Source organism: Streptococcus raffinosi, from assembly GCF_030284685.1.
Lineage (GTDB): Bacteria > Bacillota > Bacilli > Lactobacillales > Streptococcaceae > Streptococcus > Streptococcus raffinosi.
The window spans coordinates 115,343-173,013 of sequence record NZ_JASUZV010000003.1; the positions used below are offsets into that span (position 1 = coordinate 115,343).

Annotated in this window: 49 protein-coding genes, 1 pseudogene and 1 riboswitch (2 of these 51 running past the window's edge); of the genes and pseudogenes, 15 read left to right on the forward strand and 35 right to left on the reverse strand. The window is 39.3% G+C overall.

Features of this window, described 5'->3' with window-relative positions; genetic code table 11:
* The 8 genes from malQ to xerS all read left to right on the forward strand — a co-directional run.
* Positions 1 to 1,270: the 3' portion of a 4-alpha-glucanotransferase gene (malQ, locus tag QRD39_RS03090; protein ID WP_285955625.1), read on the forward strand. The gene continues 230 nt to the left of window position 1, outside the view; 1,270 of the gene's 1,500 nt are visible here — the last part of the coding sequence; its start codon lies beyond the left edge, outside the window; it ends in the stop codon at positions 1,268 to 1,270.
* Position 1,271: 1 nt separating this feature from the next.
* A complete protein-coding gene (gene glgP / locus QRD39_RS03095) occupies positions 1,272 to 3,533 on the forward strand; it encodes a glycogen/starch/alpha-glucan family phosphorylase (protein WP_285955626.1) in 2,262 nt (753 codons plus the stop codon).
* Positions 3,534 to 3,626: 93 nt separating this feature from the next.
* Positions 3,627 to 4,469, forward strand: coding sequence for a DNA adenine methylase (locus tag QRD39_RS03100; protein ID WP_353056651.1), 843 nt, complete (start codon positions 3,627 to 3,629; stop codon positions 4,467 to 4,469).
* Complete coding sequence (locus QRD39_RS03105; protein WP_285955628.1) at positions 4,462 to 5,310, forward strand: DNA-methyltransferase; 849 nt, start codon at positions 4,462 to 4,464, stop codon at positions 5,308 to 5,310. The genes QRD39_RS03100 and QRD39_RS03105 overlap by 8 nt, the downstream gene beginning before the upstream one ends.
* Positions 5,307 to 5,897: a PD-(D/E)XK nuclease superfamily protein gene (locus QRD39_RS03110; protein ID WP_285955629.1), complete on the forward strand. Its 591-nt coding sequence runs from the start codon at positions 5,307 to 5,309 to the stop codon at positions 5,895 to 5,897. The genes QRD39_RS03105 and QRD39_RS03110 overlap by 4 nt, the downstream gene beginning before the upstream one ends.
* A 126-nt stretch (positions 5,898 to 6,023) precedes the next feature.
* Positions 6,024 to 6,929, forward strand: a complete 906-nt coding sequence (locus QRD39_RS03115) for a type II restriction endonuclease (protein ID WP_285955630.1) — start codon at positions 6,024 to 6,026, stop codon at positions 6,927 to 6,929.
* A gap of 91 nt (positions 6,930 to 7,020) precedes the next feature.
* Entirely contained in the window at positions 7,021 to 8,010 is a 990-nt protein-coding gene (gene lplA, locus QRD39_RS03120; RefSeq protein ID WP_285955631.1) for a lipoate--protein ligase, read from the forward strand.
* 198 nt (positions 8,011 to 8,208) lie between these two features.
* The gene (gene xerS / locus QRD39_RS03125; protein WP_285955632.1) at positions 8,209 to 9,279 is read left to right on the forward strand and encodes a tyrosine recombinase XerS; all 1,071 of its coding nucleotides are present in this window, start codon (positions 8,209 to 8,211) and stop codon (positions 9,277 to 9,279) included.
* A gap of 153 nt (positions 9,280 to 9,432) precedes the next feature.
* Here xerS and QRD39_RS03130 read toward each other — a convergent pair whose 3' ends face one another.
* The 19 genes from QRD39_RS03130 to pcrA form a co-directional block, all read right to left on the reverse strand.
* Positions 9,433 to 11,973, reverse strand: coding sequence for a M1 family metallopeptidase (locus QRD39_RS03130; protein WP_285955633.1), 2,541 nt, complete (start codon positions 11,971 to 11,973; stop codon positions 9,433 to 9,435).
* Positions 11,974 to 12,108: 135 nt separating this feature from the next.
* Positions 12,109 to 12,762, reverse strand: a complete 654-nt coding sequence (gene phoU, locus QRD39_RS03135; protein WP_037608866.1) for a phosphate signaling complex protein PhoU — start codon at positions 12,760 to 12,762, stop codon at positions 12,109 to 12,111.
* 27 nt (positions 12,763 to 12,789) lie between these two features.
* Complete coding sequence (gene pstB / locus QRD39_RS03140; RefSeq protein ID WP_285955634.1) at positions 12,790 to 13,548, reverse strand: phosphate ABC transporter ATP-binding protein PstB; 759 nt, start codon at positions 13,546 to 13,548, stop codon at positions 12,790 to 12,792.
* Between the two features lie 12 nt (positions 13,549 to 13,560).
* Positions 13,561 to 14,364 carry a phosphate ABC transporter ATP-binding protein PstB gene (gene pstB, locus QRD39_RS03145; protein ID WP_285955635.1) on the reverse strand — a complete coding sequence of 268 codons (804 nt, stop codon included), beginning with the start codon at positions 14,362 to 14,364 and terminating at the stop codon, positions 13,561 to 13,563.
* A 10-nt stretch (positions 14,365 to 14,374) separates the two neighbouring features.
* Positions 14,375 to 15,259, reverse strand: coding sequence for a phosphate ABC transporter permease PstA (pstA, locus tag QRD39_RS03150; protein ID WP_285955636.1), 885 nt, complete (start codon positions 15,257 to 15,259; stop codon positions 14,375 to 14,377).
* On the reverse strand, positions 15,249 to 16,163 hold the full coding sequence (pstC, locus tag QRD39_RS03155) for a phosphate ABC transporter permease subunit PstC (protein WP_008534643.1): 915 nt from the start codon (positions 16,161 to 16,163) through the stop codon (positions 15,249 to 15,251). The genes pstA and pstC overlap by 11 nt, the downstream gene beginning before the upstream one ends.
* A gap of 2 nt (positions 16,164 to 16,165) precedes the next feature.
* Entirely contained in the window at positions 16,166 to 17,041 is an 876-nt protein-coding gene (locus QRD39_RS03160; protein WP_285955637.1) for a phosphate ABC transporter substrate-binding protein PstS family protein, read from the reverse strand.
* Between the two features lie 118 nt (positions 17,042 to 17,159).
* A complete protein-coding gene (locus tag QRD39_RS03165) occupies positions 17,160 to 18,470 on the reverse strand; it encodes an RsmF rRNA methyltransferase first C-terminal domain-containing protein (RefSeq protein WP_285955638.1) in 1,311 nt (436 codons plus the stop codon).
* 74 nt (positions 18,471 to 18,544) lie between these two features.
* On the reverse strand, positions 18,545 to 19,312 hold the full coding sequence (locus QRD39_RS03170) for an inositol monophosphatase family protein (protein WP_002888374.1): 768 nt from the start codon (positions 19,310 to 19,312) through the stop codon (positions 18,545 to 18,547).
* The gene (locus QRD39_RS03175; protein WP_002888377.1) at positions 19,302 to 19,583 is read right to left on the reverse strand and encodes a UPF0223 family protein; all 282 of its coding nucleotides are present in this window, start codon (positions 19,581 to 19,583) and stop codon (positions 19,302 to 19,304) included. Before QRD39_RS03175 ends, QRD39_RS03170 begins: the two co-directional genes overlap by 11 nt.
* Complete coding sequence (locus tag QRD39_RS03180; RefSeq protein ID WP_002888379.1) at positions 19,576 to 19,989, reverse strand: Spx/MgsR family RNA polymerase-binding regulatory protein; 414 nt, start codon at positions 19,987 to 19,989, stop codon at positions 19,576 to 19,578. The genes QRD39_RS03175 and QRD39_RS03180 overlap by 8 nt, the downstream gene beginning before the upstream one ends.
* Positions 19,990 to 20,048: 59 nt before the next feature.
* Positions 20,049 to 20,969, reverse strand: a complete 921-nt coding sequence (locus QRD39_RS03185; protein ID WP_285955639.1) for a bifunctional riboflavin kinase/FAD synthetase — start codon at positions 20,967 to 20,969, stop codon at positions 20,049 to 20,051.
* Positions 20,966 to 21,847, reverse strand: a complete 882-nt coding sequence (gene truB, locus QRD39_RS03190; RefSeq protein ID WP_285955640.1) for a tRNA pseudouridine(55) synthase TruB — start codon at positions 21,845 to 21,847, stop codon at positions 20,966 to 20,968. Before truB ends, QRD39_RS03185 begins: the two co-directional genes overlap by 4 nt.
* Before the next feature lie 113 nt (positions 21,848 to 21,960).
* Positions 21,961 to 23,298, reverse strand: a complete 1,338-nt coding sequence (locus tag QRD39_RS03195; RefSeq protein ID WP_164376225.1) for a DUF438 domain-containing protein — start codon at positions 23,296 to 23,298, stop codon at positions 21,961 to 21,963.
* 1 nt (position 23,299) lies between these two features.
* Positions 23,300 to 23,533 carry a DUF1858 domain-containing protein gene (locus tag QRD39_RS03200; RefSeq protein WP_004182516.1) on the reverse strand — a complete coding sequence of 78 codons (234 nt, stop codon included), beginning with the start codon at positions 23,531 to 23,533 and terminating at the stop codon, positions 23,300 to 23,302.
* An 86-nt stretch (positions 23,534 to 23,619) separates the two neighbouring features.
* Complete coding sequence (locus QRD39_RS03205; protein WP_164376224.1) at positions 23,620 to 24,240, reverse strand: restriction endonuclease subunit S; 621 nt, start codon at positions 24,238 to 24,240, stop codon at positions 23,620 to 23,622.
* Between the two features lie 127 nt (positions 24,241 to 24,367).
* Positions 24,368 to 24,862, reverse strand: coding sequence for a thiol peroxidase (gene tpx / locus QRD39_RS03210; protein WP_285955641.1), 495 nt, complete (start codon positions 24,860 to 24,862; stop codon positions 24,368 to 24,370).
* A 345-nt stretch (positions 24,863 to 25,207) separates the two neighbouring features.
* Positions 25,208 to 26,488 carry an O-acetylhomoserine aminocarboxypropyltransferase/cysteine synthase family protein gene (locus tag QRD39_RS03215; protein WP_285955642.1) on the reverse strand — a complete coding sequence of 427 codons (1,281 nt, stop codon included), beginning with the start codon at positions 26,486 to 26,488 and terminating at the stop codon, positions 25,208 to 25,210.
* Positions 26,489 to 26,606: 118 nt separating this feature from the next.
* The gene (pcrA, locus tag QRD39_RS03220; protein WP_285955643.1) at positions 26,607 to 28,916 is read right to left on the reverse strand and encodes a DNA helicase PcrA; all 2,310 of its coding nucleotides are present in this window, start codon (positions 28,914 to 28,916) and stop codon (positions 26,607 to 26,609) included.
* A gap of 312 nt (positions 28,917 to 29,228) precedes the next feature.
* A riboswitch (glycine riboswitch) is annotated at positions 29,229 to 29,335 on the forward strand.
* 95 nt (positions 29,336 to 29,430) lie between these two features.
* Here pcrA and QRD39_RS03225 point away from each other — a divergent pair.
* Complete coding sequence (locus QRD39_RS03225; protein ID WP_002888394.1) at positions 29,431 to 30,774, forward strand: alanine/glycine:cation symporter family protein; 1,344 nt, start codon at positions 29,431 to 29,433, stop codon at positions 30,772 to 30,774.
* Positions 30,775 to 30,899: 125 nt separating this feature from the next.
* Positions 30,900 to 32,270 carry a tRNA uridine-5-carboxymethylaminomethyl(34) synthesis GTPase MnmE gene (mnmE, locus tag QRD39_RS03230; protein ID WP_285955644.1) on the forward strand — a complete coding sequence of 457 codons (1,371 nt, stop codon included), beginning with the start codon at positions 30,900 to 30,902 and terminating at the stop codon, positions 32,268 to 32,270.
* Positions 32,271 to 32,520: 250 nt separating this feature from the next.
* Here the strand turns inward: mnmE and nt5e are convergent, their stop codons facing one another.
* The 10 genes and pseudogenes from nt5e to QRD39_RS03280 form a co-directional block, all read right to left on the reverse strand.
* Positions 32,521 to 34,773 carry a cell surface ecto-5'-nucleotidase Nt5e gene (gene nt5e / locus QRD39_RS03235; RefSeq protein ID WP_285955645.1) on the reverse strand — a complete coding sequence of 751 codons (2,253 nt, stop codon included), beginning with the start codon at positions 34,771 to 34,773 and terminating at the stop codon, positions 32,521 to 32,523.
* A gap of 111 nt (positions 34,774 to 34,884) precedes the next feature.
* Positions 34,885 to 35,538 (reverse strand): amino acid ABC transporter permease, encoded by a 654-nt coding sequence (locus QRD39_RS03240; protein ID WP_021145352.1) that lies wholly within the window; start codon positions 35,536 to 35,538, stop codon positions 34,885 to 34,887.
* 58 nt (positions 35,539 to 35,596) lie between these two features.
* The gene (locus QRD39_RS03245; RefSeq protein ID WP_008534665.1) at positions 35,597 to 36,445 is read right to left on the reverse strand and encodes a transporter substrate-binding domain-containing protein; all 849 of its coding nucleotides are present in this window, start codon (positions 36,443 to 36,445) and stop codon (positions 35,597 to 35,599) included.
* A 108-nt stretch (positions 36,446 to 36,553) separates the two neighbouring features.
* A pseudogene (locus tag QRD39_RS03250) lies at positions 36,554 to 38,005 on the reverse strand (amidase).
* Positions 38,006 to 38,089: 84 nt separating this feature from the next.
* Positions 38,090 to 38,719, reverse strand: a complete 630-nt coding sequence (pyrE, locus tag QRD39_RS03255) for an orotate phosphoribosyltransferase (protein WP_002888403.1) — start codon at positions 38,717 to 38,719, stop codon at positions 38,090 to 38,092.
* 87 nt (positions 38,720 to 38,806) lie between these two features.
* The gene (gene pyrF / locus QRD39_RS03260) at positions 38,807 to 39,502 is read right to left on the reverse strand and encodes an orotidine-5'-phosphate decarboxylase (RefSeq protein ID WP_022496378.1); all 696 of its coding nucleotides are present in this window, start codon (positions 39,500 to 39,502) and stop codon (positions 38,807 to 38,809) included.
* A 235-nt stretch (positions 39,503 to 39,737) separates the two neighbouring features.
* Positions 39,738 to 40,694: a dihydroorotate dehydrogenase gene (locus QRD39_RS03265; RefSeq protein WP_285955646.1), complete on the reverse strand. Its 957-nt coding sequence runs from the start codon at positions 40,692 to 40,694 to the stop codon at positions 39,738 to 39,740.
* Between the two features lie 9 nt (positions 40,695 to 40,703).
* Complete coding sequence (locus tag QRD39_RS03270; RefSeq protein ID WP_285955647.1) at positions 40,704 to 41,477, reverse strand: dihydroorotate dehydrogenase electron transfer subunit; 774 nt, start codon at positions 41,475 to 41,477, stop codon at positions 40,704 to 40,706.
* 340 nt (positions 41,478 to 41,817) lie between these two features.
* Positions 41,818 to 42,366, reverse strand: a complete 549-nt coding sequence (locus QRD39_RS03275) for a DJ-1 family glyoxalase III (protein ID WP_285955648.1) — start codon at positions 42,364 to 42,366, stop codon at positions 41,818 to 41,820.
* A gap of 132 nt (positions 42,367 to 42,498) precedes the next feature.
* Positions 42,499 to 43,299, reverse strand: a complete 801-nt coding sequence (locus QRD39_RS03280; RefSeq protein ID WP_285955649.1) for a TraX family protein — start codon at positions 43,297 to 43,299, stop codon at positions 42,499 to 42,501.
* 678 nt (positions 43,300 to 43,977) lie between these two features.
* On the opposite strand from QRD39_RS03280, the gene QRD39_RS03285 reads away from it, so the two are divergent.
* The gene (locus QRD39_RS03285) at positions 43,978 to 45,636 is read left to right on the forward strand and encodes an Rqc2 family fibronectin-binding protein (RefSeq protein ID WP_285955650.1); all 1,659 of its coding nucleotides are present in this window, start codon (positions 43,978 to 43,980) and stop codon (positions 45,634 to 45,636) included.
* A gap of 231 nt (positions 45,637 to 45,867) precedes the next feature.
* Here QRD39_RS03285 and QRD39_RS03290 read toward each other — a convergent pair whose 3' ends face one another.
* The 5 genes from QRD39_RS03290 to QRD39_RS03310 form a co-directional block, all read right to left on the reverse strand.
* On the reverse strand, positions 45,868 to 48,159 hold the full coding sequence (locus QRD39_RS03290) for a DUF1002 domain-containing protein (protein ID WP_285955651.1): 2,292 nt from the start codon (positions 48,157 to 48,159) through the stop codon (positions 45,868 to 45,870).
* A gap of 24 nt (positions 48,160 to 48,183) precedes the next feature.
* Positions 48,184 to 49,953, reverse strand: a complete 1,770-nt coding sequence (locus QRD39_RS03295) for a DUF805 domain-containing protein (protein ID WP_285955652.1) — start codon at positions 49,951 to 49,953, stop codon at positions 48,184 to 48,186.
* A 128-nt stretch (positions 49,954 to 50,081) separates the two neighbouring features.
* Positions 50,082 to 50,258, reverse strand: coding sequence for a hypothetical protein (locus tag QRD39_RS03300; protein WP_155106250.1), 177 nt, complete (start codon positions 50,256 to 50,258; stop codon positions 50,082 to 50,084).
* A gap of 6 nt (positions 50,259 to 50,264) precedes the next feature.
* Complete coding sequence (locus tag QRD39_RS03305) at positions 50,265 to 50,804, reverse strand: hypothetical protein (RefSeq protein WP_285955653.1); 540 nt, start codon at positions 50,802 to 50,804, stop codon at positions 50,265 to 50,267.
* Positions 50,805 to 51,761, reverse strand: coding sequence for a hypothetical protein (locus QRD39_RS03310; protein ID WP_285955654.1), 957 nt, complete (start codon positions 51,759 to 51,761; stop codon positions 50,805 to 50,807).
* A 333-nt stretch (positions 51,762 to 52,094) separates the two neighbouring features.
* Here QRD39_RS03310 and QRD39_RS03315 point away from each other — a divergent pair, with 333 nt between their 5' ends.
* From QRD39_RS03315 to QRD39_RS03325, 3 genes are all read left to right on the forward strand, one after another.
* Positions 52,095 to 53,015, forward strand: a complete 921-nt coding sequence (locus QRD39_RS03315) for an Rgg/GadR/MutR family transcriptional regulator (protein WP_285955655.1) — start codon at positions 52,095 to 52,097, stop codon at positions 53,013 to 53,015.
* 252 nt (positions 53,016 to 53,267) lie between these two features.
* Positions 53,268 to 54,800, forward strand: a complete 1,533-nt coding sequence (locus tag QRD39_RS03320) for a hypothetical protein (RefSeq protein WP_285955656.1) — start codon at positions 53,268 to 53,270, stop codon at positions 54,798 to 54,800.
* 50 nt (positions 54,801 to 54,850) lie between these two features.
* On the forward strand, positions 54,851 to 56,191 hold the full coding sequence (locus QRD39_RS03325) for an MATE family efflux transporter (RefSeq protein ID WP_285955657.1): 1,341 nt from the start codon (positions 54,851 to 54,853) through the stop codon (positions 56,189 to 56,191).
* Between the two features lie 46 nt (positions 56,192 to 56,237).
* Here QRD39_RS03325 and QRD39_RS03330 read toward each other — a convergent pair whose 3' ends face one another.
* Complete coding sequence (locus tag QRD39_RS03330; RefSeq protein WP_008534684.1) at positions 56,238 to 57,206, reverse strand: ABC transporter substrate-binding protein; 969 nt, start codon at positions 57,204 to 57,206, stop codon at positions 56,238 to 56,240.
* A 216-nt stretch (positions 57,207 to 57,422) separates the two neighbouring features.
* On the opposite strand from QRD39_RS03330, the gene QRD39_RS03335 reads away from it, so the two are divergent.
* Positions 57,423 to 57,671, forward strand: the 5' portion of a protein-coding gene (locus QRD39_RS03335) for a DEAD/DEAH box helicase family protein (protein ID WP_285955658.1). 1,890 nt of this gene lie beyond the right edge of the window; 249 of the gene's 2,139 nt are visible here — the first part of the coding sequence; it begins with the start codon at positions 57,423 to 57,425; the stop codon falls past the right edge of the window.

Below are 57,671 nucleotides of genomic sequence, written 5' to 3' on the forward strand. Positions count from 1 at the left end.
TCGTGACAAATTTTTAACTAAAGCTGATGTTAAAGATGCTGACTTTGGGTCAGATCCTGAGTTTATTGACTATGCTAAAGTTTACGAGGCACGTCGTCCAATCCTTGAAAAAGCAGTAAAAGCTATCTTGGCAGATAAAAAAGAAGCTAAAAAATTCCAAGCTTTTAAAACTAAAAATGCTAACTGGTTAGCTGATTATGCTGAATTTATGGCTATCAAAGAACACTTTGATAACAAAGCTCTTCAAGATTGGGATGATAAAAAAGCAGTTAAACGCGATAAAGCTACTCTCGCTAAACTTCGTAAGGAACTTGCTGAAGTGATTACTTATCACGAAGTGGTTCAATACCTATTCTTCAGTCAATGGGCTGAACTTAAAGCTTATGCCAATGAGAATGGTATTCAAATCATTGGTGACATGCCAATCTACATTTCAGCTGATAGTGTTGAAGTTTGGACGCAACCACATCTCTTTAAACTAGATGCTGAATGTAAACCACGTTACATTGCCGGAGTTCCACCAGATAACTTCTCAGCTACTGGTCAACTTTGGGGAAATCCAATCTATGCTTGGGATAAACACAAAGCTGAAAACTATGCTTGGTGGGTATTCCGTATTCAAGAATCATTCAAACTTTATGATTACTTGCGTATTGACCACTTCAAAGGTTTCTCTGACTTCTGGGAAATTCCTGGTGGAGATGATACTGCTGAAAATGGTGAATGGGTTCCAGGACCTGGTTACGATCTTTTCAAAGTGGTTAAAAAAGAATTGGGTGACCTTAACATCATCGCCGAAGACCTTGGTAACATTGATGATAAGACACGTCAACTTCTTGCAGATTGTGGCTACCCTGGAATGAAGATTGTGCAGTTTGGTTTCTATGACACTACTGGAAACAGTATTGACATTCCACACGTCTATACACAACACTCAGTGGCTTACACAGGGACACATGATAACGAAGTGGTTAACGGCTGGTATGATAATTTGACGCAAGAGCAACGTGATTACACAGATGCATATATCAACCGTCGTCAAGGTGAGCCTATCACGCGTGCCCTTCTACGCACACTCTTTGCAACAGTAAGCAACACAGCCATTGCGACGATGCAAGATATTCTTGATAAACCTGAAAACAGCCGTACAAACTTCCCTAACACTGTTGGGGAAAACTGGAAATGGCGTATGCTTCCAGGTGAAATCACTGTTGATAAGAAAGAATTTTTGACTGATATTACAGAAAGATATAATCGAGGTAATAACTAAAATGTCTACATTTACAAATTATGTTGAAGCAAAAAACAAAAATCTTAAGGACCTTTCAAACGAAGAAATTTACTATCTTTTGTTGGAATTCGTAAAAGAAGCAGCTGCTCCAAAGCCTAAAAACGATAGCAAACGTAAAGTTTACTATATCTCAGCTGAATTCTTGATCGGTAAACTTTTGTCTAACAACTTGATCAACTTGGGCATCTACAAAGATGTTAAAGCTGAATTGGCTGCTGCTGGTAAATCAATCAGCGAAATTGAAGATGTTGAACCAGAACCATCTCTTGGTAACGGTGGTTTGGGACGTTTGGCTTCATGTTTTATCGACTCTATGTCAACACTTGGCATCAACGGTGAAGGTGTTGGTCTTAACTACCACTGTGGACTTTTCAAACAAGTCTTCAAAGATAACAAACAAGAAGCAGAACCAAACTACTGGATTGAAGACCAATCATGGTTGGTACCAACTGACATTTCTTATGATGTTCCATTCAAAAACTTCACTTTGAAATCTCGCTTGGACCGTTTGGATATCTTGGGTTACAAGAAAGAAACTAAGAACTACCTTAACCTCTTCGATATCAATGGTTTGGACTATGGTTTGATTGAAAAAGGAATCACTTTTGATCAAGACGAGATTCAAAAGAACTTGACACTTTTCCTTTACCCAGATGATTCAACTCGTAAAGGTGAGCTCTTGCGTATCTACCAACAATACTTCATGGTATCAAATGCTGCTCAACTTTTGATTGACGAAGCTATCGAACGTGGATCTAACCTTCACGATCTTCCAGATTACGCTTACGTACAAATCAACGATACTCACCCATCAATGGTAATCCCTGAATTGATCCGTCTTTTGACAGAAAAACATGGATTTGAATTTGATGAAGCAGTAGCAATCGTAAGCAAAATGGTTGGTTACACAAACCACACTATCTTGGCTGAAGCCCTTGAAAAATGGCCTCTTGACTACCTTGAAGAAGTTGTTCCACACCTTGTTGTTATCATCAAAAAATTGGATGCTATCATTCGTGAAAAATTCGATGATCCACGTGTTCAAATCATTGACGAACACAACCGTGTTCACATGGCACACATGGATATCCACTTCTCTACAAGCGTAAATGGTGTTGCAGCACTTCACACAGAAATCCTTAAAGCATCTGAGTTGAAACCATTCTACGACCTTTATCCAGAACGTTTCAACAATAAGACTAACGGTATTACATTCCGTCGTTGGTTGGAATTCTCAAACCAAGAACTTGCTGATTACATTAAAGAATTGATTGGTGATGATTACCTTACTGATGCCACTCAATTGGAAAAATTGGCTGCTTTTGCAGATGATCCTGCAGTACACAAACGTTTGTCTCAAATCAAATATGACAACAAATTGTCACTTAAACGTTACCTTAAAGCCAATAAAGGTATTGACCTTGATGAAAACTCAATCATTGATACTCAAATCAAACGTTTCCACGAATACAAACGTCAACAAATGAACGCTTTGTATGTCATCCACAAATACTTGGAAATCAAAAAAGGAAACCTTCCAAAACGTAAAATCACTATCATCTTTGGTGGTAAAGCAGCTCCTGCCTACGTTATTGCTCAAGACATCATCCACTTGATCTTGTCACTTTCTGAACTCATTAACAATGATCCAGAAGTAAGCAAATACCTCAACGTTCACTTGGTTGAGAACTACAACGTAACAGTTGCTGAACACCTTATCCCAGCGACAGATATTTCAGAACAAATCTCATTGGCTTCTAAAGAAGCTTCAGGTACAGGTAACATGAAATTCATGCTTAACGGTGCCCTTACACTTGGTACAATGGATGGTGCCAACGTTGAGATTGCTGAATTGGTAGGACCAGAAAACATCTTCACGTTCGGTAAAGACTCTGATACAATCATCGACCTTTACGATAAAGGTGGTTATGTATCACGTGATTACTACGAAAAAGATGCTAACATCAAAGCAGCTGTTGACTTTATCGTAAGCAAAGATCTTGTTAAACTTGGTGATAAAGAACGCTTGGAACGTCTCCACAAAGAACTTATCTCTAAAGACTGGTTCATGACATTGATTGACTTGGCTGAATACATCGACAAGAAAGAAGAAGTATATGCAGCTTACGAAGATCAAGATGCATGGAACAAGAAAGTTGTTTACAACATCGCTGAAGCAGGATTCTTCTCATCTGACCGTACAATCGAACAGTATGACAAAGACATCTGGCACACAAAATAATATTCTAGTTGCATAGAAGGAAAACGAGATCAGAAATGGTCTTGTTTTTTATGTACGTGTAAAAAAAACTAAAAAAGTGTGTAATCAATATCTATGTTTTGTTATAATAAAAGAATGAAACCTTTTACAAAGTGGACCGGTGGTAAACGTAAGTTATTACCTATTTTGACAGAGTTAATACCTGATGATTTTAATAGGTATTATGAGCCTTTTATAGGTGGTGGAGCACTATTATTTAAACTCTTACCTCGTGATGCAATTATAAATGACTTTAATGAGGAATTGATAAATTCGTATTTACAGATACGAGACAATCCGAATGAATTAATAGATCTATTAGCAGAACATAAAGATAAGAATTCAAAAGATTATTATCTTAATATTCGTTCTGCTGACAGAGATGGACGTATTGAGGATATGACTGATGTTGAAAGAGCTGCAAGAATTCTTTATATGTTACGAGTTGATTTTAATGGTCTTTATCGTGTGAATTCAAAAAATCAATTCAATGTCCCATACGGTCGATATAAGAATCCGAAAATTCTAGACGAAGATTTGATTTATGAAGTATCCAGGTATCTAAACGCCAATAATATTCAAATTTTACAAGGAGACTTTGCTAATGCTGTTGCTGATGCCGTTGATGGTGATTTAGTATATTTTGATCCACCCTATATTCCTTTGTCTGAAACCAGTTCTTTTACTTCTTATACTCATGAAGGTTTTTCTTATGAAGATCAAGTGAGGTTAAGAAATACCGTTAGGGATTTAACACGACGTGGTGTTAAGGTTATTTTATCAAATTCTTCAAGTCCATTAGTCGAAGATCTTTATCAAGAGTTTAATCTCCATTATGTGGATGCTTCGCGTACAAATGGTGCAAAGCCGACAAGTCGTGGGAAAATTAAGGAAATTATCGTTACAAACTATGAATAATTACGAATATAAGTATGGAGGTGTTGTAATGGACAAACCATACTATTATAAAGATAAAGCAATCTTGGTACATGCAGATACATTTGAGTTTTTAAAAAAGATAAAACCTGAAAGTATGGATATGATTTTTGCGGATCCACCATATTTTTTAAGTAATGGAGGTTTCTCAAATTCAGGAGGTAAAGTCGTTTCAGTAAACAAAGGAGACTGGGATAAAATTGATACTCTTGAAGAAAAGCATGATTTTAATAGAAATTGGATTAGATTAGCAAAAAAAGTTTTGAAACCCAATGGAACAATTTGGGTCTCAGGTAGTTTTCATAATATATATTCTGTTGGGATGGCCTTAGAACAAGAAGGTTTTAAAATCCTAAATAATATAACATGGCAAAAAACTAATCCCGCACCGAATCTATCTTGTCGTTATTTCACACATTCCACAGAGACTGTGTTATGGGCTCGAAAAAATGATAAAAAAGCCAAGCATTATTATAATTATGAATTGATGAAAGAACTTAATGGTGGAAAACAGATGAAAGATGTCTGGACTGGTGCCTTAACCAAGAAAGCTGAAAAGTGGGCAGGTAAGCATCCAACCCAAAAGCCAGAGTACCTTTTAGAGCGCATCATTTTAGCATCTACCAAACCTAATGATTATATTCTTGATCCTTTTGTAGGTAGTGGTACAACTGGAGTGGTGGCTAAGAGGTTAGGACGTTGTTTTATTGGAATAGATTCTGAGAAAGATTATTTGAAAATAGCACAAGCAAGATTAGAGAGAGAAAAATATGCTTCAATGACAAGTTCTGATACAATTTTTTTAAAGGAGGGAAATAATTGATAAAAGGTGGAGTCGGTGGTGCAAATACTAAAACAGGATTAGCTTTTGAGTTAAAAACGGATTTGCCAACGTTTATCGCAAAGCAAAATGGATATGAAATTTTTGAGAATGATTTTGATATAGAGCGAAAAGATGGCAAAATTACAAAAAAGAAACGAAAAAAAGTTTCTCGATGGAGTGTAACCTTTAAAGGAGAGTACGTTGCAGAAATATTTCAAAAGCATGGCTTATACCGTTATTTTGATGAAGTAGATTTAAAATACGATGAAATTCTTTCAAAAAAACTTTTGCCAGATGATTCGATTTTTGTAATGGATAATAATACAGTTTTCATAATTGAAAAAAAGACTCAAAATACTAATGGAAGTGTAGATGAAAAATTGCAGACTTGTGATTTTAAACTAAAGCAGTATAAGAAGCTTTTTTCTCCATTAAATAAGGAAGTAAAGTATTATTATCTTCTAGATGAATGGTTCTTGAAGAAGAAATATAAAGATGTTCTAGATTATGTAAATAGTGTCGGATGTTATTATCGGTTTAATTATATTCCATTAAAGGAGTTTGGATTACCTGTACCTGAAGTTTGACAATAAAGTTACTTCTAATACTATCCAATGAATATAAGAACTTTTACTGAATAAGAACATTTATTATCTTCATTTTAACTAATGAAATGACCATATAATTAATAATAGTTCAAGGAGATTACAATAATGGATTACTACAAATATATTTCATCTTTACCATCAGACCGTCTTAATATTTTTTTATCGACTCTTTCTGTCACAAATCGCACACCTGAATATTATGTGAATTGGGAAAAAGTAAATCGAGAAACTAAAAAATTTGAGATTGAATTAAATACACTAAATTATTTAATTGGTAAGAAAAATATTTATAACGTTGCTCTAGAGTTGTTTGAAAAACAACCAGAACTATTAAAGGCCATTCCCAGTTTAATTGCATGCCGTGATAAGGTTATTGATGTGTTATCACTGGATGAAACTGATAATATGAGTTTTTATCAATTAGATTTTAAAAATATTGATACACATTATATCAAAGGTTATATAGATTTTATTGAGAGATCCGGTCTTTTAAATTTTCTTCAAAATGAAGCCAATAGGTCTCTAGTTGACTATGTCTATGGGGTTGAAACAGGATTAGATAGTAATGGCCGTAAGAATCGTAGTGGTACAACGATGGAAGGTATACTTGAAAGAAATGTCTCAAAAGTATGCAAAGCATACGGTCTATCCTATAAAGCTCAAGCAACTGCAAGTTTTATTAAGAATACCTGGAATATTGATGTACCAGTTGATAAATCTCAACGTAGATTCGATGTTGCAGTCTATTCTGAAGAAAAACATAAAGTGTGGTTAATTGAAACAAATTACTATGGTGGAGGTGGAAGCAAGCTTAAAGCTGTAGCTGGGGAATTTACAGAACTAAGCCAGTTTGTAGTCACATCAGAAGATAACGTGGAATTTGTTTGGGTGACAGATGGAATAGGCTGGAAAACCGCTCATCTCCCACTAGCTGAGGCTTTCGGACACATTGTCAATGTCTTTAATTTAGAAATGTTAAAAAATGGATTTCTATTTAATTTACTAAAGTAACAAGTTAACGTGTTATCTCCCAAGCCATCTTCGTGTACTTTGTCACCGTTTTCCTTTATAATATAAGTATCACATTACAAGAGGAGACCTCATGAAATACATCGTAAACACATCAAATGATCCTGCCTATAATATTGCTTTGGAAGCCTATGCCTTTCGTGAATTGGTAAATGAAGATGAATTATTCATTCTCTGGATTAACCGTCCAGCTATCATTGTTGGGAAACACCAAAATACCATTCAAGAGATTAACAAAGAATATACAGATGCTCATAATATTAAGGTCGTTCGTCGTTTGTCTGGTGGTGGCGCTGTTTATCACGATTTGAACAACCTTAATTATACCATCATCTCTAATAAGGCAGATGAAGGCGCATTTGACTTTAAGACTTTTTCTCAACCAGTAATCGCAACACTTGCTGATTTGGGAGTTAAGGCTGAATTTACTGGCCGTAATGACCTTGAAATCGATGGTAAAAAGTTCTGTGGAAATGCTCAAGCTTACTATAAAGGTCGTATGATGCACCATGGTTGCTTGCTCTTTGACGTTGATATGTCCGTTCTTGGCCAAGCTCTCAAAGTCAGCAAAGACAAAATTGAATCTAAAGGCGTTAAGTCTGTACGTGCTCGTGTGACAAACATTGTAGATGAATTGCCAGAAAAAATTACCGTAAATGAATTCTCAGATAAAATCTTGGAAAAAATGAAAGAATTCTACCCAGAAATGACTGAATACGTCCTTTCTGAAGACGAATTGTCTAAGATTCAAGAGTCTTATGAGCAACAATTCAATACCTGGGACTGGACATACGGTCAATCACCAGAATACACAGTAGAACGTAACGTTCGTTATCCAGCTGGTAAGATTTCAACCTATGCCAATGTTGAGAATTCAATTATCAAATCTGTTAAGATTTACGGCGATTTCTTTGGTATTGGAGATGTATCTGATATTGAAGAACTTTTGGTCGGTGTACCTTACGAGTACGAAGATGTCCTGGCTAAACTTGAAACTATTGACACAACACATTATTTTTCACGCATGACAACCGAGGAGGTTGCAAAAGCTATCGTTGCTTAATTATTGTTTGAAACAATCTGGAAAACTCCAGGTTGTTTTTTCTTTTATGATTAGTCTCTATATAGGCTGGCCGGTAAATCTATAAAAACCTCTAAGTAAAAAACACCTTATAACATCTTTCCGAAAAACTGTAATTTTCTTGAAAGAAAGATATAGGTGTGATATACTTCTATTAAGTAATTATGGAGAAATAAACCAATGAAACGTGAACTTTTACTGGAAAAAATTGAAGAATACAAAGCTCTCATGCCGTGGTTCATCTTGGAATATTACCAATCGAAACTATCGGTACCGTATTCTTTTACGACCTTATATGAATATCTCAAGGAATATAAACGCTTTTTTGACTGGTTGATTGACTCAGGCATTTCAGATGCTGATGAGATTGCCTCAATTGACATCAAAACCCTAGAAAATCTTACGAAAAAAGATATGGAATCATTTGTCCTTTATCTCCGTGAACGTCCCTCTTTAAATACCTATTCTACAAAACAAGGTGTCTCTCAAACGACCATTAACCGGACACTTTCAGCTCTATCTAGTCTCTATAAGTATTTAACCGAGGAGGTCGAGGGTCCTGATGGTGAGCCATATTTCTATCGTAACGTCATGAAAAAAGTTTCTACTAAGAAAAAGAAAGAAACTTTAGCTGCTCGAGCTGAGAATATCAAACAGAAACTCTTTCTAGGCGATGAAACCATGGAGTTCCTTGATTATGTAGAAAAAGAATACGAAGTCAAACTATCAAATCGAGCAAAATCGTCGTTTTATAAGAATAAAGAGCGAGATCTAGCAATTATTGCCTTGCTGCTGGCTTCAGGTGTTCGTCTTTCTGAGGCTGTTAATCTGGACCTTAAAGACATCAATCTAAAGATGATGGTCATTGATGTCACTCGAAAAGGGGGCAAGCGAGACTCAGTTAATGTAGCAAGTTTTGCAAAACCTTATCTTGAGACTTATCTTAGTATACGTGATAAACGCTATAAGGCTGAAAAGCAAGATCTTGCCCTATTTTTAACGGAATATCGAGGTGTGCCTAACCGTATTGATGCTTCAAGTATCGAAAAAATGGTTGCTAAATATTCTCAGGATTTCAAGATACGTGTAACTCCCCACAAATTACGACACACCTTGGCAACACGTCTTTATGATGCTACCAAGTCTCAAGTTTTAGTTAGTCACCAACTTGGCCATGCTTCCACTCAGGTTACCGATCTTTACACGCATATTGTTAATGATGAGCAAAAAAACGCCCTAGACAATCTATGATAAGTTTACTACTAGTCATTTCAACTCGGAATGGTTTTGTAATTTACATAAATTTAATTATGCAATAAAGCGGTTTAGAATAACATAACTTTATTTATGTAAAATAGTTCACGCAAAAACAAGCTCTCCATTTGGAAAGCTTGTTTATTTTCACTAATAATCTTTAAGTGTAGATTCAACGGCTGCTTTTTCTTTGTCAATCAAGTTTACTCGTGCAGCAATTGTCTTAATTCCCATCAAGATATTACGTTCTAGGCCTTTATCGCTTGTTTGTGGCTCAAAGAAGGCAATATACTGATCAAGACGTTCTTGAGTTTTAAAGACCGATGCTGGGATATTAACAAAGGTATCAAAGCTCATATCTCCACCAAGGGCAGCCTTAATCCATTCCCAATTCTCTTTAGCCCAGTTCCAAATGGTTTCTTGAGCATAAGATTTATTAAGGAAGCTTAGGTACCAAAGGTACAAATCTTGAGGTTTAACAACATTTTTATCCTTCAAATGACCTAAAACGTAGTCAAGACCTTCTTGATTTTTAAGGTAAGCGACTGCTTGAGTCAATTGACGACGGAAGTTACTATCGTTGGTTGCAACGTAAGCATTCACATATTCTTCAACAAGCTCAAGACTGTTTTCTTGTTTCATTTGGTTGATAAGGACAAGACCTCGGACACTTGCTGGAATGCTTTCGAAGTTTTCTTTATGTGCTTGGAAGACACTTGCTGCTGCTAAAACGGCCGGTTGATAGTCTGCCTGAATCAAATAGCCAAGCATTGTCTGACGTACCATCTCGTCTTCATCTGACTCGCCTTCTTTGGCTTCAAAACCAAGACGCTTAAAGTCATTTTGGAATTGACGGCGTACCAAGGCGTTGTAATGCACTTCTGCTTCTGTATCTTCATCAATAAAACGCTTCAAACCGCTAAGAATTTGTGATTTAGCTTGAGCAATCAAGAAGCTTTCTTCTTTTTCAACCAAATCAAGCAAGGTGATTAGGCTTGCGTAAGAAATACGTCCACTTTCAGCTAAGAGACGACGTTCTTGCAAGATTTGAAGTTTACTTACAGTATCAAGGAGTGCAAATTCATCAAGGATATTGTCCAAGAGCTGTCCTTGGTATTCAGTGATGTAGTGAGCTGTATTTGCTGTGTTGAGACGGAGAGCCCCCTCATTTTGGGCTTCAAGTTGACTATAATTTGGAATCTCAATTCGTTCTTCTGAAAGTGTATCTGGTAGACCCTTCCAATTCGAGTTCAATGGGATTTCCCAAAGTCGTCCTTTATCCTCGTGTTCACCAATGAAGAATTGTTTTTGACTAAGAATAAGCGTGTCATCAACAATTTCTGCATTAACTACTGGGTAACCTGGTTGTTCCAACCAAGTATCCATAAAGCTAGAGACATCTTTTCCTGAAGCATCTGAAAGGGCATCCCAAAGATCACGTCCAACAGTGTTATTATATTGGTGCTTTTCAAAATAAGCTTTAAGTCCTTTGGCAAAGGCTTCATCACCTAGCCAACGACGCAACATGTGCATGAGACGGCTACCCTTAGCATAAACGATGGCACTGTCAAAGAGGGTATTAATTTCATCAGGATGATTGACTTCCATATGGACAGACTGGACACCATCTGTAGCATCACGTTGGAGGGCATGTGGAACACCAGTTGTTTGGAAATCTTCAAAGATGTTCCAACTTGGTTCAATAGCATCTACTGAAACATATTCCATCATGTTGGCAAAACTTTCGTTAAGCCAGAGGTCATCCCACCATTTCATCGTTACAAGGTTACCGAACCATTGGTGAGCTAATTCGTGGGCAACAACAAGGGCTACTTGTTGACGGCTTACAGCAGAGCTATTTTCATCTACAAGAAGGTAAACCTCACGGTAAGTAACAAGTCCCCAGTTTTCCATAGCACCTGCTGAGAAATCAGGAAGGGCAAGGTGGTAAGACAATGGAATAGGATATTTTACTTGGAAATAATCTTCGTAGAAATCAATGACACGAACGGCAATGTCAAGCGCAAAGTCAACACTGTTTGCTGCTTGTGCAACTGTAGCGAAGACGCCGACTTCTGTACCGTTTTGAGTTTTAGCGGTTTTACCTTGGAGAGCTCCAAACCCAAAGGCTAGGAGATAAGTTGACATACGTGGTGTTGTCTCAAAGGTCCAAACGCCAGTTTCTTCACGGAGATGACTATTGATTTCAGGCATATTTGACAAGGCAATATCGCCTTCTTCAGCGTCAAATTTCAATGAGAAATCAAAGGTTGCTTTAGCTTCTGGTTCATCAATAGATGGGAAAGCTTCACGCGCAAAATGAGATTCAAACTGTGTTGAAATGATTTCCTTCTTCTCACCATTGTGGGTGTAATATGATGGGTAGATCCCGGTCATATTGTCTGTAATACGACCTGAAAATTCAATGACAAGCGTTAAAACCCCAGTCTCTGGAAGTTCAATATGGAAAGCCTCATTGGCATCATCCATTTGAAAGTTTAGTGATTCATTATCCAAGAGAATAGAATGGATGGTAAGGTCTTTTTGGTGAAGGGAGATATGGTTATCAAGGGCTTCACCTGTAATGGCAACATTCCCTGTAAAGGTCTTTTCAGAACGATTAATATCCAAGAAAAGATTATAATTTTCAGGGATGAAACTTTCGATAAAACGAGCAACAGATGCTGTCATACGTATATACTCCTAACTAACTTTTCGTATCGAAACAGACTGACAAATGTTTCGATATTAGGTACTTTACTTTAAAAGAAAAGGGACTGAATTTATTCAATACAGACCCATTATAACATAGATTGCAAGCTTTGCCTACAGTTCAATGATTTTACCGGATTTGAGATAGACGACCCACTCGCATAAATTACGGGCGTAGTCACCAATGCGTTCCAAATACATGAGTACTTGGAAATATTCTTTGGCAGCGAAGGCTGCATCTGGATTTTTCCGGACACCTTCTACCGTCATGGATTGGATATCACGGAAAAAGTTGTCAATGATTTCATCTGAAGCTGCGATTTCATAAGCACGCTTTTCGTCAGCATTCAAGTAAACTTCAAGAGCTTCTTCAACCATATGGCGGACTGCTTTCCCCATTTTCTTGATCTCAGCTTCAATATCAGTCATTCGGTTTTCACCCTTAATACGGATGGTCGCCTTTGCGATGGCAACGGCATGGTCACCCATACGCTCGACGTCACTAGATGCTTTTAGTGCAGTGATAACAGTACGTAAATCACTTGATACAGGTTGCTGAAGGGCAATAATTTCAAGCGATTTTTTCTCAAGTTTGGTTTCGTAGTTATTGACAATTTCATCGTTTTCAATAACTTCTTTAGCCAATTCACGGTCATGGCTGATGAAAGCACGTACTGCTTTTTTGAGCTGAGCAGCAACTTCGGTACCCATGGCATAAAATTGATTGTGGAGTTTTGCTAATTCTTCTTCGAAGGGTGTTCGTAACATCATAATTGGTAATGAATCCGTCCTTTCTTAACCGAACTTACCGGTAATGTAATCTTCTGTTTCTTTGTGTTGTGGATTAAGGAACATATGCTTAGTCGATGAATATTCAATGAGTTGTCCATCAAGGAAAAAGCCTGTTCGTTGGGAGATACGACTAGCTTGTTGCATAGAACGAGTAACAAGCAACAAAGTGTACTGGTCTTTTAGGTTGTAGAGGGTTTCTTCGATTTTTCCTGCCGAGATAGGGTCCAAAGCTGATGTTGGCTCGTCAAGTAGGATAACCTTTGGTGATGTTGCAAGAACCCTTGCGATACAGATACGTTGTTGTTGTCCTCCCGAAAGGCCGAGAGCTGATTCATGGAGACGGTCTTTTACTTCTTCCCATATTGAAGCACCTTTTAGAGATTCTTCGACTGCTTTATCAAGGACTGCTTTGTCTTTGATACCATTGATACGAAGTCCATAAACCACGTTTTCATAGATAGACATGGGGAAGGGATTAGGTTGTTGAAAGACCATACCGATTTGCTTTCGTAACTCAACAGTGTCCGTTCGAGGACTATAGACATTATGACCATTGTAAGATACTGCTCCAGTAAGCGTCCACTCAGGGTTTAAATCTCCCATTCGGTTGATAGAACGGAGCAAGGTTGATTTTCCTGATCCTGAAGGTCCGATAAGGGCTGTGATTTCATTTGGATAGAAATCCATGGTCACGTTATTAAGGGCTTTTTTCTTATTGAAATACACCGATAAATCATTGATGGAAATGATTGGTTTAGTCATAGATGCTCCTTTCTATCCAAAGCGTCCTGAGACATAGTCACTGGTTGACTGTAGGGCAGCATCTTGGAAGATTTTCTTAGTTTTGTCGTATTCGATGAGGTCACCAAGGTAGAAGAAAGCTGTATAATCACTAGCACGCGCTGCTTGTTGCATATTGTGCGTTACGATGATAATAGAGTAGTTTTCCTTAAGTTCAAACATGGTTTCTTCTAGTTGCATCGTGGCAAGAGGGTCCAGTGAGGCGGCAGGTTCATCCATGAGAAGGATACGTGGTTTAACAGCAATGGCCCTTGCTATACAAAGCCGTTGCTGCTGACCGCCTGATAGGGTAAAGGCTGATTTATGAAGATCATCTTTCACCTGATCCCAAAGTCCAGCCTGCTTAAGTGAGGTTTCAACAATTTCATCCAAGGTTTGTTTGTCTCTCACCCCTTTACGTTCGTGGGCAAAGGTAATATTTTTATAAATAGACTTGGCAAAAGGATTAGGACGCTGAAAGACCATGCCAATATGTTTGCGCATTTCATAAACATTGATATTACTAGCATTAACATCGACGCCTTCATATAGAATTTGTCCAGTGACCTTGGCAATATCAATAGTATCATTCATACGGTTTAAACTACGAAGGAAGGTTGATTTTCCACATCCCGAAGGCCCAATCAGAGCCGTAATTTTATTTTTTTCGAACTTCATATCAATACCTTTGATGGCTTCTTTTTGGCCATAGTAGACATGTAAGTCCTTGGTTTCAAGAGCGAGCTCCTTCTCTGGGAAGGTGATAATATGACGCTCATCCCAATTGTATTTAGTCATGGTAACTCCTTTAAGCGGATGTTAATTTCTTGTGGAGGTAGGCCCCTAAACGACGTGCACCAAAGTTGAAAATCAAAATGAAAATTAAGAGTACTGCTGCTGAACCAGCTGATACAGCTGTAGCGTCAGGTGTCGTCCCTTCAGAATTGACTTTCCAGATGTGAACAGCAAGCGTCTCAGCTTGGCGGAAGATCGAAATCGGACTAGAGATAGAAAGTGGATTCCAGTCACCCCAGTTAAGGGCCGGTGCTGATTGACCAGCTGTGTAAATAAGTGCTGCTGCTTCTCCAAAAATACGGCCAGATGCAAGTACAATCCCAGTTACAATTCCTGGTAAGGCCTCTGGTACGACAACATAACAGATGGTTTCCCAGCGAGACAAGCCTAAAGCAAGACCTGCTTCACGCTGGGTATGGTGAACCGTTCTTAGACTATCTTCAACAGTACGTGTCATTTGTGGTAGGTTAAAAACGGTAAGTGCCAAGGCACCTGATAGAATTGAAAAACCATACTGAAATTGGACAACGAAAATCAAATAACCAAAAAGTCCAACTACTACTGATGGTAGTGATGAAAGAATCTCAATACAAGTCCTTACAAAGTTTGTCAGTCTTCCTTTTTTAGCGTATTCGGAAAGATAAATACCTGCTCCCATTGAAAGAGGAACAGAAATAATCAAGGTAATCACTAAAAGAAAGAATGAATTGTAGAGTTGAACACCAATTCCTCCTCCGGCTTTGTAGGACGATGATCGACTTGTCAAGAAAGACCAGCTAATGTGTGGTAACCCACGAACCAAGATATAGAGAATCAAGGCTGCTAGTATTGTTACAATAATGCCAGCAATCACATAGAGTGTGCCGATGGCAATTTTATCAATTTTTTTAGCGTTCATAATTTCTCTTTCTTTCACGGGTAATGAATTTAACCAACATATTGAAACCGAGGCTCATTAATAAGAGTACCAGAGCAAGTGACCAGAGGACATTGTTTGAAACTGTGCCCATGACGGTATTTCCGATTCCCATAGTCAATACAGATGTCAAGGTTGCTGCCGGTGTGGTTAAAGAAGTTGGAACCACAGCAGAATTTCCGACGACCATCTGGATGGCAAGAGCCTCACCGAAGGCACGGGCCATACCGAAGATAACGGCCGTGAAGATACCTGGTTTAGCCGCATTAAGCGTCACTCGCCAAATGGTTTGCCAGCGAGTAGCCCCCATGGCAAGACTGGCTTCACGATAGTGACGTGGTACCGCACGAAGCGTGTCTGTCGTCATAAAGGTTACGGTTGGTAAAATCATGACGAACAAGACAAAGGTACCTGAAAGGATACCAAATCCTGTACCACCAAAAATGAAACGAACAAATGGGACCACGACTTGGAGACCAATGAATCCATATACAACAGATGGAATCCCAACCAAAAGTTCAATAGCAGGTTGCAGGAATTTAGCCCCCTTAGGAGAAATTTCAGTCATAAAGATGGCTGCCCCAATAGCAAATGGCGTTGCTACTAAGGCTGAAAGTAGGGTAACCACGAATGAGCCCAAAATCATTGGCAGCGCCCCGAATTTCCCTTCAGATGGTGACCAATTCCCACTAAAGAGGAACTCAATCAAACTAACCTTATTGACAAAGAAAGTAGCTAGTCCTTTTTGGGCTACGAATAGTAAAATCATTGCTACAATGAAAACAATCAAAGCTAGGCAAAGAAAAGTGATTGTTTTACCAAACTTTTCGAGGCGTGAATTTTTAGAGGGTGATGTTAACTGCTTCACCAAATCTTCATTTTTCATGCTTACTCCTCACTCTTCTTTGTGACTTTACCATCAGCATCCTTTGTTACTTTCATACTATGGATGGAAATGTAACCCATTTTTGAAACGACGTTCTCTTGAACTTCATCGCTCATCATATAGTCTAGGAATTGTTTTGTATAACCATCGGGCTTACCTTTAGTATACATATGTTCGTAAGACCAGATTGGCCAATCATTAGTTGCAACATTTTCAGCCTTTGGTTCAAAGCCATTAAGCTTCAATGTTTTAACAGAGTCATCAAGGTAAGCAAATGATAAGTATGAAATCGCTCCAGGGGTTTGAGCGACAATTGACTTAACCATTCCGTTAGAATCTTGCTCTTGCGTGCGAATAGGAGATTTTCCGTCCATAATGACAGCATCAAAAGTGGCACGTGATCCTGAACTTGCTGCACGGTTGATGATGGTAATGTCCAAATCCTGTCCACCGAGTTGTTTCCAGTTTGTAATTTCGCCTGTGAAAATTTTACGAAGTTGCTCTGTTGTTAGGTTGTCAACAGCAACTTCTTTATTGGTAATAACGGCAATGCCAGCAACAGCAACTTGAAAGTCAACAAGCTTACTAGCATCTATTCCAGATTTTTCCTCAGCAAAGAGATCGCTGTTACCGATTTGGACAGCTCCAGATTGAACTTGTGAAAGCCCTGTACCGGAACCACCCCCTTGGACATTAACAATTTTTTCAGGGCTCTTTTCAGCGAAACCATCTGCTGCTGCTTCCACTAAAGGTTGAAGAGCCGTAGACCCAACTGCTGTAATGGACTGACCACGGTCAATCCAAGAGGCACAGCCAGTTAAGACTAGTGTGGCCATTGCTAGTGATAAAATCACTGCAAGGACTTTTGTTTTTTTCATTTTTGTCCTCCGAGATTTTTGTAACAAAATAGCGTAATATATAGGCTTCTAAAAGACATCTCTTTAATTATACCAAGGATAGGATGATTAAGTCACATTAAACTTTGATTACAGGCTGTCAGATATGGTATCTCAACCCCTTTGGATAGTAATTTTTTACGGTATTTCCAACGACTTTGGCAAATCCAAACCCATTGCCGTCAACCAATAATTGATACCAACCGTTAGGAAGGACTTGGTCTAAAGTAACCACATTGCCTGAAACATACTGGGCAAACTGCTCTTGATTGAGGGATAGACTTGAAACAACTTCATCAGAGGTTAGTGCCATTCCGAGTGCAAAACTTGGTTCGAAACGTTTCTTCTTGAAAATTCCTAGATGCAAACCGTTACGAGCGATTTTCACTTTGGAAAGATCTGGAAGACCATTAGGAAGTAAGAAAAGATTATCTCCAAAAACCTGAAGTAAACCATCTAGATGTGTTTTAAGGTGCTTTTTAGCAAAGGCTTCCCAAAGTTGCTTCTGCTCCTTATTGAGGTTAGATTTCCCTTCTTTGATACGCTTTTGCTCGGTTAGGCGCTGATCTTGAAATTTTGCCACAAATTGCCCTTCACCCTTAAAATGATGCGGATACATACGAGCTGTTTCTGGAAAATTGATTCCATGACACATACCATTTTGTTTCGGAATGTCTACCAATTCAAGGTCAGGGTAATTCTCTAAAATCCAAGAGACCACACCTTCATTCTCCTCAGGGGACCAGGTGCAGGTTGAGTAGATTAATTGGCCACCTGGGGCAAGCATCTTCAAACCATCTGTTAAGATGTCCTTCTGCAATTGTGCTAGCTCACTCGGATAGTCCTTGTGCCAATATTGGATTGCATCAGGGTCTTTGCGGAACATTCCTTCACCAGAACATGGTCCATCAAAGACAATCGTATTAAAGTAATTTTTGAAAACTTTAGCTAGTTTATCGGCTGACGTATTAGTCACCACGACATTTCTAGCACCAAAACGTTCAATATTTTCAACTAAAATCTTGCTACGTTTGGGATTGATTTCATTGCTAACAAGCAGTCCTGTATTGTCTAGATAGCTTAGAAGATGGGTAGATTTTCCGCCTGGAGCAGCTGCTAAATCTAAGACACGACTTCCCTTGGCTGGAGCTGCAACTTGAGCGACCATTTGAGCTGCAGGTTCCTGAGAATAGACCAAACCAGTCGCATGGTCAGAAGATTTCCCAGAAATTTTCCCGTAATGACCCCAAAGTGTTTCAGGAATAGCATCAGGATAGTTTTTCTGCTGCTTTTTAAGAGGATTTGTGCGATAGGCAGATACGGCTTCCTGGTCAAAAGATGCGAAGAAGTTATCCGCTTCTTTACCCAATAAGCCAGTGTATTTTTCTACAAAATCTAATGGAAATTCCATAGTTTCCTTTCTATTAAAAAACTGGACCAACCAAGAGGACTTATGGTCCTGATTTGTCCAGTATATTTATTCAATTAATCTTTAGAGCTCATAATGGTTTTAATGTCATTGAGCTTTGCTTTAGGAACAAGCATTACCGCCTGACGACTAGAGTAATCAAGAGCTTCTCCGTTAATGGTCTCAAGCTGATAACCTAATTTTTCGCCCATAATACTTGCTGCAGCATAGTCCCACGGGTAAATGACAGAAAAGTAGGCTAAAATTTGACCGGATAGGACTTTTGACATACTTAAACCGGCACCACCATAAACACGTACGCCCAAGGTTTTATTAATAAAGCTTTGGAGGCCATGAAAATTTTTAGCAAACATGGCTGCATTACTAGCAACTAGACATCGATTTAAAGGACGATCTTGATATACTGGAAGTAACTTGTCATTACAATAAACATCGAATTGGCCACCACCGTAGAAAAGTTCATCAGCCATGACGTTATAAATGAGGCCGAATTTTCCTTGGCCCTCTTCGTAGTAAGCAATCATGACACAAAAATTTTCTTGTTGAACAATAAAATTGACTGTTCCGTCAATAGGATCCAAGACCCAGACATTGCCATCTTTTATATCATGAACTAGGCCATTTTCTTCTGCAAAAATATGATCCGTAGGGAAAGCAGATTGAATCCTAGCAACGAGTAAATCTTGTGTTTGCTTATCAATATTAGTTACTAAATCATCAAAAGCTGTCTTTTCTTCGACTGTTATCGTTTTTGACAAACTGTCTTTAATAAAATCTCCAGCTTCTTTTATGATTTCTTTTGCGAAACTCAATTTATTTTCCAAGTGAGATTAATCCTTTATCTTGTGCTTTGGCGGCTTTGATAGCTTGGTAGGTTGAAAAACCGCTAGCTTCTTCAAAAGCCTTGTCGAGTTGCTTTTCAGGTGCCTTTCCGGGGACAACAATCTTAAATGCTTTATAGGCTTGCAAGAGTTGATCACGATCAACCTTGCTTTCGTATGCTTTTTCTACCTGACTCAAAAAATGAAGCACTGTGGTAATTTCCTCAGTGCTCCATGATGGATCGAGTGGGTAGGAATAATTTCCTTTAGTCATTGTTACCCTCAATTTCAGCACGAATGGTCGCTTGACGTAGTTCTTGCTTTCTATAGTCACGAGGCAAAAAAGCACGAATTTCATCTTCATTAAACCCAATTTGCATGCGTTTGTTATCCATAATGATAGGTCGACGAAGAAGATTTGGATATTCAGAAATCAATTGAATAAGTTCCTTGATGGTTAAATCATCTACATCGATGTTTAATTTTTGAAAGACTTTTGAACGGGTTGAAATGATATCCTCTGTACCATTTTCTGTATAAGACAAAATCCTCATCAACTCATCGTGTGTTAATGGGCTTGTGATAATATTGTGTTCGTTAAAAGCAACTTCATGATTGGTCAACCAGGCTCTTGCTTTCCTACAGCTGGTGCAGCTAGGTGATAAAAATAAAGTTACCATGCAAACGCCCCTTTCACTTTAACATTCCTAATTATTATACAATATTTGTATAGTTTTGGCTACGCTTTCTTAAAATTTTCTGCGATTTTTTTGTCTGTATTCAATTGTTCACAAAGTTCATCTATGCTATTAAACTTAACCATATCACGGATATATTCTAGCCAGAAGACTTCAATCGTTTTCCCATAGATGTCGCCTTCAAAATCAAAGATGTTGGCTTCAAGACGCAGTTCTGTCCCTCCAAAGGTGACATTTTTACCCAAGCTGGTCATAGAACGATAGCGTTTTCCATCAATGACGACGTCAGCAACGTAAACCCCATCAGCTGGTAGAAAGGTTCTATCAATTGGTGCTAGATTGGCCGTTGGAAAACCAATAGTGCGTCCACGCGCATCTCCGTGGACCACAATACCTCGTGTAGAGAATTCATGTCCCAAGAGGTCATTAGCCTCTTTAACCTTACCTTCTCTAATCAACTGGCGAACACGAGTCGATGAAATTTTTTCACCATCACTTTGTTGCTCTTCAATGACATGTACCCTTCCGGAAAAATTTCGAGCTAAATAGTCTGCATCCGTTCGATGGTGTCCAAACTTGTAATCAAATCCCACAACAATCTCTTGAGCCTTCAAACGCTTAATATAACGGGCAATGAAGTCATCAGAACTGGTTCGGGCAAAATCACTATTGAAATCTGTTAAATAAAGTTGATCTGTTCCGTAAGCTTCAAAAAGATCACAACGTCTTTGAGGTGCAGTGATATGAAGAAGGAGGTCATCTGTATAGCGTTGGAATGTCAGTTGCGGACTCTCGTTAAAGGTAAGGACAGCTACTTCAAGCTGTTTCTCATCAGCAATCTGACGTGCCTTATCAAACAGGACTTTATGACCACGGTGAAGCGCATCGAAATAGCCTAAGACAAGGACTGTTCCCTTCTCCTGATGGATATCTTTATAATCGTTAATGGACGTTACTTTCATTGGATTAATACTTTTCTAGGTTTATAGACGTGATGTCGCTTTTCCATGATGGCTAGAACCTTGTCACCCAAAAAGGCAGCTACCAGAGGTTCTTGGCTCTCTAAGGAAATAAAGCGACCAAATGAGATTTCTTTGGCATCTTCTTCAGTGACTTGCGCAGCCGGTAGGTCCTGAACACCAAATTCGATAGGGAGTAAGAAAGATTCATCCCCTGCTTCTACCATTTCTGAAATTTGTGAGAGGGTTAGGGCTAAATCTAACGTTAACCCTGCTGAAGCTGTTCGACGCAGAGCAGACATGTGGCTAGCATAACCAAGTTTAGCACCTAAGTCGACAGATAAGGTACGGACATAAGTTCCTTTGCTACAAGCAACACGGAAGGTAAATCTTGCAGTGCCGTTTTCAAGCTTAATAGGTGAGGTACGAACAAACTCTGTAATTGTCACTTGGCGTTGTGAACGTTCGACTTCTTGGCCGGTGCGTGCATATTCGTAAAGTTTTTTCCCGTTGACTTTAACTGCTGAGTACATCGGTGGGATTTGTGTGATTTGGCCCTCAAAACTAGACATGGCTTTATCAACAGATTCTTCATCCAGCTCTGTTAAAGGTGTTGTTTGGACGACGTCACCGCTGGCATCTTCGGTCGTTGTCGAAAAGCCAATGGTAATTTCTCCCTCATAGACCTTGCCAGCTTCAGTCATGTATTCAATGACACGAGTAGCCTTTCCAACTGCTATGGGTAAAACACCAGTAACATCAGGATCTAGGGTTCCACCGTGTCCGATTTTCTTTTCATGTAAAATTTTGCGCAGTTTAAATACTGCATCGTGACTGGTCATTCCAGCTTCTTTTTTTAGATTAATAATTCCCGAAATCATACTTTTAATTATATCAAAAGCAAGCATAAAGAGCTAGGTAGAAACATAAAGAGGCCAAGAGTAAATTCTCTAGCCTCTTCAGATGTTTATAACGTCACATTTACTTCTTCTTTTTAATCAATATCCCTTTTGAGGTCGCTATCTAGCTCAAAGAAAGGCTGGATATCTTGGACATACTCTAGGACGCCCTGAAAGTCTCCTTTATCGTCTCGTACAGCAGCATAGGTGACGTAGACGAATTTTCCTAGACGTTCAGATTTGAACCACATTGGTACTTGGTCACGCTCACCACTTCTGAGTAAGTCAAAGATTTTCTTGACCTTGTCAAGGACTTTTGGCGGATGACAAAGTTCAACATTCCGTCCAATTTGACTAGGTGTTCGTTTAAAGACCATTTCATTGGCTGGAACATTGTCGTTATAGTATTGGAAAATATCATCTTTATTAACGAAAGTGATTTCCAAAGGGAGATGATTGAGGATGAGATTGGCCTGTTCAACAGATAAATAACCATTGCCAAAAGGCTGTGTGGTTTCTCTATCTACGATAGTTTCAGCCTTTGGTTTCGGTGTGAAGCTGATGGTGAATTGCCCTTCAGGGGTATCTATGACACGTGTATTGCCGATATTCTCCTCAGCTTTTGGACTAGACTTTTCTTCTAGTACAGTATCATCAAAACGCTCTCGCTTAGGCTTCCAGATAGCTGTAGGCTTTATAATAGCATAGCCATAGGCATCGCTCTCCTCAGCAATGGAAAGCCAATCATCCTGCGTGAAGGTTTCTAGCAGAATCATAAGTAGGATGGCTTCTTCCTTGAAAATCATAGCTTCAAACTCTTCCGAAAAGGCTTCAAATGCTTTTGAAAACTCTTCTAAAGCACCTTCTGGAAGTGCTTTGAGTTTAGCTTCTGCTACTCTAAAAAGTTTTCGGATGTCATCGTCTACACCCCACATCACTTTTGGCGGGGAGTCATGACCGTAACGCTCCATAATTGGAAAGAAGAGCTTTTCTTTACGTGTGTAATGATTATGGAATTGACCAAGTAATGACATCTGATGCTTAAGCCCATTTACTAGGTCAGATTTAAACTCTTCATTTTCAGGCTTACTGATATTTTCTATGATACGTCGAATACGGAGAATAGCTGAACGTAGGGCTAAATTCTCTTGTTTAAACACATAAACTGGGTGGCCTTCTTGATCAGCGTCTGCTACCTCCACATCTGCAATGGCTCCTTTAAAGAGGTTAGCATGTACATTACAGAGGCTCATGACATCTTCAAAAGTAACTCCTTCTTCAGATGCCATCAGTTCATGTTCCATCATAGAGATTTCAAGGGCAGAAACTCCCTTGAAATGTTGATTGAAGCGCTCTTGAACACTCTCAGGACTGGCTCCATGGTGCAAATCTAGTAGAATTTCTTTGAGTATTTGAATACGATTGTTTTCCATATCAGTCTCCGATGACATCATATCCATTGAATAGTAAGGTTTGCTTAATTTTATCTAGGGGAATATTAGCTAACTTAGAGCCAGCTTTTAGACTGGTTACCTTACCGACAGTATTTAGCATAGCAGGGTTGGACAAGGGCTTGAAACCGAGATCAATCAGTAAATCCTTAACCTCTGGATGCTCTTTAATGATGGTTGCGACTGGTTGTGATAAATCTATAGTGTTGGTTGTCATTGTGACCTCCTAATAACATATTTACTACTACCATTATACACGAGAATAATGAAAAAAGGCCAACAAACCTGAGTCTGTGCCTTTAATTAGTTTCCAAATAGAGCTTCCGTAACATTATGTTGGATATTCTCCCACTCTTGCTCTGCACGAACCATCTTACGATGGAAATCAGCACGGCCACGTAAATAAGCGGCAATCTGATAATCTTGCTTAACAATTGGTATCTCAGGGATTTTAATATCCAAGAGGTCAGCAGTCGATAAGTTGAGGACGGCCTTACCCTTATCAGCATAATCTAAATAAGTACGTCCAATATCAGTCTCAAGGAAAAATTTGATGTAGAACCCACGAAGTTTTTCTTTAGGACGAAGAACTGTAATATTTGATGAGGCAACCACTTCACGTTTACCTTGATCCTCAAAAACAGCTACTTTTTGCACTGTCCCTTTTGAAGCGATGAGGACATCACCATCCTCTAGCAAAAACCGTAAGAGCTTACGACGTTCTTCAGAAAAAGTTTTAAGGTCTTTATATGAAATACCGCTTGGTGTCATATCCGATAGATTAATGACAGCAAATTCGCCAGGTTCTGCCTTAGCAGGGACAGCTTTGCCTTTGAACTGGTCAACAACATCACCTAAACGAATAAGCTTATCAGTATTAGCTTCATAATTGACAATCAATTGAGGTCTTTCTTTTTCAGTCATTGAATCTCCTTTCTTATATTCGAGTATCCTTAATGAGTATTGCTATACAATAATAGCAAGAAGCTAATACTTTTGCAAGTAAAAACTGCAATAAATATAAAATAAAAAAAGAGACTAGGTCTCTTAATTACAAGCTCTTAACGGCTGCTACTGCTGCTTCATAGTTTGGATCTGTATTAATATTTTCCAGATATTCCACGTAAGTAATCTTGTTATCAGCATCAGCTACTAAAACAGCACGCGCTAATAGGTGCCATTCTTCAATAAGAACACCATACGCTCTTCCGAAGCGGTTATCGTAGTAGTCAGAAAGCATAATAGCATTTTCAAGTCCCTCAGCACCGCACCAACGAGCTTGTGCAAATGGTAGGTCTACAGAGATAGTAATTACCACAGTATCATCTAGTTCTGATAACTCTTTGTTAAAAGTACGTGTTTGCGTTGAGCAGATACCTGTATCAATAGATGGAACTATAGAGATAACTTTTTTCTTTCCATCGAAATCTGATAGTGATTTTTGACTTAAATCTGTTGTAGTCAATGTAAAATCACGCAAAGTATCTCCTACTTGAAGTTGTTTGTCTTCAGCTACTGTAACTGGTTTTCCGATAAATGTTGGCATAATATTCCTCCAATAGTTTTTCTTTATTGTACTTTAAATACTAGAACATGACTAACCATTTGCTTATAAATTTTTAACAAAGAGCATTTCATAATCACAGAAGATATATCTATCTGCGAACTTCCTTTCGTAATAAGCATGTATTTAATTACTTTTGAGGAGCTTTATCATAGAAACGTTGTATTATAATACCACCATTTATCGATAGTTTGATTTTAAAAATGTTGAGATGTTTGCTGCTTAAATCTCTTTAAGAATGTGATGTTATAGCTTATTTTAATATGTGATTCAAGCTATCCGAAAAAGACCCAACTAGATGCTGAGTCCATTCGTATTATAATACTTTTAGATTTTTTCCAAGGCAAGTTTCAAATCTTCAATCAAATCATCTGCATTTTCCAAACCGACAGAGATTCGAATTTGATTTGGAGTGACACCGCAGGCAAGCAAATCTTCTTCTGCCAATTGTTGATGGGTTGTTGTTGCAGGGTGAACAACCAATGATTTTGCATCGGCAACGTTGGCAAGGTCTGAGAAGATTTCAAGGTTATCAATGACTGTACGAGCTTCATCTTGTCCGCCCTTAACATGGAAAGTGAAAATAGAACCTGGTCCTTTAGGGAAGTATTTTTGTGCCAAGTCATAGTAAGGACTTGATGGCAATCCAGGATAGTTTACTTTCTCAACTTTTGGATGGTTTTCCAAGAAATCTACGATTTTTTTCGTATTTTCGACGTGGCGTTCTACACGAAGTGAGAGGGTTTCAAGGCCTTGCAAGAGCAAGAAGGCATTGAAAGGTGCCAAGGCTGCACCTGTATCACGCAAAAGTTGTGTACGGAGGGCAGTAATAAACGCTGCTGCACCGACATCACGTGTATAACTGATATTGTGGTAAGAAGGATCTTCATCCACCAATTGTGGGAATTTACCTGAAGCTTCCCAATCGAATTTACCAGAATCGACGATAAGGCCTCCGATAGTTGTCCCATGTCCACCGATAAATTTAGTCGCAGAGTGAACCACGATATCTACACCATGAGAAATAACGTTAATAAGATAAGGTGTACCGAATGTATTGTCAGCCACCAATGGAATCTTATGACTGTGAGCGATGTCAGCAATCTTTTCAAAATCTGGAATGTTGATAAGTGGGTTACCCAAAGACTCAATCAAGACAAGTTTTGTATTTTCTTTGATTGCAGCTTCTACTTCTTCAGGATTGTTGACGTCAACAAAAGTTGTTGTGACCCCATAACGTGGGAGTGTTTCTTTCAAGAGGTTAAAAGTTCCACCATAAAGCGTTGTTGCAGCAACAACATGATCTCCAGCGTGTGCCAAACCAAGTACTACATAAGTGATAGCAGCCATACCTGAAGCAGTTGCCAAGGCACCAACACCACCTTCTAGTGCAGCAATACGGTCTTCAAGGACTGCTACAGTAGGGTTGGTAATACGAGTGTAAATGTTACCAGGTTTTCTAAGGGCAAAGAGGTCTTCACCTTCTTGAGCATTATCAAAAACGTATGAAGTTGTTTGGTAAATAGGAACCGCACGTGATTTAGCTTCCTTATCAGGGGCTTGTCCAGCATGCAATTGTAGGGTTTCAAATGAAAATTCTCGTGTCATATGTGTTTCCTCCAAAACAAAAGTTGCCTTCATTCTACACCTAGCAAGTCAAGCTGTCTAATAGAAATTTCTTATCATAGTGATAGATAGGGTTTATAAAAAGAACCTTTCGGTCCTTTTATTTCTTTTCAATGGGTGCAACACTTGCTAGAACTTTTTTAAGTCCCACCTCTGGGAATTTAATTTTAAGTTCTTGGGTTTTACCACTACCAGTCACTTCTAGGACAGTTCCGTCTCCCCACTTCTTGTGATGGGCGATGTCGCCAATTTCCCAGTCTGTTGCTGTCTTGCTTGAGTCAGATGTTTTTCCGAATGGTAGCCCTCCGGTAGCTTTTGAAAATGGCTGAGCGCCAGTATGTCTTTGCGGTTGTGCATTGGCTTTTCTGATCTGAAGCGCTTGTTGTAAGCTCATCCCCTGACCAAATTGTGTTGGTTCATCCTTTGTAAAACGAACACCAAAAGATGAATTAGCAGGACGTGCAAGTCCTTGATATTGCAATAAATCATCTGAGATTTCTCGCAAGAAACGACTTGGACGGTTGTAATTAGTCTTACCAAAAAGCGTACGAGTATTGGCATTGGTTAGGAAAAGAATTTCTTCAGCACGGGTAATTCCTACGTAAGCCAAGCGACGTTCTTCTTCAAGCTCATCTGGCTCTTCTGAAGCACGCGACAAGGGAAAGACGCCTTCTTCCATACCAATCAGAAAGACAACTGGAAATTCAAGCCCTTTAGCAGCGTGGAGGGTCATTAAGGTTACTTCTGCTGCTTCGACATCACCATCGTCCGTGTCAGCAATCAAAGCCAGATCGTTCAAGAAACGTCCTAAACGGTCAATACCCGTCTCGTCTTCGGTCTCATCTGTATTGGTTTCGTCGAAATTCTTGGTTACAGACATGAACTCTTCGATATTTTCAATACGTGCCTGACTTTCAAGCGTTTGTTGCATTGAAAGCGCGTCTAGATAACCAGATTGGTCCAAGACAGCTTCAACAACTTCGGTAATACTTAAGTCATTTAGCTTGTTGCGTAGATTCAGAATAACATTAGCAAAGTCATAAACGCCTTGAGCTGCTTTCCCTTTAATCGGTGACAACATAATATTAGCGGAAGCATCTAGAAGACTCATATCCTGCTCGTAGGCAAAGGTACGAATCTTTTCAAGAGTACCAGGACCGACCCCACGTTTCGGTTCATTCACGACACGTTCAAAGCTAATATTATCCGCAGGGTTGGCAATCAAGTTCAGATAAGAAATGACGTCACGAATTTCTTTACGACTGTAGAACTTGGTACCTCCAACCATGGTATAAGGAATATTAGACTTGAGCAAGGCTTCTTCAATGGTACGAGATTGGGCGTTGGTACGGTAGAGGACTGCAAAGTCTTTAAAGTTCTTACCTTCTTCACGAACGACGTTATTAATCGTTGAAGCTACGAAAACAGCTTCATCCCGCTCGTCATTAGCACGGTAATAAACGATTTGTTCTCCGTCATCATTTTGAGTCCAAAGTTTTTTAGGACGGCGGTTGCGGTTGTTCTTAATCACCTCGTTGGCCGCTTGGAGAATTTTCTTAGTCGAACGGTAATTTTCTTCCAGGAGAACTACCTTGGCTTCGGGATAGTCTTTCTCAAAATCAAGAATATTTTGCATATCAGCCCCACGCCAACCGTAGATTGATTGGTCTGCATCACCCACGACACAGATATTCTTAAAGCGAGAAGCCAAGAGTTTCACTAACTGATATTGAGCATGGTTAGTATCTTGGTACTCATCCACATGAATGTACTGATAACGTTGCTGATAATAAGCGAGCACATCTGGATTTTTATCAAAGAGACGCAAAGTCATCATAATCAAATCGTCGAAATCCATGGCCTCACTACGACGAAGCTCTTCTTGATAGGCTTTGTAACATTTAGCAACGATTTGGGTGTACATGTCGCCAGCCTGATGTTCATATGCCACTTCATCTAAAAGGTCGTTTTTAGCATTGGAAATCGTCCCTAAAATAGCACGCTCATTCCATTTTTTAGGATCAAGATTAAGATTCTTGAGAATACGCTTCATCAGAGTGCGTTGTTCTCCAGGATCCACGATAGTGAAGTTTCGGTTATAGCCAATATGGTCCGCTTCACGACGAAGAATTCGCACGCACATACTATGGAAGGTCGCAATCAAAGTTTCTGAAGTTGCTGGATTTAAAGCCATAGCACGTTCACGCATCTCACGAGCTGCTTTATTGGTAAAGGTGATGGCCAAAATATTCCAAGGATTGACCATTTTTTCGTCAATTAGGTAGGCAATGCGGTGGGTAAGTACTCGTGTCTTACCGGAACCTGCACCGGCCATAATCAAAAGAGGTCCTTCAGTCGTTTGAACTGCTTCTGATTGTTTATCATTCATACCGTTTAATAATGGGTTCATCATGTTCTCCATTCTCAAAAATAAGCTCTACTATTTTATCATTTTTCCGATGAAAATGCAGACTGTAGTCATGATTGTCATCAAATTCTCTAAACTTGAGTTGCTTGTTTCAAACTAGGATATTTGCTAGACATTCTTGATATGATAGCTAAGCTATGTGAGATTTACTTGTTCTTGTGCAATAATGAAAACGTAATATTCGGATTTTTTAGGCTAATTAAGAAAATAGGTATTGACAGTGTTCGGTTTTTTCGGTAAGATATAGTCACAATAAAATATTAACCGAATGACATCATCAGGATGACTGGTGATTGACGGACTTCTGGAGAGAGCTTGAAGCAGCTACTGCTGTTTACAAGACACCGAAGGGGCAAGGGATAACACCCGAAACTCTCAGGTAAAAGGACAGAAAGCATTGCAAGTTTTTAACTTGTATGAATAGCTTTGTATTTTCAGAGGTCTGGTTAAGCCAAACCTCTTTTTTGGCGTCTCGGTTTAAGGAGATTCTAAACTTATGTTAGACTTTTTCACTTCCATTGATGACTTTGTATGGGGACCTCCCCTTCTTGTCCTTCTTGTAGGAACTGGTATCTACCTTACAATCCGTCTAGGACTTTTGCAAATCATTCGTCTGCCTAAAGCCTTTAAACTTATCTTTGCTGAAGATAAAGGGGAAGGTGATATTTCTAGTTTTGCAGCCCTTGCGACAGCTCTTGCTGCAACTGTCGGTACTGGTAATATTGTCGGGGTTGCAACAGCCATTAAGACTGGTGGACCTGGTGCCCTTTTCTGGATGTGGATTGCTGCCTTCTTCGGTATGGCAACTAAATATGCCGAAGGACTTTTAGCTATCAAATTCCGTACACTTGACGATCAGGGGAATGTCTCTGGAGGTCCAATGTACTATATTACCAATGGCTTTAAAGGGAAATGGCAAACAATCGCTAAGCCTTTGGCCTACTTCTTTGCCTTTGCCGGTGTGCTTGTCGCATGGTTGGGTATTGGTACCTTCTCACAGGTTAACTCAATCACAGCATCTCTTCAAAACAGCTTTGATTGGTCACCAAAAATTGTCAGTGTGATCTTAGCCCTTATCACTGCTGCTATCATTTTCGGTGGTATTCAATCTATTTCAAAAGTATCTGAAAAAGTTGTGCCATTTATGGCTGGTCTTTACATCATTGCTGCACTTATTGTCATCTTTGCTAACTTCAATCAGCTGTTCCCTGTGCTTGAAATGGTTTTCCAATCAGCCTTTACTGGTAAAGCTGCTGTCGGAGGTTTTGCTGGAGCAACTGTCATGGTCGCAATGCGACTTGGTATTGCGCGTGGGGTATTTTCTAATGAATCAGGTCTTGGTTCTGCCCCTATCGCCGCTGCTGCAGCCAAGACTGAAGAACCTGTTGAACAAGGTTTGATTTCTATGACAGGTACCTTCATCGATACTATCATCATTTGTACCCTTACCGGACTTGCTATTCTCGTAACTGGACAATGGTCTGGTAGCTTAGAAGGGGCACCAATGACACAAGCGGCCTTCTCTTCTGTTTTCGGAACTTTTGGAGAAATTGCCCTAACACTTTCTTTAGTCTTGTTTGCCTTTACGACAGTTCTAGGTTGGTCGTACTATGGGGAACGTTGTTTCGAATTTATCTTCAAATCTACCAAATTCCTCTCATTCTATCGTCTTGTCTTTGTAATCATGGTTGCTCTTGGTGGCTACCTAACACTCGATGTTGTTTGGAAAATTGCGGATATCGTAAACGGCTTGATGGCATTACCTAACTTGATTGCCCTTCTGGTCCTCTCACCAATTATTATCAAAGAGACCAAATCATATTTTGAACGTCACAAATAGTGAAAAGAGCTCAGGCTCTTTTTTCTTGTCTTTATCAGCGCCAATTCTTGCGACTACTGCTTATTTGCGTTACAATGAAATAAATTCGTTTTAACACAAATAAAGAAACATTCAAAGGATAAAACATGTCAATTACCAAAGAATTTGATACTATTACAGCTATTTCAACCCCTTTAGGCGAAGGGGCTATCGGTATTGTTCGCTTATCAGGAACAGATGCTATTGCCATTGCTAATAAGATTTTCAAAGGGAAGAATCTTGAAACCGTTGATTCTCATACCATCAACTATGGTCATATCGTGGAAAATGATGACATCATTGATGAAGTCATGGTCAGTGTCATGCGTGCTCCCAAAACCTTTACCCGTGAGGATGTGGTAGAAATCAACACACACGGCGGAGTTGCGGTAACTAATGAAATTCTGCAACTCCTTATCCGTTCTGGAGCTCGTATGGCTGAACCTGGTGAATTTACCAAGCGTGCCTTCCTAAATGGCCGTGTGGACTTAACTCAGGCTGAAGCTGTAATGGATTTGATTCGCGCCAAGACTGATAAGGCTATGGCAGTTGCTGTCTCGCAACTTGATGGCTCACTCAAGAATCTCATTAACAATACCCGCCAAGAAATCCTTAATACTTTAGCTCAGGTGGAAGTTAATATTGACTATCCTGAGTATGATGATGTTGAAGAGGTTACCACAAATCTTGTCCGTGAAAAAACGAAAGAGTTCCAAGCACTTTTAGAAAATCTTCTTGCCACTGCCAAACGAGGAAAAATCCTACGAGAAGGTCTTTCAACGGCAATTATTGGTCGTCCAAATGTCGGAAAATCAAGTCTTCTCAACAACCTCCTACGTGAGGAAAAAGCTATCGTTACAGACATTGAAGGGACCACTCGTGATGTTATTGAAGAATACGTTAATATCAAGGGTGTTCCACTTAAGTTAATCGATACGGCTGGTATTCGAGATACTGACGATGTTGTCGAAAAAATAGGTGTAGAGCGTTCTAAAAAGGCCCTAGAAGAAGCTGATTTGGTCCTTCTTGTCCTTAATAGCTCCGAGCCATTAACTGAGCAAGACCGTACCCTCCTTGACATCAGCCAAAATAGCAATCGCATCATTCTCCTAAATAAGACTGACCTTCCTCAAGCTATCCAACTTGAAGAACTTCCCGAAGATATCATCCCAATTTCAGTCTTAAAAAATGAAAACATTGATAAGATTGAAGAACGTATCAATCAACTCTTCTTTGATAATGCTGGTTTGGTTGAGAAAGATGCTACCTATCTTTCAAATGCCCGTCACATTTCTCTTATTGAACAAGCTCTTGAGAGCCTTGAAGCCGTTAATCAAGGTCTTGAATTAGGCATGCCGGTTGACCTACTACAGGTTGATATGACACGTACCTGGGAAATTTTGGGAGAAATTACTGGTGATGCTGCTCCAGATGAACTCATTACGCAACTCTTTAGTCAATTCTGTCTAGGAAAATAGACATAACTAAATTTATGTAAAAAGATACTCCGTTATCTTTTTTCTTTTTATGGTGAAGTTTTACATAATTTTAGTTACGTAAATATAAAACCAAACTATTCCATTTATAATAGGGTGTTATGATTATTGGAATAGTTTTAGACCATATAAAAAACACCTGAAACACTTGGTTTCAGGTGTTTGACAGTGTTAAGAAAGACAAGTTTACAACTGTAATTAGCCCATTACTTTTCTTGTCATGTATACTGGCTTAGTTTTTCGCTTTACCTCTGTGTTTACCACTTAGTCCAAAGATAGTAAGTAACATACCAAGGCCAAGGAGACCAGCATGTGAGCTCTTGTCACCTGTTGTAGGAAGAACTTCGCCTTGAGCTGAAGCTTCTGTTACTTTTTCTGTTTCTTTAAGGGCTTCATTTGTTGTTGACACAAAGAAGACTTTACCGTTTGGTGTCGTTACTACTTTAGAAACCACAGGTTTAGTTGTTGTTAGTTCTTTAGCAACATCCGATGGAGTAACTGAACTTAATGGATTAAGCGTAGGTTGTTCTGCTTCATCTTTCTTAGTCAATGCAGCATAATTAGCGCTTGAAATTGAAATGGTACGTGAATTTGGATTAATGACAGCATATTTAGAAAGGTCTGCTGATGCCAAATAATCAGCAAAGATAGAATCCATTGAAGGCCCTTCTTCACGTGGTCCACCCAGCATTGTGTAGCCATCACCACCAGCAGCCAAGAAATCATTGGTTACAAGATAGTAGGTTTCAGTTTTGTCGAGAGGCTTGTAGGCTTTAGTTTCTGGATCTAAAATGTCAATAGAAAGGATACGTTTTTCTGTAGGAAGGGTGGTGTCATAATAGACACGAGCTCCTGCTTCTTGAAGGAAACCACCTGAAGGTTCAAGTAAAGGTTGACCATTTTCATCAAGAACATTTTTACCACTTTCATCAACTTGAAGAATAGAACCAAGAGACTTGACGAACATATCATAGATGTTTTGACCAGTAACCTGAATTTGAGCAACAGAGTTACCAAATGGCAGAACAGCAATAATATCTCCCTTTGTCACAGGTTTATCTTTGGCAATCGTTTCACGAAGACCACCGCCGTTAGTCACTGCAAGATTAGATTTGTGGCTAAAACCAGATTGACCGTAATCCAAGAGAGCATCTGCGACAACATTACCAAGATTGGTTTCACGAACACGGACATCCATTCGGTCACCACTCAGTTTGACAGGGCTGTTTTCAATAACAACTTTTGACGAATCAGCCTTGTATTTAGCTTGGATATCATCAAGCATTGCTTTAAGCGTAGGGTTAACTTGGTAATTCTTCTTGGCTTCGTCATGTGTAATCACTCCATGTGACAAAATACGATCAGAATTATAGACAATACGGCCGACATTATTAAGGTAGCTACCTGTTTGATTGTAAGTGACGTTATCGCCGTAAGTTGCTGTATGAAGAGTATGTGAGTGCCCATCTAGAACAAGTACACGTTTACCCTTAAGTGGTGCATAATTTGAAAGTGCTTCCGCCAAAGTTGAACCACGCCACTCAACAGGAGTTGTTGTATCAATACCTAAGTGAGCAAGAACAATGTAAGTTTTGTAATCCTTACCTTCGGCACGAGCATTTGATTCGACTTGATCAATAACAGCTTCGACTTCTGAAATAGGATCTTTAAAAGTCACACCAACAATGTTTCGAGGGTGTGTTTTAGTGGCTGTTTCAGGGGTAGTGACACCGATAACAACGACTTCATCACCATCAACACCAGGTGTTTTATCAACGATTGTAGATGGTTGGAAAAGACGAACACCATTGACATAGACGTTAGATGTGATGATTGGGAAATTAATCTGTTTGCTCAAACGGCGCAATTGGTCAAGTCCAAAGTCAAATTCATGGTTACCAACGGTCATAGCGTCATAGCCGACCGCATTCATGACTGTAGCCATATCCTCACCCTTAGAACTATTTGAAATAGGAAGACCTTGGAAAGAGTCTCCAGAATCAAAGACAAGGGTTGTTCCTTTTGAGCGATAATCATTGACGATGCCAGACAAGAGCGCATCACCAATAACACCATTTCGGTCATCCTCCACCATACGACCATGGACATCGTTGGTGTGAAGGACTGTGACCGTATCATTATTAGTACTTGTGCTAGCATTTGTCACTGTTTCTGTTGCTGGTGTAGCAGCTGCAGTTGATGTCGCTGTTTCACTTGCACTAGGAACTGCAGATACACTAGGTTCACTTGTTGGAGTTGCAAGTGTCGATGTTGCGCTAACAAGTGGAGCGGCAGACTCACTTGATGCAGTTGAGTCTGCTGTCGATGCTGCATTTGTAGTGGCTGGTGTAGCTACTACTTCTGTGCTTGGAGTTGTAGCATTTGCATTCGTTTCTACCTCGTCAGCTTGGACAGCATTTGCCAAGATTGCAGTTGAGACGAGTAAGGTTGAGAGAGTCGTTGCAACGACAGTTTTCTTCTTCATTCCAAAATACCTTTCTGATGTTAAATCGTTTTTATTATACCACATATTATAAGATTAGAATTAAATATTTTTCACTATTTGATTAGAAATTCAATCGTTATGTCTCAATAATTAGTAAGTTGCCAAGCGTTTTTCAAGATGATTTTGAAGCAATTCCAATGTGAAGCTCAAGGTCCAATAAATGAAGGCAATCAGGATATACATAGACATGTAGTCATACTCACGACCCCCGATAATCTTAGCATTTTGGAAAATGTCTGGTACTGTAATCATAGCAGCCAATGAAGAACTTTTAACCATATCTATGATGACATTTCCAAGTGGTGCTACTGCAATACGCATGGCCTGAGGTAAGATGATGTGACGAATAATAGACTTCTTTGGCAGTCCCAAGGAGCGAGCAGCTTCCCATTGTCCCTTATCTACAGCAGAAATAGATGAACGGAGAATCTCAGCCATATAGGCAGCACTTACACTGGAGAAACCGATAAAGGCACAAAGAAGAGCGGGCAACTGGACACCAACATAAGGCAGGCCAAAGTAAAGAATGAAGAGCACAACCAACATGGGGACACCACGCATGATGGAAATGTAAATCCGGGCAGGGTATCTTAACCATGACTTTTGCGACATCCGCATAAAGGCAAGGAGAATCGCAAATAAGTTCCCAACGATAAAACTCAAAATGGAAATTCCTAAAGTGTAGGGCAATCCTGATAGAACGTAGGGAATACTTTTAAAAATCAGCTGAAAATCAATAATCATAAGTCTATCTTTCTAAACATTTCTTTAGCAAATAAGCGACCCTAATGGATCGCTTATATTATTCGACATCAGAGATATCAATATTAGTATAGTTAACTTTAGTTTTCTTTGTAACGTCTTGACCAGCAAAGAATTTCTTTGAAATCTTGGTAAGAGTACCGTCTTTTTTCATGTCTTTAATGGCTTTATTAACTTTTTCTTGAAGGACTTTATTCTTCAAAGAGAAAGTAAAGCTAGTTGAATAAGGGTTACTGTAAATGCCATCGTTGATTTTTACAGGGTATTTATCTTTAACCGCAGCTACGGCCATCTTTTGCAAGTAGTAATCGTTGACAATAACGTCTGTACGACCATTTACCAAGTCTTGCATGTAAACATCGTTGGTAACATTGTCATAAACAACGAGTTCAGCCCCCATCTTCTTAGCAATCTTCATGTATTTGGTACTTGCGGCACCAGCTGCTTTTTTACCTTTGAGGTCTTTCCATGAAGAGATGCCTGAGTTATCAGAGTCACGGACTACCATTGAAGTAAAGGAATACTTGTATGGCTCAGAACGCAAGAATTTTTTAACGTTCTTATTGTCATCTTCAAGTGAGTAGTTGGCAATGTCTACTTGACCACTATTTACAGCTGTAAGCATTCCGTCTACACCCATTTCAGTGAAATCAATCTTCAACTTGAGGCGTTTTCCAACTTCCTTAAGAATCTCAACATCGTAACCAGTCAGATTATTCTTGTCATCGTGGTAAGTTTGTGGGTAGAGGGTTCCTGCAGTCGCAACCTTGATAGTCCCACGTTTTTCAATCTTTTCCCAATTCTTCTCGCCTGAACTTTGTGACGAACAAGCGACCAAAAAGACCGCAGCCAATGCTAGGCTAATAACGGCGAAAAATTTCTTTTTCATCTATATCTTTCTCCTTAAAAATAAAAATTGAGGTAAGTTAAAAACTTATAATACAAGCCTACACTATTTGAAAGGGTTTTACAAAAAATTGAACTGAGAAAAAATTTTCTAACTAAAAATCGAAGCTTCTTCCATTTCTTGAGCAATTTGTAACAAAAGGTCTTCACGTCCCTTGGCAGCCGTCAGTTGAACGCCAAGCGCAAGTCCTTGCTCATCACGATAAACAGGCAAAGAAATTGAAGGTTGCCCGGTCAGGTTAGCCTGTTGCGTGAAAGGTGTCCAATCTAGACTATCCGCAAACATGTCCCAGATAAGCTCCTGTTGCTTTTCCCACTTGTAATCAGCTATGTGCTTAAGTTTCGTCTTCAAGCTTTCTGAAAGAGCAAATTATCCTTGTTTAGGTGCCACATCTGCAACTGTAGGTGCCAGTAAAATATCATAAGTTTCATGAAACTCTGCCATCTGATGGCTATACTGATCCCACTGAGCGAGGACCTGGGAGTAAACTTTAGCTGGAATCTTTTGACCAGATTGAAAAATAGCCCAAGTCATCAATTCCATATCATCAAGCGTCATCTGACGGCCCAGACCAGCTTCAATGCCATCGAACATGGCAGCCGTCTCAACACTATTCATAAGGTAATAAGACTGTATGGCCTCAATACCATTTAAGGGCTGTTCCGTCAATTCGTGGACTTGGTGTCCTAGGTTTTCCAGTGCTCTAACGGCCTTTTTAGTTGCCCTTATAGCAGATTCTGAAACCTTACCACCAATTGGAGAGGCAGTCGAAAATGCAATTTTCAAGGGCTTAATTGGCTGGTCTAAAACTTGCTTGCTTAGCTTAGGTAAGATAAATGGACTTTCCATCTGACAAGTCTGCATGTGGTAAAGCAAGCGTTTTGTATCTCGAACAGTCTTTGTCAAAGCAAATTGGACAGAAGCTCCCTGCCATCCACGGAAAGAGCCAGGACCTACAGGAATTCGTCCTCTAGTTGGTTTAAGACCGATGAGGCCATTAAAAGAGGCTGGAATACGGATAGAACCTCCACCGTCACTAGCTGGAGCCAAAGGCGAAATGCCTGAACTTACAAGTGCAGCTGCACCACCACTCGACCCCCCAGCATTGCGTGTTACATCATCAGGAAGATTGACAGAACCATGAATCTTGGCATCACTAATATTTTTGAAACCAAACTCAGGCGTATTGGTACGCCCCAAGATAAGAAAGCCAAGGTCCTCCAGTTTCTTAACATAGTTATCCGTTTCCTTAGGTCGAAAGTCTGTAAATAAGCGAGAACCTGCAGTCGAAGGTTCACCAGCCTGATCTTGACCTAGATCCTTGAGAAAAATTGGAACCCCAGCAAAAGGCTTATCTAAAAAATTTTTTGTATCCGCTTCTACCAAAGCTTTCTCATAGCGTTGACTGACGATAGCATTAATTTTGGGATTCGTCATCTCTGCTTCACGGATAGTGGTCTCTACTAATTCACGAGGACTGACTGTCTTATTTCGTACTGCTTCAGCCATTGCTGTCGCATCCGACCATTCATTTATTAACATCGCATACTCTCCCTACAGGTAATCTGTAATCAATTATACTAAAAAAAGCGAAACGCCTGAAACGTTCCGCCTGAAATCTGGGAATTAGTCTTGCCAAGTTTCTTGATTTTCTTTAAATTTTCTCAAAAGATTGAGTCCGTCTGCAGTGATGTATCCTTGAACCTTAGCAACTTTAATCAACTCACTGTAGTTTGAAAGAGTAACTAATTTAACACCGGCATCCGCAAAGTTTTTCTCAGCTTTTGGCAATTCGTAAGTAAAGATAGCCACAACACCGATAACATCAGCCCCTTCACGCTCTGCAGCTGCTACAGCATCAAGGACAGAGCCACCAGTTGAAATCAAATCTTCAACAACAACCATCTTTTCGCCCTTAACCACACGACCTTCGATTTGGTTACCAGCACCGTGATCTTTTGGTTTGCTACGAATATAGGCAAATGGAAGGTTCATCTTGTCAGCGATGATAGCACCGTGAGGAATACCAGCAGTTGCAGTACCAGCAATCACTTCTACTTCTGGAAATTCTTCCTTAATCTTTTCCACAAAACCATTTTCAATCAAGGTACGTGTTTCAGGATAAGACAAGGTAATACGGTTATCCGTATAGATTGGTGATTTAATACCAGACGCCCATGTAAATGGCTCTTCAGGTTTAAGGTAAACCGCTTTGATATCTAGCAAGTCTGAAGCGATTTGTGATGCTAATGTCATAATTATTTTCCTCCGTAAAGCGTTTTCTACTCTTTATTATAACCTAATTCAATCTATTTTCCTATGAAATAAGGTCTTTTTGAAAATTTATTGACCGTTCCATTGGGCCTTGATGTCGTGATAAGCTGCTACTGGATCATCAGCTTGCGTAATTGGACGACCAACAACAATGTAATCTGAACCAATTTGACGAGCATCGGCAGGCGTCATGACACGTTTTTGGTCACCAACTGCTGCTCCTGCAGGACGAATACCAGGTGTCAAACAAACGAAGTCTTCATTTGTTGCGTCTTTGATTTTGGCGACTTCGTGTGCTGAGCAAACAACACCATCAAGACCTGCTTCAGCCGTCTTCTTAGCATAATGAACCACTGATTCTTGAAGTGTCGTTTGGATATTTTGGAAATCATGCATTTGTTCCTCAGAGGTAGAGGTCAACTGTGTCACTGCAATCAAGATTGGACCATCACCCAAGCCTTCACGCGCAGCCTTCATCATTTCTACACCACCAGCCGCATGCACATTAGTCATATCAACGCCAAGATTAGACAAAACACGCATTGCAGATTTGACAGTATTTGGAATATCGTGAAGCTTAAGGTCAAGGAAAACACTATGGCCAAGATCTTTAACATAGCGAACAATCTCTGGACCAGCCGCATAGTAAAGTTCCATACCAATCTTTACATAGAGCTTTTCATCAGCAGGAAACTTAGCAAGGAATGCCTTCACATCCTCAAAAGTAGGGAAATCAAGGGCAATAACAGGACGATTTTCTCTCATTTCTTATATCCTTTCACACAAAAAACCTCCGCCAGTCAGCGAAGGTTGCACGAAAACAGGGCAGTCCCTACCCTTTAGTGATGCCGTAGCATCTCAGTACACCTTTCTCGCCTCTCTGGACTCGATTAAAGGTTCAGTTCAATTTGTTCCATTATAGCGCTTTTATAAGGGAATGTCAAAGGGGGATGAAAGTAATTATTCCTTTGTTAAATTCCTTAAAAATGCTATTTATCTTTTATTTCCCCAACAAGTCTGTTCGAACTTCCTTACGCAAGTCTTCAAGTGTTGTGATACCGTATTTGTCCATAACTTCAGGGAGTCGGTCAATGATTTTAGGGCAAGCATATGGATCTGCGAAGTTGGCTGTTCCAACACCGATGGCTGAGGCACCAGCGATAAACATTTCGATAGCCGCTTCGGCACTGTCGACGCCACCCATACCGATGATTGGGAGGTCTGATGCTAGAGCAACTTGACGGATAAGTTTAAGGGCTACTGGGAAGACGGCTGGACCCGACATACCACCTTGACCGTTGGCAATGATAGGTTTGCGAGTTGCCAAGTCATAGCGTGTACCAACCAAGGTGTTAATCATTGTGAAGCCTGTCGCACCGGCATCTTCGACTGCTTTGGCGACACTCGTGATGTCAGCCACACTCGGTGTCAGTTTGACATAGACGGGCACATCAGAGTGAGAGACACTGGCTTTTACTGCCGCATAGGCAAGCTCTGGGACTTGTCCGATGAGAAGACCATTATTGCCATGGTCCACGTTTGGACAGGAGATATTGAGCTCGATAGCCTTGACGTTACTGGCTTTGGAAATCTTGTGAGAGACTTCCGCATATTCTTCGTTAGAAAATCCAGCCACATTGGCAATGATTGGAAGCTTTGGATAATGCTCCTGCAACCAAGGAAGTTTTTCAGACAAGACAGCGTCAACACCAGGATTTTGAAGTCCAATGGCATTAAGCATGCCTGATGGTGTCTCGGCCACACGGGGTGTTGGATTACCGAAGCGAGGATTAGCAGTCGTTGCCTTAATCATGATGGACCCAAGTTTGTCCAAATCATAATACTTGGCATACTCTTGACCAAAACCAAAGCAACCTGAGGCTGGGATAATAGGATTTTTCAAGTCGAGCCCTGGAAGGCTAATAGCTAAACGATTTTCTGAATTCATCTCTGACATGGTAACCTCCTAGACGATGACTTTTCCGGTTGGGAAGACTGGTCCTTCCTCGCAAACACGAAGATTTTTGGCATCTGATTCTCCTTTTACGTGGACCACACAGGCATAGCAAGCCCCCATACCACAAGCCATACGAGCTTCCATAGAAACATAGGCATGAGGATGATTTTCAAACTTGCTGTCGACATATTTAAGCATGCCTGGCGCTCCGCAACTGTAAACGGCATCTGGAGTCCAGTCGAAACCATCAATAACCGTCGAAACGTAACCCTTGATACCGTATGAACCGTCATCAGTGGTCACATAAACATCACCACAAGCCTTGAGCTTGTCCTCCAAAATAACGGCATCCTTATTGGCAAAACCAATCACAGACACGACTTCCACTCCCTTAGCCTTCAACTGTTTAGCCGTTTCAACCAAAGGTGGCACACCGATACCACCACCAACGAGGAGAGCCTTCTGCCCAGTCTCAATAACGGAAATATCAAAACCATTTCCCTGAGGGCCCATGGTATCAATAGTTTGACCGGCTACCATCTTTGAAAGGATTGCTGTCCCCTCACGCTCCACACGATAGACAATGGTTGCCTCTTTCTTGTCGTAGTCAATCTCTGAAATGGAAATCGGACGACGGAGGAGCTTGCTTGGATCTGGCACTTTGAGGTGGACGAACTGACCAACCTGCATATCCGCAACCATCTCTCCCTTAAGCACCATCTCGAAAATACGTGGTGCAATCTCACGCTGACTTACAATGGTTAAATCTTCAACTAAAATCATGACAACCCTTTCTATACTGCAAAATGTTATCAAAAAACCTCGCCACATGGCAAGGTCGCACAAAAAATCACAGGAGAACCCTGCTGTTTCAAACTGTCCGACCTTTTAAGCCTCTCTGGACTCATTTAAAGGTTATTTTGTGATTATTATAACCGTTTTCATGAGAGATGTCAAAGCAGAAAAGAAAAAACCAAAGCTCTTAAAATTAAGCTAAGGTCTCTCTCATCTATGCTTAGGGCATTTGTTTGATAAGTGTTCTATCATCTTGCAAGCTAACATATCTTGTTTATTTATCTAGCATCATATGTTAGGTCTTCTTGATAAAAGGCTCAAATAAACATTATTTAAACAATCTATCGTAAACCATGGTATGAGCCAATTGCTGACCATCGCCACCCAGTAAATCAACCAAGGCATAGGCAAATGCCAATGCTGTTCCGGCACCACGGCTAGTGATGATATTGCCATCAACAACCACCAAGTCCGTTTGATGCTCACCAGCTGTAATTTGTTCCTCTACACCTGGAAAACAAGTGAATTTACGACCTTCAAGCAAGCCTGCACGGTTCAAAACAATTGGTGCGGCGCAGATAGCAGCAATATATTTTCCTGCTTTATTTCTTGCTTGGAGAGCAGAAATCAAGCCTTCGTGATCACGCAAATTAGTGGAACCAGGCATGCCTCCAGGGAGAACCACCAAATCATACGCATCAAGATTACCGTCAAATACGCCATCCATGACTACTTGAATTCCATGTGAACCCGTTACTGACGCACTTTCAAGTCCAAGCATGCTACAGTCAAATCCTGCTCGACGGAAGACATCCACTGGGCTCAAGGCTTCAATTTCTTCAAAGCCTTCTGCAAATACTACTGCTACTTTTGTCATGATATACCTCCAATTTAGTTATCACTAGCTTATATTTCACCTTAAATTATAGCAGTTTTAAAAGCAGGAAACAAACCATAACAATGCGCTTAAATAAGGAAAAAAGACAGCACAAGGACTGTCTTTGTCATTTTATCTAAACAAACTTGCTAGGATCCACAAGAGATAAATATGGGTTGGGTAGAAAATATAGAAAAAATTCTTGTTACCACTACCACGCTCACCATTGTAGAAATACATAGGAATTGTCGCAAAAACCATCATCCACTGAACGCCTGTCGGGTCAAAAAGATGGGCAATCACTGAAATAACAGCCAAGACAATGATTTGAGCCATGCGATTGGTACGGAAAATATAGAAGAGCAAACCAAGGATAACCATAACAAAGCCACCCTCAACCATGATAACGCTTGGAACCAGTGACAAGAGAAAAGCCACACTATGGGCCACAAATGGATTTCCATTAGGTGTTTCAAAAATCCCTCCTAGTACAGCAACTGGAATCGCTGAAAGGATTGGCAAGAGAAAGACACCCATTCCCTGAATCAATTCCCTATAAGACTTGTCACGAAGGCCCTTAAACAATAAATCCCAAGAGTAAATAAAAATCCCAGTAATAAAGAAAGTTGAGAAGGCATTATTGGTTAAACCGAAACTACCGTTATGGAAAATACTACCAATGATGGCGTTGCCAATAATCATAAACCAACTCATGTAGAGCAACCGCCGGAGAAAAGCCATACGATCGTGTGTATAATGAAAACTATCAGCAGCAAGAAAGAGGAAAATCGGGAATGCCAGGCGTCCCAACATCGTCAACCATATAGGTGCCCCCATACTCCCGAACATCTGATAGATTTGGTCCAAAAACATAAGTGCAACGGCTAGGTATTTTAAATTAGTCGCATTGCTAATCTTTTTTATATCGTTCATTTAATGCTCCCTTAATTTTCAGCATATTAAATGATACCATAAGTTAGAAGTAAATTCAAAAGAATATTTGAAGAAATTTGATGTAAATTTTTGCTGTTTCAGTCCTACAATTTTTCATGATAGTTTATACGACATTAAAATAAATAGTTTTAATACGTCATTCCTCCCCAAGCATTTCTACTCCCTTTATGCTATAATGGTTAGGCAATATTTACGTTCATAACGTATTCAAATTGTTTAAAAATATCTAACTAAGCTAATAAGCTCTGCAAATTTTCGAAATAACTTTTTTGGAGAGCAGAGCGAGCAATTAACCGAGACTTTTCGCCGTGTTAAAAGCGCCTGAAACTAAAAGGTTTCAGGCGCTCGGAATTTTTGAGAGTAAAACAGTTTGGGAAACTGTTTTAGCCTGAGCCTAAAAATGAAAAAGCGAAGGGGCCCAAAACCAATTGAACACGGACTGCGAATTGTGTCAAAAAGACAAGTTTTCCTAGAATCTAAAGATTCTGCGTCAAACTTTCTATTTTGACTTTATTCGCAGACGCCCTTTGTATCTTAATTAGTCATGGAACTTTGTAAAAGTTCGCTGACGTCCGCCAACACCTAAGGAAAGTCTCACAAAGTATTTTATTTTTAAAATAAAACAATTATTATCACTAAAAAGAAAGGAAGTACATCATGTCTTTTGACGGCTTTTTTCTTCATCATATGACAGCTGAGCTACGTGAGCAGGTGCTTTACGGGCGTATCCAGAAAGTTAATCAGCCTTTTGAGCGTGAGTTGGTCCTAACCATTCGTAACAATCGTCAGAATTACAAGCTTCTGCTTTCGGCTCACCCTGTCTTTGGACGCATTCAGACCACCAAGGCCGAGCTACCAAATCCACAGAATCCAAATACCTATACCATGATTATGAGGAAATACCTTCAGGGAGCAGTTATCGAGGATATTCAACAGCTGGAAAATGACCGTGTTCTTGAGATTTCCGTGTCGAACAAAAACGAAATCGGTGACAGCGTCAAGGTTACTCTGGTTATGGAAATCATGGGGAAACACTCCAACATTATCCTGATTGACAAAAACGAGAGCAAAATCATCGAGTCTATCAAGCACGTTGGTTTCTCACAAAATAGTTACCGTACTATTCTGCCTGGGTCTACCTATATTGCTCCGCCTAAGACGGACGCCAAGAATCCTTTCGACCTTCCAGATGAAAAGCTCTTTGAAATCTTACAGACAGAGGATTTGTCAGCTAGAAACCTCCAAAAACTTTTCCAAGGCTTGGGACGTGACACGGCTAATGAATTGTCAGCCTTACTTGAGACTGATAAGCTCAAGAATTTCCGTGCCTTCTTCAATCGTGAAGTAGAGCCAAACTTAACGGCAAAAGCATTTTCAGCTGTAAAATTTGCTGATAGCCAGGACCAACCTGAGTTCGAAACCTTGTCAGCGCTTTTGGACTACTACTATTTGGACAAGGCGGCGCGTGACCGTGTGGCTCAACAAGCTAGTGATTTGATCCACCGTGTGCAAAATGAACTGGAAAAAAACAAGAAGAAACTTGTTAAACAGGAAAAAGAGCTTGCGGCGACTGAAAATGCTGAGGAGTTCCGTCAAAAAGGGGAACTCTTGACCACCTACCTCAGCATGGTGCCAAATGACAAGGATAGTGTCGAGCTAGACAACTACTACACTGGTGAAAAGATTACCATTCCTCTAAATGTGGCTCTGACTCCTAATCAAAATGCGCAACGTTACTTCAAGAAATACCAGAAACTCAAGGAAGCTGTTAAGCACTTGACTGGATTGATTGAGGAAACCAAGCATACCATTGATTATTTGGAAAGTGTCGAATTCAGCCTTTCTCAAGCCAATATGGATGAAATCGGAGATATTCGTGAAGAGCTTATTCAAGCTGGCTTTATGAAGCGTCGTTCAACTGACAAGCGCCAGAAACGCAAGAAACCTGAACAATATCTGGCTTCTGATGGCAAGACCATTATCATGGTTGGTCGTAACAACCTGCAAAATGAAGAGTTGACCTTCAAGATGGCTAAAAAGGGTGAGCTCTGGTTCCACGCCAAGGATATTCCTGGTAGTCACGTGGTCATCAAGGATAATCTTAATCCAAGTGACGAGGTCAAAACGGATGCGGCTGAATTGGCTGCCTACTACTCTAAGGCTCGTCTGTCAAACTTGGTTCAAGTGGATATGATTGACGTGAAGAAGCTTAATAAACCAACGGCCGGTAAACCTGGATTTGTAACTTATACTGGACAAAAGACCTTACGTGTCACACCGACTGAAGAAAAAATTGATAGCATGCGGATGAAGTAAATTGTTCGTCTCACTACCACCAGTTCAACTATCTGGTGTTTTTTTATTATTCTTGTCTCAAGAGCAAGAAGTTGTTTAAACATTACATCATAAAAAGGAGTGAGACAGAATCAATCATTCTATCTCACTCCTATAGGTTTGCAGTCACACATTAAGTACATTTTTGTGCTTTATGAGTGACAAAAATTTATTTCAGGGCATTGACTAAAGTGACAGACTTAAGCCCTTGTTTTATTTATCTGAAGAAGGTGTGGTTTCTTTAAGAGGAGCCTCTATCAATTGGAAGTCTGCTTTTTCAGCAGGTTCTGTGTCTCCATCGGACTCTTGAATCACATATGGTTTGAAAGCTTTATACTTAGACCAAAATTCATCTTCGTCATAACTATGACCGTCAACACTATATGTTACCTCAGAAACTTTCGTTGATTCGCTTGGGGAATAAACAGTATAATCAAGAAGCTTATCTAGTCCCGTTCGTGAATAATTGATACGGTAAGTCATTTCAGATGAAATATAGGCGCTGGAACCCCAGTGAACTTGCAAGGTTCCGTCTTTAAAAATCGTAAGACCAGGTCGGAGACCGAACGGAATTTTATTATTAAAGAGATTGACAGCCTTCTTACCGTCAAATGTGTAGACAACGTAGACGTAGTTATCTTGACTACCAATCAGTAATTCATCAACGCCATCATCATTCAGGTCGGTTACCAAATAGTTAACCTTGTTATTATTGTAATTTTTTAGTACCATTACAGGATCGTAATCGACACCTGAGCCTTGTTGGTAATTGGGATCACTGACTTTCAAGACATAATCCTTCACGATTTCCTTGTAAGCTGAATGAGCCGTTTCGTTTATGTTAGTTCCTTTAAAGATATTTGAATCCTTTTGAGAAAGTTTAAAGTCTTCAAGGTCATCCACTAGGGGCTGGTGTTTATCTTCAAGATCAACACCATAAGCCTTTTTAAAATCATAAAGTTTCGTTCTAGTTGAATCTTTTCCATCTTTCAAGAGACAGACACCTGTTTTGAGGTTATAAACCACATAGAGTTGGCAATCATTTTTCAAACAAGGACAAACAATTGTTAGTTTAATGACATGCCCTTCTTGTCTTATATCCTTGTAGAGAAAGGCTTCATAAGAATAGCCCGTCGCAATAGCGATACGAATGAGCAATTCTTGAAGACTGGGATTTTGACCGATATTCTGATAACGTTTTAGACTTGCTAAGAGATTATCTTTGGTGTTATCAGAGACCAACCAAGCTGGTTTATCATCCGATTGTAGGGCATCTCCGAGTTTACTATCTTCCACCGATGCGATGAAATAATAGCAAAGCATCCGAATATAGTTTAAAGCTTCCTTTTCTTTAGTTGATGGCGAACCTAAGAGATGTTCAACCGCAAAACTATTAGTATAGATAAGCTTAACCTGCTTCAAGTCCTTATCTTGGATAGCTTTTAAAAGTTTGTTATATAGGGCAGCTATAATCTCATGATACCCATTTTTCTCACTATAGTCCTGTTTGTCTAAAGCAAGGATCTCATCCCTACTTAAGACTTTGTCCAACTTAGACAAGACTTCTGACCAATCAGAGGTCAGCAAACTTTGATCTAATTGATTCACACTTTGTTTAGACTTTGCGGTATCTGTATAAGAAAATTCTTTCAACCAGGTAATGATATCTGATTTTAAGCCATCACTTAGTGTTATGCCGTAGCCGTCACAGGCCTTCTTTAATATATCTTGTAACCAACTATCGTCAATCTTTTCTTTGTCAGTTACCTTTTTAATAATCTGCTTCTTGAGTTCGGCTAAAAATTTATTGGCATCATCGTCTGAAAGATGCGATTCTTCCTTGATTTTATCAATAAGACCAATTTCGTCTTGACTGGTTTTGATAGTTTTTTTGTCTACCGAAAAGCCAACCTTGTCAAGCAGAGCATAGACACCAGCTAAGGCTCCCTCCCCACTTACTTCATTGACTGAAGCAATGCGGATAAGAACATCAGATACGCCAGATGTAATGGCTGCATTTTGATATGTTGTTGAGGAAACTTTGGTAATTTTTGTTGGTGTCACAATCTCAACCTGAACACCAGAACCTTCGGACAATGGTTTAATATAAGCACTTGAATAAACCTTGGAATTGGTATCAACATCGTCCAAGTATTTGGCAATGGTCTTACCATCAACGGCTATCACCTGGTCTTCAGCGATATTCGTGTCACCCAACAGTCGCTTGGTATCCGCTTTTTCCGATGAGGATAGGGAAGAACCTAATGACATCAAAGGCTGTGTCAGAACTTTTTTAAGATTTTTTTCTTTCTTACTATCTATTTGCGTATTCTTATTGGATAAGGCAGTTAGATTAGGTGATTTTTGGGAAGAGGAGGTCTCTGATTTTGTGATGTTATTAGCAAAAACAAGACCATTTGGGGATATAAAAGGGGAAGCAAGTGGTTGAACTGTTAAAAGAAGAATAAGACTTGCTACTAACCCATTAAACAATTTCTTTTTCATAGGATTTCCTGATATGTTCTCGTATTAAAGGTTATCAAAGCTAATGATATAGAATGACGAACCGTGCTTTTTACAAACATAATGACGGGTTTTTGATGAGGTTGCCGGAGCCTTACCGTCTGTAAAGTAAGTCGTCGTCGTAAAATCTATGGTAAAGGTTACCTGATCACCATTTTCTTTAATGTCATAGATATTATCAGTCTTTGATTCAAAGTGATCATAGTGGTCAGGATTTTGTAAGTAGATATCAATAATACTCTTATAAGTAGAGTTATCTTTAGACTCAAAGTATGGATAAACATAATCTGATGATTCTTTAATGGTACGATTGATGTCACTTCTAAAGTTAGTCATAAAGGTCTCGATATTCTTCTTGGTATCTTGCTCACTAGAAGTATTTTGTGATGAAGAGTTGCTTGAAGAATTATTTGATGAGGATTTCGAAGATGCCTTACCATCAGAGCCTAAATTTGAGACAACGAAATAATGATAGGAAGTCCCTGTAACAGTTAAGCCCAATTCGCTGGCCTTGTCTTCATCTAAAGTTATCTCAACATCAACAGTGTCCCCATCTGAGAGTCCAGTTTCCTTAGAAACGGTAATTTGGGGATTTTCTAAAAATTTCTTTATCTCACTGCTACTACTTGATACACTTGGGGTCGCATCGATATGTACACTGGCAACCCCCGAGCCATTTTCACCATCAACGTTCAAACTAACTTCGTATTGTGACAAATCAACTGTTTGGCCATCATAGTAAGAGCTGCCATGAGAATAGTCATTGTTGTTATTGAAATTATTGACATTAAGTACCAAAATGAGAGGCATAACAATCCCTAAAAAGATTAAACAACCTCCAAAAAAGCCTCCCAATGATTTTCTTTGAGGGAATTCTAAATTAGGCAGTGCTGGTGACTCAGCACGATTTCTATAGAAGAATGACTCACCATTTTGAAGGAAATGATCTGACTTCTGACAAAGCGCATAGAGTGAAAAAATTGAACTAATAATATTTACAAAAGGAACCAAAGTAAAGAGATAAAGTACAAAAATTCCTCGTCCACGTAACCCTGCATCCCTCAATCTTCTCGTTTTAAGCGTCAATCCTGGCAATATTAGAACCAAATAGGGTAACCAAAGAATACTATAAATTGAAAGACCTAATAAGGGATTAAAAAACAAATAATCAAGCAAGTAGATATTGGTCTTATTAATGAGTAAAAAGCTGAGAATAGCGTAAAAACTTCCCCAAGCCACTAAATTAAAGAATACGACTGACCAATAACCTTTTCGAGACGTAAAGCCATTAAAAGACCAGTAACCTCTGAAATAATCAGCAAAGGCTCTTCCAAAGGTAATCTCTTGTCCACGTTGATCGATGAGAAAAGGGGAAGCATATTGATCTTGCGAAGTATTGTAATAATTGGAAATTGCTTCTCCTTGATAATCTTGTTTAGGACTAGGATCTTCTCCTCCCATGTTTATCTGCGTATTATAATAGTTTGGAGTTGCTGCTTCCTGATAATCCTGTTTAGGACCTTCTCCTACTATGTTTGTTTGCTCCTGCAAGTGTTCTGATGCAAACCGATCGTTAAAATCAGATGTCTCTGCTACATCATACTGCTCTACGCTTGGAGCCTCTTGAGGAGAACTTTGCTCTTGAACGCTTTGAACTGTATTATCTGGACTACTATCAAATTTACCAGCATTTTTTGCTTCAAGATACTCATCAGCATTTGGCTTTCGCCCATGAAGGAGTTCAAAATAATCAATCCAATCATCTCTTTTACTCATAACACTAAAATAACCTTTCTAAATTTTCAATTATACCCATGTCTATTCTAATCGTTTATTTACCTTCGTCGGCTGTCAACAAGCCTACCCTATCTTCATGACGAGGTCACTCCTTATAATCAACTACCTTAAAGTTTTTCACGTCTGTCGGTGTGCTGCTCCTCTTGTTTACGATGTGCAGTGGCATTCATCATACTGTCTTCAATACTATCCTTAACTTTGAAAACACCAACCTCTATCAAGTGTATTACAAAATAAATACCTACTACCATAGCTACAAAAATTAAAAAAAATGAAATTTCCATGTTATCCTACTTTCTTGAAGATGTATAGTCGATTACCTTACGTTCGACCTCAACATTATCATCTAATTGCTTTAAAATAGTTTCGATACGAGTCAATATGAAATTGTAAACAAACTCTGTCTCTTTAAAGCTTTGTTTCTTTAACGTTTCCAACGAAAATTGATAGACGTATTCACCATTATACTCACCTAAACTTTTAAACGAGAAAATAGCTTTTTTACTCATGTATTTAGCGGTGATAATAATAAGATCAGAATAAAATTCTTGCTCAACCTTTTTAGCGTTTTGAAAGGGACCTCCAGGTGTTTTGGGCAGAACAAAGGGCTTCTCAACCAATTTCTCAGAAATAGCATTTAAAGATGTGATTTTTTTTGAATAAAAAGAATGGGTTTGTTGCATGAATAATTGTGAATCACGTTGTTTAATGACTCCCTTCTCAATCAAAGCATTCTTAAATAGTGTATCTGCAGGTCTGACCGCATAAAAATAGAAAATAGGAAAAAGTACCAAAGACACTACCATTCCAATCCAAGTTTCGTAGTACATTTATTTTTCCCCTTTCTTGAGATAGGTCACATAAACTCTGGTTTGAAAGTCTTGATCCTCATGCAACACAAAAGCAGCAACTCCCATAACAAGAACAGAAATCCCCATTGGCAATAGATTTTTATAGCGCTCATTAGCAACATTTTTATTGATCTGTTTATAGAATTCTCTAGTCGTGTCGAAGTTGCTGGAGCCATAATAATCAGTACTATATTTTGTAGGTAGAAAAACACTTCCCGATTCGTAGATATAACCGTTAGCATTTGTACCCTCTGCTGGTTTCAAACCGAAAAAGACAAAGAAGAGATTGGCAATCAGCATAAGAGCCAACAAAGACTTATGTTTGGTGGTGATATTAGACCAGAATGAGTCCGTCATCGCATAAGTATTTAGAGGTACTGTTTGTCCAGTATTAGTATAGTTAGGTTGAGAATAAGGACTTGATGGCCTTGTAAAATAAGGATTTGACTGGCTTGTTCCAGACCATTGAGGTGTATCTTGTGAAGGTGATATTGGTCCACTGCTGAATGGATTCGTTTGTGGATTCGAATTGACATCACTTTGGGATTGGTTATTGGCAATGGACTGATCAACTTGATGACCAAAACCAAAGTTTTGCTGATTAAGGCCTGTATTGATAGGTTGAGTACTTACAGTCTGATGTACAGGATTTGTAGTTGGCTCCGAAGCTGGCTGTTTGAGTGCTTCAACTCCTTCAAAAAACTCTTCAAAGCTAGGCTTACGTCCATGATTTAATTCAAAATTCTTCACCCAGTTTTCTCTTACTTGTTTTGGAGATTGAGGCATCTCTTGTTGAGGACTCGTTATGTTTTCCTCTTTTTCTGATTCTTTCTTTTTTTCAAAAAATCCTGATGCTTTGGCTTTACTGAATTCTTCTAGAGTGGGCTTTCTACCATTGACTGCTTCGAAGTACACAAACCATTCTTGCTTTTCCATAATGATTTCTCCTAATAACCAGATTGAGGTGAAGACAGATTATCTTATTGCTTTTTCACCTCATTGTTCAGCAACATGAAGCTATGATATATCGTGTGACAATAGCTTTCGTTAGAGTATACTGATATTATCAAATAATTCATAGCATATACTTTTAAACTTTTAGAATTATTATAACTAATTCCTCAGAATCAAACGTAAAAAAGCAAAAATATTTTCATATTGCTGAATTCTAAGAATATAGATATTTTTTTGAAAATATTTTTTCCTTATTAATAATTGCAGATTTTTGGTATATAATAGAGTTAGAAGATTTAAAAGGAAATTTAAGTTATGGAAAATCGTTCTTGCTATGGTCAAGCCTTCAGGCAATTGCGTTTAGATCGGGGATACAGTTTAAAAGAAGCTGCTGGGAATATTATTTCTCCTCAAATGCTTGGGGTTTTTGAGCATGGAAAATCTGGTATTAGTCTTAATAACTTTGGCCGTCTCCTCATTCGTATAGGGGCCACTTGGAATGACTTCTTCCGTTACTACAATGGGGAGTCTATCTTAAAAGAACTGTCTTTATCGGACGAAATTTTAGTCAAGATTAACAATGGTCATTATTATGATGGCTTTAAATTAGTCGAATCTTCTTTTGAAGGTGATTATTCAGATAATCCCATTCTCGAAACTGTCTATAAACTATCCTACCAAAGTTATTTTCAAACACTGAGCCTAACCTCCAAACTTACGGATGACGAATTAGAAATTGTTTTAAACTATTTAAATCGTATTGATACATGGGGGATTTTTGAGTATTCAGTACTTAGCTATATATTAGCTGATTGCCCTTATGAAATGGTCAAGTATCGTTCTGGCAAGATTTTAGATGCTATGGCTAACAATAAAAAAAGTTTTCTATCCTCAAAAAAAGAAGATATAGCTATTTTGGTTCATATGATTGGCTATTTTTCGAGAAAGGCCTATTTCAAGGATGCCAATAAATTAATCGCTGAATTAGAAAACATCCTTAAATCCCCTTCTTACAACCATCTCTATACTGAAAAATTTAATTTTAAGTTTTATCAAGCCATGAACTTCTTACGACAAAACAATCCCAAGGGACTTGAAATCGCAAGAGATTGTATTCATTTTTTAGAAGCTTTCGAGGCTTTAGACAACTCTAATGCTTCAGCCATAGACAAGAATAAAATTTTAAGTGCTGTTTCTGTATTGAATAAGACTGGCATCCCTTTTAAAGAAAGCTAAGTTTAGATCAATTAGAAGCACTAGAAGGTATTTGGAGCCAGCATTTATCGAAGTTTTTCCTTCAAAATCAAGACCGGTTTTCGGTCTTTTTCATTTTTAAAGCGCTGACTATTACTAATCTTAAGCAAAAACTGTTATATTTCTTGTAAGCACCCCCTATTTTTTCTTGATTTCATGACATTTTTCTAAGGACTATGTTAAACTATATAGGTAATTACCTATATAAAGGAGACTTTCAGTATGAAGGCTCTTATGTCATATACGAGTTCTGTTTTAGAATGGTTAGGTCGCTACGTGGGGCTCTTAGTCTTCGGCATATTATTTGTGACTGCTTTACTCATTCGCACGACCATGATGACTGGATACTTTGAGTGGGCAGAGATTAGTAGCGTCCCTTGGTATGTTTATGTTTCGGGTGGGATTATTCTACTTTTGACGCTTCTCTGGCCCAAGCTTTTAAAGAACTATACAACCAAGCAAATCTTCACGTTTTTTACAATATGCTTTGTGAGTTTTGGGCTCGTTCTGATTTTTCTGACGAGTTTTGCTGGGCGAGACGATGCAGGTACTGTTTTCCGAGGGGCAGTTCAGTTCAACGCTGGCAACTTTTCCTTGATAAAACCTGGGGCTTACTTCTACCGTTATCCCCACCAGTTAGGTATGCTTAGTTTTGAAAGACTTATTCTTTACCTGATTCCTCTACCTGTTATCTCGGTTTTCTATGTGCTCAATTTGGCTATGGTCATTGGGATGAACTATGCTACTTGGAAAATCACAGAGGTACTTTTTAACAGAGCTCATATCAGTCGTTTGGCTGTCATCATGAGTTTTGGTTTTTTACCTCTAGTTTTCAACATTATGTTTGCTTACGGGCTAATGTATGGCTTGTTCTTTTCAAGTTTCGCTATTCTATTTTTCTTACGCTATTTGAGGCATGGTAAGGCTAGAAATGCTATAGTTTCGGTAATCATGCTAACCTTGGCTTACTGGGTGCGAAGTAATAATATTATTCTCATACTTGCATTGACTGGTATTCTAATACTGTTGATACTTAGAGAAAAACGATACACTTATTTACTGTTGATACTAGCCTTCTTCGCTTTTCCAATGACTATGCATAAGGCGACAACTAGCTATTATGAAATAACTACCCATCAAAAAATTTCTGGAACACCTCAAATCGCTTGGTTAGCCATGGGCTTGCAGGATGAGCCAGACTCAAAACGTATGCCAGGCTGGTACACCGGCTATGTTAGAAAAATCTATACCAAGAAAAAGGGAAATATTGATAAGATTGAGAAAAGTGCAAATCACCTCTTTGATAAACGGGTGCAATATTTCTTAGAACATCCAGATGAAGCGAGTTGGTTCTTCAGCACTAAATTTATCAGCTCCTGGACTGAAGGGAGTTTTCAATCCATCTGGAATGGGCCTAGTAAAGACAAGTATCAACCCTTGTGGAATCGCTTTGCGACTTCTATTTATCATGATGGAACCCTACATCTCTTTTTCGTAACCTATATGCAAGGTTACCTTTTAGTGCTCTACTTGGGCGGTGTGTTCTATTATGCCTTTGCCTATAAACGAATGGGAGATGGGGCAACACTAGGACTTTATGCCTTCCTTTATCTCTTTGGAGGCATCCTCTTTCATCTGATTTCAGAGACCAAGAGTCAGTACACCCTGCCTTATATTTACTTACAACTTCCGATGATTGCGGCGGGTTATAGTCATATGTCACAAAAGCTCAGTCGCTTCCTAAAGGCTATGAAAAAGTCATCCTAAGATGGCTTTTTTAGATTGTCTCACACTTGCTATCTTGTTATAATAGGTCTATGAAAAATTCGTCTGTTGACTTGTTGCGAGGCCCTATTTTGAGGTCTCTTTTAATCTTTGTCTTGCCTATCTTAGTGTCCAATATTTTCCAACAACTCTACAATACAGCCGATGTCATGATTGTGGGTCGTTTTCTAGGTCCAGATGCCTTGGCTGCTGTAGGAGCTTCTTCTGCTATTTTTGATTTGGTTATCGGCTTTGCTCTTGGCGTTGGAAATGGTATGGGTGTTGTAATTGCCCGTTACTATGGGGCACAAAATGATAACAAACTTCGTCAGTCTGTTGCGGCTACATTTGTTATTGCTCTTGGATTGAGTATCTCAGTTATGCTACTAGGACATTTTGGTCTCTACCCCTTATTGAGCTTTTTAGGAACTCCTAAATCGATTATCAATCAATCCCATCAATACATTTCCATGATTGTTTCCGGTGTGGGCGTTACCATGGGCTATAATCTTTGCGCTGGGCTTTTAAGAGCTGTTGGTGATAGTCTAGCTGCCCTTTATTTTCTGATTTTTTCAGCCTTTGTCAATATTCTCTTAGACCTCTTCTTTATCATCCAGCTCCATCTTGGTGTTCAGTCTGCTGGTTTGGCAACGATTATCTCACAAGGGCTTTCAGCTATCCTCTGTCTATTCTACATCAAGAAACGGGTGGGCTTTCTACTTCCTAGCAAGTCTGATTTTGTTTTTGATTCAAGTCTTTATCTAGACCTTTTTGGTCAGGGTATGGCAATGGGACTCATGAATTCCATTGTATCAATTGGGACGGTCACCTTGCAATATGCCATTAACGGCTTTGGTACTCTTATCATTAGTGCTCAGGTGGCAGCAAGACGCATCATGTCTTTCGCTGTTCTTCCTTTGACCTCTCTTGCTGCTGGGGTCACGACTTTTATCTCGCAAAACTTCGGGGCCAAACAGTTTGAACGTATTCTAGCAGGGCTGAAACAATCTTGTCTCGTCTCCATAACTTGGTCCCTAATAGCTTGTGCAATCCTCTATATGGCTAGTCCATTTCTGGCAGAACTTATCTCTGGCTCAAACGAGGCTATTATTAATGAAAATGCCAGTCGCTATCTGCGTATCAGCTCTCTCTTTTATCCCATTTTAGGGATGCTCTTCATTTTTAGGAATTGCCTGCAGGGTCTAGGAAAAAAATTAACGCCTTTGACATCTAGTTTCATTGAGCTTTTTGGTAAAATTCTCTTTGTCATCTTAGTTATTCCATATTTGGGTTACCTTGGCGTTATCTTATGTGAGCCCTTAATTTGGATTCCCATGACCATTCAACTCTATTTTGCTTTACAAAAACATATTCGACGCTTATTCGTTAGCTAGACGACTTTTTAAACAGAGAAAAACGACCATTGAGGTCGTTTTTACGTTACTTTAGTCCCCATTCGTCTGAAATCTGATTCATAATAGCTTCCTGAGAGACGATTCCAAAGCCCAGCATGTAGGTTGAATAATCTGCATAGATAACATTGTTATTTTGAACAGCTTTTAGATTGCTCCAAACAGATGTATTCTTCAGTTTGTTATCAAGAAGTTCCTGAGAATCCGCTTGAACAATCAAGAGGTCTGGATTAAGATCTTTAAGTTTATCGATATCAATAACTTGGTACATATCCTCTGGATTAAAGGTTTGAGCACGATTGAACTTGTAAGTGTCATAGAGATAACCAAAATGTCCATAAGCATAATAGCGAATGTCATTGCCCGTCACGCGCAGATACATGAGCTTTTGGTCACCAAACTTAGCCTTAACATTTTCAGCAAAAACGGCTTCTTTGGCATCCATTCTATCAAGAGCATCTTTCATCTCATCACGCTTGTCAAAAATTTCGGCAACCTTTAGCGAAGTTTCGTGGTAATCCCAATTTTCATCTGTGTTTATGCGATAACCAACGGTTGGGGCAATCTCTGAAAGCTTGTCATAGAGACCTTCTTGATCTACTGTCATAAGGATAAGATCTGGCTTGAGCTCCTTGATTTTTTCAAGGTCAGGAGATTTTTGCCAGCCGACAGAGACCACATCTGCATCCTTGTAGTGTTTCTTAAAGAGAGTGGAAAACTCTTGACTCCCTTCCTGCCCTGTTGTAGCACCCACTGGTGTGAGGTCAAGCGGTTCTAAGATTTCACCGTATAGGTTGTCAAGAATAACAATACGTTTTGGCGCTTTTTTCAACTCCGTTGTTCCAAAATCATGAACAATAGTCTTAGCTTTAAAGGTATGACTAGTATTACTATCATGAGCACTTTTGACAAGGTTCATACTCGGCAAATAGTATAAAAAAAGGCCTGAAATAATAGCAAGAATGGCTACTAAATAAAGAAAATTTGTTTTTTTCATTTAAACTCCTTAAATGTAATCAGGACTATCAGTTACCTTTAACGTTATCTTAAAATTTCTTTAATGTCAATGGCTAATAGCTTGTTTTAGAAGCGAATTTAAATCGGTCCTATTAAATAATCCAACAGTAAGAGTTTTAGGACCTTGCAAGTATTAACAGGGGCAGGTTAGGTCATGGAACTATGTTATAATGATAAGTAACACTGGAGGGAAATTATGTTACATGAACTTTCATTTAAGGGACAATGGCGACAATATCAAAAGCGCATTCTTGACAAGAGTGATACTTACATGTCGGATGGCAAGATTCACTTAGTAGCTGCACCCGGATCAGGTAAGACGACCTTGGGAATTGAATTTATAAGGCGTTTTGGAAATCCTAGCTTAATTCTTGTTCCGACCGTCACCATCAGGCAGCAATGGGTTGATCGTATTAAAGAGGCATTTTTAAATGATTCTAGTCAA

Excerpts from the sequence above, each read along its gene's own strand:
- glgP (WP_285955626.1), top strand. The coding sequence starts at position 1,272 with ATGTCTACATTTACAAATTATGTTGAAGCAAAAAACAAAAATCTTAAG.
- QRD39_RS03100 (WP_353056651.1), top strand. The coding sequence starts at position 3,627 with ATGTTTTGTTATAATAAAAGAATGAAACCTTTTACAAAGTGGACCGGT.
- QRD39_RS03105 (WP_285955628.1), top strand. The coding sequence starts at position 4,462 with ATGAATAATTACGAATATAAGTATGGAGGTGTTGTAATGGACAAACCA.
- QRD39_RS03115 (WP_285955630.1), top strand. The coding sequence starts at position 6,024 with ATGGATTACTACAAATATATTTCATCTTTACCATCAGACCGTCTTAAT.
- lplA (WP_285955631.1), top strand. The coding sequence starts at position 7,021 with ATGAAATACATCGTAAACACATCAAATGATCCTGCCTATAATATTGCT.
- xerS (WP_285955632.1), top strand. The coding sequence starts at position 8,209 with ATGAAACGTGAACTTTTACTGGAAAAAATTGAAGAATACAAAGCTCTC.
- QRD39_RS03130 (WP_285955633.1), bottom strand. The coding sequence starts at position 11,973 with ATGACAGCATCTGTTGCTCGTTTTATCGAAAGTTTCATCCCTGAAAAT.
- phoU (WP_037608866.1), bottom strand. The coding sequence starts at position 12,762 with ATGTTACGAACACCCTTCGAAGAAGAATTAGCAAAACTCCACAATCAA.
- pstB (WP_285955634.1), bottom strand. The coding sequence starts at position 13,548 with ATGACTAAACCAATCATTTCCATCAATGATTTATCGGTGTATTTCAAT.
- pstB (WP_285955635.1), bottom strand. The coding sequence starts at position 14,364 with ATGACTAAATACAATTGGGATGAGCGTCATATTATCACCTTCCCAGAG.
- pstA (WP_285955636.1), bottom strand. The coding sequence starts at position 15,259 with ATGAACGCTAAAAAAATTGATAAAATTGCCATCGGCACACTCTATGTG.
- pstC (WP_008534643.1), bottom strand. The coding sequence starts at position 16,163 with ATGAAAAATGAAGATTTGGTGAAGCAGTTAACATCACCCTCTAAAAAT.
- QRD39_RS03160 (WP_285955637.1), bottom strand. The coding sequence starts at position 17,041 with ATGAAAAAAACAAAAGTCCTTGCAGTGATTTTATCACTAGCAATGGCC.
- QRD39_RS03165 (WP_285955638.1), bottom strand. The coding sequence starts at position 18,470 with ATGGAATTTCCATTAGATTTTGTAGAAAAATACACTGGCTTATTGGGT.
- QRD39_RS03175 (WP_002888377.1), bottom strand. The coding sequence starts at position 19,583 with ATGACTAAAGGAAATTATTCCTACCCACTCGATCCATCATGGAGCACT.
- QRD39_RS03180 (WP_002888379.1), bottom strand. The coding sequence starts at position 19,989 with ATGGTAACTTTATTTTTATCACCTAGCTGCACCAGCTGTAGGAAAGCA.
- QRD39_RS03185 (WP_285955639.1), bottom strand. The coding sequence starts at position 20,969 with ATGAAAGTAACGTCCATTAACGATTATAAAGATATCCATCAGGAGAAG.
- truB (WP_285955640.1), bottom strand. The coding sequence starts at position 21,847 with ATGATTTCGGGAATTATTAATCTAAAAAAAGAAGCTGGAATGACCAGT.
- QRD39_RS03195 (WP_164376225.1), bottom strand. The coding sequence starts at position 23,298 with ATGGAAAACAATCGTATTCAAATACTCAAAGAAATTCTACTAGATTTG.
- QRD39_RS03200 (WP_004182516.1), bottom strand. The coding sequence starts at position 23,533 with ATGACAACCAACACTATAGATTTATCACAACCAGTCGCAACCATCATT.
- QRD39_RS03205 (WP_164376224.1), bottom strand. The coding sequence starts at position 24,240 with ATGACTGAAAAAGAAAGACCTCAATTGATTGTCAATTATGAAGCTAAT.
- tpx (WP_285955641.1), bottom strand. The coding sequence starts at position 24,862 with ATGCCAACATTTATCGGAAAACCAGTTACAGTAGCTGAAGACAAACAA.
- QRD39_RS03215 (WP_285955642.1), bottom strand. The coding sequence starts at position 26,488 with ATGACACGAGAATTTTCATTTGAAACCCTACAATTGCATGCTGGACAA.
- pcrA (WP_285955643.1), bottom strand. The coding sequence starts at position 28,916 with ATGAACCCATTATTAAACGGTATGAATGATAAACAATCAGAAGCAGTT.
- QRD39_RS03225 (WP_002888394.1), top strand. The coding sequence starts at position 29,431 with ATGTTAGACTTTTTCACTTCCATTGATGACTTTGTATGGGGACCTCCC.
- mnmE (WP_285955644.1), top strand. The coding sequence starts at position 30,900 with ATGTCAATTACCAAAGAATTTGATACTATTACAGCTATTTCAACCCCT.
- nt5e (WP_285955645.1), bottom strand. The coding sequence starts at position 34,773 with ATGAAGAAGAAAACTGTCGTTGCAACGACTCTCTCAACCTTACTCGTC.
- QRD39_RS03240 (WP_021145352.1), bottom strand. The coding sequence starts at position 35,538 with ATGATTATTGATTTTCAGCTGATTTTTAAAAGTATTCCCTACGTTCTA.
- QRD39_RS03245 (WP_008534665.1), bottom strand. The coding sequence starts at position 36,445 with ATGAAAAAGAAATTTTTCGCCGTTATTAGCCTAGCATTGGCTGCGGTC.
- pyrE (WP_002888403.1), bottom strand. The coding sequence starts at position 38,719 with ATGACATTAGCATCACAAATCGCTTCAGACTTGCTAGATATCAAAGCG.
- pyrF (WP_022496378.1), bottom strand. The coding sequence starts at position 39,502 with ATGAGAGAAAATCGTCCTGTTATTGCCCTTGATTTCCCTACTTTTGAG.
- QRD39_RS03265 (WP_285955646.1), bottom strand. The coding sequence starts at position 40,694 with ATGTCAGAGATGAATTCAGAAAATCGTTTAGCTATTAGCCTTCCAGGG.
- QRD39_RS03270 (WP_285955647.1), bottom strand. The coding sequence starts at position 41,477 with ATGATTTTAGTTGAAGATTTAACCATTGTAAGTCAGCGTGAGATTGCA.
- QRD39_RS03275 (WP_285955648.1), bottom strand. The coding sequence starts at position 42,366 with ATGACAAAAGTAGCAGTAGTATTTGCAGAAGGCTTTGAAGAAATTGAA.
- QRD39_RS03280 (WP_285955649.1), bottom strand. The coding sequence starts at position 43,299 with ATGAACGATATAAAAAAGATTAGCAATGCGACTAATTTAAAATACCTA.
- QRD39_RS03285 (WP_285955650.1), top strand. The coding sequence starts at position 43,978 with ATGTCTTTTGACGGCTTTTTTCTTCATCATATGACAGCTGAGCTACGT.
- QRD39_RS03290 (WP_285955651.1), bottom strand. The coding sequence starts at position 48,159 with ATGAAAAAGAAATTGTTTAATGGGTTAGTAGCAAGTCTTATTCTTCTT.
- QRD39_RS03295 (WP_285955652.1), bottom strand. The coding sequence starts at position 49,953 with ATGAGTAAAAGAGATGATTGGATTGATTATTTTGAACTCCTTCATGGG.
- QRD39_RS03300 (WP_155106250.1), bottom strand. The coding sequence starts at position 50,258 with ATGGAAATTTCATTTTTTTTAATTTTTGTAGCTATGGTAGTAGGTATT.
- QRD39_RS03305 (WP_285955653.1), bottom strand. The coding sequence starts at position 50,804 with ATGTACTACGAAACTTGGATTGGAATGGTAGTGTCTTTGGTACTTTTT.
- QRD39_RS03310 (WP_285955654.1), bottom strand. The coding sequence starts at position 51,761 with ATGGAAAAGCAAGAATGGTTTGTGTACTTCGAAGCAGTCAATGGTAGA.
- QRD39_RS03315 (WP_285955655.1), top strand. The coding sequence starts at position 52,095 with ATGGAAAATCGTTCTTGCTATGGTCAAGCCTTCAGGCAATTGCGTTTA.
- QRD39_RS03320 (WP_285955656.1), top strand. The coding sequence starts at position 53,268 with ATGTCATATACGAGTTCTGTTTTAGAATGGTTAGGTCGCTACGTGGGG.
- QRD39_RS03325 (WP_285955657.1), top strand. The coding sequence starts at position 54,851 with ATGAAAAATTCGTCTGTTGACTTGTTGCGAGGCCCTATTTTGAGGTCT.
- QRD39_RS03330 (WP_008534684.1), bottom strand. The coding sequence starts at position 57,206 with ATGAAAAAAACAAATTTTCTTTATTTAGTAGCCATTCTTGCTATTATT.